Here is a 57,671-nt window from a genome sequence, read left to right on the forward strand (position 1 = left end):
ATTAAAAATAAGATCTCACTAATTACAACTATTCTAAATAGAAAACATCAAATAATCAATATAATTAAAGATCATTCAATAATAAGTCTAATAAAAAAGCTGAATTATAAAAAATAAAAAAAGCAGCCATAAATTCCAACCATTATAAATTGAAAATTAAATCCGTAAATTTAATGCAAAATATCTTGATAATTATAAATTAATTTGAAGATATTTTTTTTAAAATGAAAAATAAAATTTAATTAAAAAATGTTTATTGGGATTACACGTAAATAGTGGCATTGACAAAATACTAAGCTTATTGTTAAAATGAACAAAAGAAGAAACACGAATATTAAATCCTCTGGCTTATGAAGTTCATTTTTATAAGGACTCTTTTTTTTGGCTCCATCTGATTAGGTTATAAAAGCTAGTTCATCAAAATCGATTTCTAATCTATTCATTCTTGGCTCATTTAATAAAAATAGAATATTGCATCAAAGAGAGATTGTATTGATGTAAGTTTATATTACCCAAACCTTTGCACCAGCTCCGTACTATCTTTTCATCTGCTGTTATTTTAAAATAAAAAAAGCCTCCAGAAGAGGCCTTAAAAAACACAAATGATGAAAAAAAAATTTTATATATTCAGAAATAAAATAATAATATTTAATCTTTATTCAAAATTATGCTGCTTTTTATTTTTATTTTATGACTGAGATCATAAAATAAATCTTTATTTTGTAATATTAAATCAAAACTAAAAACCTATAAAATAAGAAAAATATATCAACTATACTATGATCAAAGATATGTTTTTCATGAATATAGTTTTATAGTTTTACACATTAATTAACTCAAAAAAACGTGATAAAATTTTCTATACTTATAGCCAACTATAATAATGGAAAGTATTTTAGGGACTGCTATAATTCATTAGTCAATCAAACTTATGAAAATTGGGAAGCCATCATTGTTGATGATGCCTCTACAGATAATTCAGTAGAAGTTATACAATCAATTATCAAAGATGATCCCCGTTTCAAACTGTATCACAATACAGTAAATCAGGGCTGTGGATTCACCAAAAGAGAGTGCATGAAATATGCCGAGGGAGAGCTATGTGCTTACCTTGACCCTGATGATGCTATCTATACGCAAGCATTGGAAAAAACAATCCAGGAATTTGCAAATAATAACGATCTTGTAGCTACCTACTCCCAGATGATGCTGTGTGATGCCAATCTTATCGCTGATAAGGTGTTTGCCAGTACCAAACGAGTCTATAATAACCGATATTTTTTCAATTGCCCTATTCAATTCGCCCATTTTTTTACCTTTAAAAAAGAAACGTATTTAAAAACTTCAGGCATTAATCCAACATTGAGAAGTGCTGTTGACCAGGATCTATATCTGAAAATTCTGGAATATGGTGATGTAAAGTACATCAAAGAACCTTTATACCTCTACCGGCTTCATTCTAATGGAATTTCACAGCATAGCAGTAAGAAGGGAGCAAAAGAATCTTTCGCTAAAGTGATTTATGATACCATGAAAAGAAGAGGAATCAAGAAGATCAATAACCAGAATGTTCCCGAAACCTATACCAATTCAGAAGAAATATATCAACTCCTGGCTTATCAAACCAGTACTTTTCATCGTTTGCTTAACAAGATAAAGGTAACTCTACACTTATAATAAGAACTCCTCATTTGAGGAGTTTTTTTTATGGAATAAAATAATTACTTATTGTATCTAAAACTCCTGTACCTCCCTTAATTTAAAGGTAGACATTCATTAAAAGAATAATTTCTCCATTATTATACATAGAAAAGACCTCCAATCAGGAGGCCTAAAAAACACAAATGATGAAAAAAATCTATTCAGAAAAATCCAAACAGAATATCGTAAAATGTTTACTATTTATACTATAATTACCTTTATGATTGATTTTATCATGAATGAAATTATAAGTATAAATTAAGTAACCAATGCAATTAACTTAATAATTAATTAAAAATACTTCTTTTAGAGGTTGGTAAATTTACTAAATATTTTGTTTTATGCAATATTATTCTTCCCAAGTTATTGGAATATATACTGTAATATATCCATCAGCATCTACCTGAGCATCTGAAACAGTCACTACAACCGATCCATAGCCAGTCCAGCCACCCTGTCCCTGCATTGCAGAAAACGTATAAGTTCCTGCGGGAATTCCTTCATAATACTGAGGTAAAGTCTGAAAGCCTCCGCTATAATACGTGTCATACACATCACCCGTAGTCATATTTTCAGCAAGAAAACTACCGACATCATGACTTCCGGAAAGAATTTTTGTTCCATTTTTAGAAAGCAAACCATATCGTATCTTATAAGTCTGTTCTTTTGTTTCATTCTTTGATACCTCTGGACGAGCTTGCGACTGTGTCTTCATAACATTATCAGTAGAAGACCATGAAACAGCAGTACCTAGCAGTCCGATGAAAGCCAGCGCTGTAAATGTTGTTTTTTTCATATTGAAAGTAATTTAGTTCTTCAAAATTAATCATCTCAGATTAATTTAAAGAAAACTATTAATTAATTAAAACTTACAATTAGCTCCTTACAAAAAAAAACATTACCAACACTCAAAAAACCTTTTAAACAAAGAGCAAAAACTATACTGAACACACACCTAACGTACAATATTTATGATATTTTACACAATAGCTTCTGCCTTATTTGATAATTTTAACATCCTTTAACAGAAATTTGGCTTCATAATTGGAAATAGAAATAAAACTAAAGTTGTTTAGACTCTAGCTTATTAAAATTTGAATTATGAAAAAGGTAATATTAGCAGGTTTTTTATCCGTTTTTTTAATGACGGCCTGCAAAAAAGATGATAGCATCGCTGAAAAATCTCTGGAAGCACAAAAACTTGAGTTTCAGGCCAAACAGCTTGAAATAGAAAAACAGAAGCTAGCCATTGAAAAGGAAAAGCTGGTTTACGAAGCTCAGAAAAAATCTGACAGCATTTCAGAACGCAAAAAAGCAAGAGCTGAAAATAATTCAAAGCCACAGGTTATAAGAGAAACCAGAACAGTCTACAGAGATAGAAACTCTGGTTCTAACTCCAATTCTAATTCCAGTTCCGAAGGAAGCAATGGAGATTATGCAGATAACGGAAGCAGTTCTTCACAAGGTACAACTAAGAAAAAAGGAATGAGTAAAGCCGCTAAAGGAACCATCATTGGTACTGTAGGTGGAGCCGCTGCAGGAGCTATTATTTCTAAAAACAACAGAGGTCTTGGAGCTGTAATTGGTGGTGTAGTAGGTGGAGCTACCGGATATGCCATAGGGAGATCAGGAGACAGAAAAGACGGAAGAGTACAGCCACGCAGGTAATATTTTTTAACAATACAATATAAAGATTGCTTATTTTTAAGCAATCTTTTTTTATGATACTGATTCTTTTTTCTGCTATTTTTATCATTCCGGTTCTGATTGGTGCAGGTAAAATCATGGACCTTTTCTGGGGCTCTCTCTTTCCTGGTATTGCCGCAAAAGCTTTAGCAGGAATTTTAGGAATAAGTATAGTATGGACTCTCCTTTCCTTTTTTATCCCCTTAAATATTTATGTAGAAATAGGTACCCTCTCATTGGGATTCCTTTTCTTTTTTAGAAATAAATTATACCTGGAATTATATCATTTCTCAGGAAAGGATATTTTTTTAATGATTACAATATCATTTATTATAATATTAGCCGGTACATTTTCGCCTTATATATTAGATCATTTCGGATACTATGTTCCAACCATACAATGGCTTACTGAATATGGATTGATAAAAGGAATTTCCAATCTGGATTTTACATTGGGCCAAATGTCTGTATGGCATATTTTTCAGGCTGGTTTTTCAAATTTCTCAGATCCTTTTTTAAGAATCAATACGATCTTGTTGATTATTTATACCATTTATATTATGGAAAGAAAAGCATGGATACATCTGTGTTTTCTCCCTGTTTTATTATTGTTTTCACAATCTCCAAGCCCTGACCTCCCTGTTATTGCACTTTCTTTAATTATTTTGAATGAAATAATAGCTGGAAACAGAAACACAACCTTACTTTTTGCATTTTCCATTTTTATTTTTGCCATAAAGCCTACCATGATCTGGCTGCCCTTATTGACATTCCTCCGTACTGTTTTTATTTTTAAATCAGATTTTAAAAAACTGCTTTTTGGAATTTTTATTCTCCTTTTATTTTTCGCAAAAAATATCTGGACATTCGGTTACCCCGTATTTCCCGTTGCCTTAGGTGATTTGGGAGTATCCTGGAAACCTAATCCTGAAATCTTAAAAACTTCTTCACAATATGCTGTTCAAAAAACATATGATATGCAGTATTCTTATGAAGAAATTCAGAGATTCTCAACCTTTGATTACATCAGAAACTGGTTTTTCCTGGACGGAATAAAATCCATAATCAACATCCTGTTTATGGTAAGCCTGATTACTTTTTCAGCATTTGCCTGGATCAAAAAAAGAAAGCTGGTCACTTTAATTTGTATTTCATTACTCATAAAAAGTATACTTGTACTTGCTTTTTCCGCTCAGTACCGTTTTTTCATTGATGTATTCTTTGTGATATTTTTCATATTTTTTTATGACTATTTTGACAAACGGAAATCAGTCACCGTTTTCTCAACATTAAGTATATTATTTATTTTTATTTTGTCCTTTCCAAACTTCATTCAGGAACATCTTCCAAGTTTTAGACCCGGAAATTTTATCGCCGGATTTGAAAAAAAACAATTTTACAGACCATCAACCTATGAATATCATCAATACAATACCTATGAGGTGGGCAATTTAAAATTCAATGTTTCGAAAAATTATCCTTTTAATTTTGACACTCCCCTTCCCGCCATATCAACAAGTTTTATTTTTGATGACGGTAAAGCAGGAATATTTCCCCAGCTTTCCGACAAAAACGACATCAGGAAAGGCTTTATCTGGAAAAAAATGATTTCAAAAGAGAAAATAGAAGCCGAAGATGTTATTAATACTATCAAAAACACTGATAAATAGAACAAATACTGAAACTTTATTATCTGGAGAAAAAAAGGTAATTTTGTACTATGTTCAATACATTAGGTAATCTTCTTAGTCTTACAACATTTGGAGAAAGTCACGGAGTGGCTTATGGCGGTATCATCAATAATTTTCCAGCAGGTTTAACGGTAGATCTCGAAAAAGTTCAGTATGAGCTGAACCGGAGAAAACCGGGGCAGTCTGCTATCGTTACCCAAAGAAAAGAAAGTGACACCGTAAAGTTTCTTTCAGGAATTTTTGACGGAAAAACAACAGGTACCCCAATCGGTTTTATCATTGAAAACGAAAATCAGAAATCAAAAGATTATGACCATATTGCGGGTGCATATCGTCCGAGTCATGCAGATTTCACTTATGACCAGAAATTTGGGTTTAGGGACTATCGTGGGGGTGGGAAATCTTCAGCAAGAGAAACCATGAACTGGGTAGTTGCAGGTGCATTTGCCAAACAGCTTCTACCGAAACTTGAAATAAATGCTTACGTTTCTTCCGTAGGAGATATCTTCTGTGAAAAGCCATATCAGGCATTGGATTTTTCTAAAACTGAAAGCAATGATGTACGTTGTCCGGATGCGGAAACTGCTGAAAAAATGATTTCAAAAATTAAAGAAATCAAAAAAGAAGGCAATACCATCGGTGGAACCATTACCTGCGTTATTAAAAATGTTCCTGTAGGAATTGGTGAACCTATATTTTCAAAACTTCAGGCAGAACTGGCAAAAGCAATGCTGAATATTAATGCATGTAAAGGTTTTGAATATGGCAGTGGATTCTGTGGTGCAAAAATGACCGGAAAGGAGCATAATGATGCCTTCAATACAGATTTCACCACAAAATCTAATCTTTCAGGAGGTATTCAGGGAGGAATTTCCAATGGAATGGATATTTATTTCCGTGTAGCATTCAAACCTGTAGCTACTATTTTAAGGCCTCAGGACAGTATAGATAAAGAAGGAAACCCTGTTATTGTAGAAGGAAAAGGGCGTCATGATCCATGTGTGGTTCCAAGAGCAGTTCCTGTAGTAGAAGCTCTGGCTGCATTTGTATTGGCTGATCTGTTTTTGATCAACAAAACAAGAAATATCAATAATTTTTAAATATAATTTTTTGGTAATGAAAAATTACTGGGATAAAGGAATTTCATTTGAAGAATACCTTCAAATTGCAAAACAAAGATTAGAAAATCCAGCTAACCAACAGGAAGCGGACTACAAACAATATTACGAACTGGGACTTCAGAGAATGGACAGAACACTCAAGAAGTATGTTCCGGATGAAGAGCAATTGAAGGAATTAGCGGCTAAAAAATTTGACGGAAAGATTTTAATTATTTCTGAAGCTTGGTGTGGGGATGCAAGCGCTACCGTACCCGCCCTTTTCAAGTTCTTTGAAGACCATAATGAAGTCAAAGTTTTCCTGAGAGACAGTGATAAAAGTCTGATCAATCAGTTTTTAACCAATGGAACAGAGTCTATTCCTAAAGTAATTATCCTGGATAAAGATTTTAATGTGAAAAATTCATGGGGCCCACGTCCGAAATATGGATATGAGCTGCTTATGAAACATAAAGCTGATCCTGAAGGATATCCAAAAGACAGTTTTTACAATGACCTGCAGATTTATTATGCAAGAAACAGAGGTAAAGATTCTGTTCAGGAAATTTTAGATTTATTATAAAAATACGTCTGATACTTATTAACAGTAAAAAACAGTAAATGAAAAAGAACATTATTTATATTGTACTCATCGTCATTATTGCCATCATTGCTTTTGTGCCGGGAATAAGAAATTTCATGAAAGATCAGTTCTTTCCTATTGCTACTATTGAAAATGCTGTACATATAAGTGAGGAAGATTATGATATCGACCTTAAAGGGATCAACGCTCCAAGCACCAATCTTAAAAACTTTAAAAATAAAGCTGTTTTTCTGAACTTCTGGGGAACATGGTGTCCACCGTGCAGAAAAGAATGGCCTACTATTCAGAAATTATATGATTCCAGAAAAGACAATGTTGATTTCGTCCTTATTGCCATGAATGATAAGGAAGAGGATGTAAGAAAATTTTTGAAAGAAAATAATTATACTGTTCCGGTGTATATTGCTCAAAGTCCTATTTCTGAAAAAATTCTTCCAAAAGTATTCCCTACTACTTTCCTTTTAGATAAAACAGGGAGGATTATTATAAAAGAGGATGCTTACAGAGATTGGAATACAGAGACTGTGCATCAGTTCATTGACAATATTATTAAATAATTACTTTTAACTAAATTTTATAATTTGTTGGTATAAGATTTGCGAAATTAACAGCGTTGAAAAACTTATTTAAAACCAAACACAAAATGAAATATTCAAAGTTAAACATTGCTAAAGAAGCTATCAATCACAAAGGTTTTGTGAGAAAGATTCCCGACATATTCAGAATGGTAAAAATGTGGAGAAAAGGAGCATATCCAATGAAATCCATAGATATCATTCTTCCTCTACTGGGAATTTTATATATCATCTCCCCTATCGATCTTCTTCCTGAGTTTGCCATACCGGTACTTGGAGTAATGGATGACCTGGCAGTATTATCGTTAACGATACCCAAGCTCATCAAAGAAGTTGATAAGTTTTTACTTTGGGAAGCCGAGCAAAAATACAGCGGGGCCAAAGTTATTGATGCTGAAATTATAAAATAATAATTTATTATAGTCTTTAAAACCATCCTTCAGGGTGGTTTTTTATTTACAAATAGGTGATAAATTTTTAAGCCTTATTTCAAATCCTTAAATTTGCAATATCTAATAAAAAATAATGGAAAGTAAAAAAGAATTCTTCTTAGAGTGTTACAAGCTAGGGATCATCAAATTTGGAAGGTTTACCTTAAAAAGTGGTATTGAAAGTCCATTTTATGTAGACTTAAGACCTTTAGCTTCAGATCCGAAAATTTTAAAAAATCTGGCCAATTATTTATTGGAAATGCTTCCATTAGATAATTTTGATCTTATCTGCGGAGTTCCTTATGCTGCACTTCCGATGGCTACTGCAATGTCTTTGGAAAGTTACATTCCATTAATTATTAAAAGAAAAGAAGCTAAAAGCTACGGTACTAAAAAGCTGATTGAAGGTATTTATCAGAAAGGCCAAAACTGTCTTTTAGTGGAAGATGTTATCACTTCAGGAAAATCTTTATTGGAAACGATTCCTGAAATAGAGCAGGAAGATCTGAAAGTTTCAGATATTGTTGTGGTTTTAGATAGAGAACAGGGAGGAAAGCAGCTTTTGGAAAGCAAAGGTTACAGAGTTCATACTCTTTTCAACATTTCAGAGGTATGTGTTATTCTTCAGGAAACAGGAGAATTATCTGATGAAGAAGTAAAAAGAATTCAGGACTTTCTACAGGGTAATCATATCCAGTTTGAAGAAGAAATCAGAGCCTCTTATGAGCAAAAACTGAACAGTGCCCAACATTCTGTTTCAAAGAAATTATTAGAAACCGCTTTGTCAAAGAAATCTAACCTTATTGCTTCCGCAGATGTTACTACAACACAGGAACTGTTGGATTTAGCTGAAAAAGTAGGCCCCCATATCATTGCTTTGAAAACACATATCGATATCATCTCAGATTTTGACTATGAAAAAACAATTCGCCCACTAAAAACTATTGCTGAAAAACATCAGTTTTTATTAATGGAAGACAGAAAGTTTGCAGATATTGGAAATACCCAGGAGCTTCAGTTCACCAGTGGAGTTTTCAAAATTACAGATTGGGCAGATTTTGTAACCTCACAGGTTATCGGTGGATTTGAATCATTGGATTGCTTTAAAAATGTAGGAGTGGTAGCCATTGTAGGGATGTCTTCTAAAGGAGCCTTAACTACTGCCAGCTATCGTGAAGATGCTTTAAAAGTAGCTTTATCCCATCCTAATGTAATCGGTGGTGTATCCCAGAATAAAATTCCTGAAGACCTTTTATTGTTTACCCCTGGAGTGAATTTAGCTGATTCAGGCGATGGTAAAGGCCAGCAGTACAATACTCCCGAACACGTTTTTAAAACCTTACATACAGATTTCATCATCGTAGGAAGAGGAATTTATAAATCAGACAATCCGGAAGCTTCAGCGCTAACTTATAAAACTGAGGGTTGGAATGCCTATATTAATTCTTTGGAAAAAAAGGCAACTCAGGGTTAAAAATCCTATAAAGTATTTACAAAATAAGTTATATTTGGTACTTTATCACTTATATTTGAAAAAGATCACGTTTTGCCTTATTTTGTTTTTAGGAGTTGTACAGGTTTCTGCACAGAAAGACAGTATATATATTGAAGCAAAGTTATCTGCTGACAGAAAAACGCTTGAAGTCAATCAGGAAATTGTTTATTACAATCACTCCGACAAGCAGCTTCAAACCGTAAAACTCCTGAACTGGATTTCCGCCTATCATAAACGTGGAACCGCATTAGTCTACAGGAAACTGGAAGACAGAAACAATGATTTGCACTTTGCAAAGCCTGAGCAGTTGGGTAAGCTTCTGGAACTGAGTATTAAAAATTCAGAAAACCAGCCTATTGCTATAAATACTCTTTCGGATGAAAATTTATTTCTTCCTCTGAAAGATGCTTTACAACCCGGCGAAGCCGTTACGTTAAAATTACAGTACCGGATACAGCTTCCTGATAAAACATTTACAGGATATGGAACAGCCGGCCAGAATACAGCCTTAAAATATTTCTTTATTGTTCCGGATCAATTTGATCCGGACAATATTTCTAAAAAAGAATACCGTGATATTGAAGAATCTGTAAGTTTTAATACTTTCTGGACCGTCAATTTTGATATTCCTGTCAATAGTTTTATCGAAAGTAACCTTCCTCAGGTTCAGATGAATTCTTTTAAAGGATACCTGGATTCTGACCCGGAATTTATAATTTCCACCAACAGCTATCCTTCTATTAAGGTTGATGTTGACGGCTTCAGTTCTGATATTAAATTTGGGTACAATCTGAAACCTGAAGAAAAACAAAACCTGGAATTCCTCCTACCCTTACAGTTGAAATTCCTTAAAGATAAAATTGGTTTTGTCCCGCAAAACCTTTTCATTTCTGATAAATTCAGGGCTAAGGAAGATTTCTTCGGAAATAATGATATCAGATTCTGGAAATTCAAATTCCAGTTATTTACAGATGCTGAAAAAACTGACCTTGATTATTTTGGAATCATAACCAAAAAAATTCTTGATGAAAATATCATTGCTGATAAAGAGAAAGATCACTGGTTTAAAAATGGCTTAAAATCTTATCTTGAAATTCAGTATCTGAAAAAATTCTATAAAGACACCAAACTTTTAGGGGCTCTTCCGGAGACCAAGTTATTCGGAATTAAGCCTTTAAAAATATTTCATGCATCAAAAGTAAAGCTTCTGGATCGTTATGGCTTAGCTTACCAATATATCATGCTGCAAAATCTGGATCAAAAGATTGACGACAATTTTTCTTCACTAAGTAACTTTAATGACATGGCTGTCAGCAGTTTTGAAACAGGAAGCCTATTTGATTATTCTGCTGATAAAATGGGAAATGACACCTTCAATGGTATCATAAAAAATTATATTTCACAAAATTCCGGAAAAAAAATAAAGCCTGAAGAATTTCTGAAAGGCCTTAGCGAAAAAGATAAAGCTTCGGGATATCTCACCAATTTCCTTAAGCAGAAAAACAGGGTTAATTTTAAACTGAAAAACATACGAAAAGAGAATGATTCTCTACATATCAAAATCACAAAAAATACAGATGCCTCTATTCCGGTAAAACTTGAAACCCAAACACGGGAAGGAGAAAAAAAAGCATATTGGATAGAAACAGAAGAAAATAAGAATAATAATGAATTACTTCTTCCAGCGTCAGATAATATTTATAAAGTCACATTAAATACAGGCTATAGCTTTCCGGAATCAAATTACAGGGATAATTTTCTGTATGCAAAAGGTATATTTTCGAATGCTAAAAAAATAAAGCTTAAGCTCATCAAAGACATTCCTGATCCTGAATACAATGAGATCTATATCAGTCCGAGAGTACGCTTTAATAATGCTTATGATAAATTTCTTTTAGGAATCAATCTTAAAAATCAATCATTCTTTGATCAGAAATTTTTGTATTCATTCACGCCAATGTACAGTTCAGGAACAGGAAAACTCACCGGTTCCGGAGCAGTCTCCTATTCTTTTCTGCCTGCTGAAAGTATTATTCGAAGCCTTACCTTTGGGGTTTCAGGATCTTATTTCCACTATGATTACGGATTGGCTTACCGAAAGGCATCGGTACTTTCCAATATCAGCTTCAGGAAAGATCCCCGGAGTACGATAAGCAGAAGTATTGGAATGTCTTATAATTATTTCGACAGGGATCTCAGCCCTGTTATGATTGCTAATAATGATTACAAAAAATATAATCTGTGGAGCTTAGGGTATGGTTACAGTGATAATCAGATGATTCATGAAAAGAGTTTCAGCCTGAGCACACAAGGAATGGAAGATTTCAACAAAGTTACTGCTGAAGCCTTTTACAGGTGGGAATTTGCCCCGAAACAAAAACTGAGCTTACGTTTATTCGCTGGGTATTTCGTAAGAAATGATACCCGAAATAATTTATTTAATTACGGAATTTCAAGAGTTTCAAATTATGCGTTCTCTTACAGCCTTTTGGGTGAGAGTGCTAACAGCGGCCTTCTTTCGCAGCAATTTATTTTAGCTGATGGAGGGTTTAAATCATTTATACCGGGCTCCGTTAACAAATGGATCACTTCCTTTAATGTAGATTCCAGTGTATGGAAAATATTTCATGTATATGCTGATGCGGGGATCTATAAAAATCAAAACCATCCTACCAAGTTTATATGGGACAGCGGTATTAAAGTAAGAATTATTCCGGATTTCCTTGAAATTTATTTCCCTATACAATCTTCACTTGGCTTTGAGCCTTCATTCAAGGATTACGCAAAACGTATAAGATACACCCTTGTTCTCAATCTGGGGACCATTATTAATGCTGCCAGAAGAGGCTGGTATTAATAAATAGGAAACAGATAAAACAATGGTTATATTCTAAACCGGATATTTAAAAATAAAAGGCTATCTTACTTTAAGGTAGCCCTTCTCTATAAAAATTAATCTCTTACAATTTTCTGGGAAATAGGAACATTATTAATTGTCCCTGTTACGAAATAAGTCCCTTTAGGCAATTCTGCAATATCGAGAGCTAAGACAGTTTTTGTAGGTGCTTTTTTCACAACGCGCCTGAAGGTATCATACACTTTAACATCGGTAATTTCAGTTCCGAAAACAATCTCATTTCCTTTTATAAATGGATTTTGTACAAAACCAGACTTTGCAGTACCTTCAAGGGAGAAATCAACCAGATTATCATTGCTTGTACCCATTATTCTTTTGATCCCCGTTGTTATTGTTGGAGAGGGAGCCGGTCCGTCACCCATAAACTGATCTGCATTGGAACCATATCCTACAAAATCCAGCACATTGGATGATACCGGTCCGGGAACCTGTACATTATCAGATGCCAATGCAATTTTTCCGGAAACCCCTGAAATATGTATTCCCTTTGATTTATTAGGAGTTGCATCAAAATTAATTACCGTTGTCGCAATATAATCCGGAGTTGGTAAATTGATGGTACCACCGCCAATCTCAGCCTCCTGAATCAAATAGGTTTGCTCCGGATTCAGGGTAATGTCAGGTAATGCATGATATTGATTAAATGCCCCTACTGCCGGTGCATACTGAATAGTAGCTCCCGATAAAGAAACGGGAACATTTCCTATATTTTTTAAAATAATATAATTATTTTTTAATACAGCTCCGGAATTTTCATTTCCTCCATAGATCTCATTGATAACGATTTGAGCATTTGTAAATACAGCAAACAGTACAGATCCAACAATAGTAAATATTTTTTTCATAGATGTTTAATTTTAGCGACAGGTTAATATAAAAATATCAAAAATAATACCATGGAATTGGTAAATATCTAAAGCAACATGTTTAGGGATATACCAAAAATACTACTGTTAAAATGATTTTGATTATTATTTTTTGGCAATAGGAAGAGTCTGAAACTTAATGAGGGGAATACATTATTCACAGTGGAACTATGGGCTAATGAAATTGATTTCAGATTTTATTACTATTTCTCCAGTATAAATATATACCCATTATAATGACATTATCATTCGTTCTTTTTGAGTGCTGATTTTATTAATGTTTCTGTACCGAACCAGCCCCAGTAAATACGGTGATTTGTAATTTTGCCGTCTTTAATTTTCATTAATTCCAAAATATCAATTTGATCACCATCGGGAGTTTCCCTCGGATATTCCCAGATTAATGTTTCTTTAGCCATATAAGAATCTCCATTCCTATACCATCTTACCAATTCATTTGGGCGCCTTTTTGTACCTTCTTCCAAAAACCGCAGAATTTCATTTTTACCTTTTAAAATCCCCGATTTTGTATCCAGAATTCTGGGTACAAGCGGGCTTTCAAAAACAGCATCTTCGGCATACAGATTAATCAGCTCCTGGGTTTGTCTGTTTTTGGCATACAGGTGCCATTTTTCGTAAATATAGTTAAGGTCATTTTCCATCTTTCACTTAATATTTTTCAACTTTTCTCTATTGTAGAGAACTTCAATTTACAAAAAAATTGTTATTCTTTATATAAGAAACCGTATTCGAGACAGAAGAGGTAGTATTGGAATAAATGGTCAACCGCAAATCAAAACTTTAGATAAAAAATCCGCTATTTCATTGAAATAACGGATCTATATTTTATCTAAAAGCTTAGTTTTTAGTCTTTCAAAATCTTTTGAGATACCGGCTGATTGTTTACTGTACCGGTTACAATATAGTTTCCTTTTGTAAGTTCAGCTACGTTTACAGTTCCGTTTTGTTTTACAGAAGCTGTTTTCACAACTTGTCCGTACATATTGAAAACTTTTACATCTTTTACATCAGCTCCAAAAATAATTTCTTCATTTTTAACGAAAGAATTCTTTACAAAGTTTCCTGATTTTCCATTTTTAAATTCTGAAACGGCTAATGTTGGAGAATATACCTTTGCCACCAGATTGTCAATGGAGATATTCCCAGTTCCTGAAGTAGCACTTCCACCCTGTCTGATAGCTACCCCACCAATTGTTGCAGAAGCACCTCCTGTTCCTGTACTGTTTGTAAGTAATGGCTGTGAATTGATTTGTAAAGTCGCTGTATTTGTACCAGGAGTTACTGTATTATCAATAATATAAGTTACTGTAATATTGGCAGGTGTCCCATAAGGAATTTCAGTTCCATAAGTAGGTGTTACAGCTCCCGCACCGTTATTCAATACGCCTAAAGAATATCCTGATGCAGTTCCTTTAGCATAAAGTCTTGCATTAAAATTATTTCCCGGACTAGCACCTGAAGTAATTGTAAACATTAAAAAATAATCTCCAGATGTACTTAGACCCGCTGCACTGGCTACATTAATTGTAGCAGAATATTCGGCTTTGCTAACGGCAGTTGCACTAATAGTATACAAAGATGAAAATGCTTTATTTACATCTTCTGAATTTCCTGCCACAAGATTAGCAGCAGTTCCGTTAGATGTCAATTGTCCCGGAGTTGCTCCACTGTGAGTAACCCATCCATTTGCGTTAAGAGCTCCTGTAAAACTAAAATCTTCCGTCAAAACGGTAGTTTGCGCATTCATAAAACCAATAGCAGAAGCTATTCCCAAAATAGTAAAGATTTTTTTCATTGTATGATGATTTAAATTTATAGCTTAAAAGTACAAAAAAACCATCACTCTACTAAAGTGATGGTGTATATTTAACAATTAGTTAAAATTATCTTTTAATAACCTTCTCAGAAACGTTTTTACCGTTTACAATTCCTGTTACAAAATAAATACCTTTTTGAAGTTCGGTCACATTTAAACTTCCATTTTCATTTACTGAAGCTGTTTTGATCAATTGTCCACTTACATTGAAAATTTTAACTTCTGATTGCACTCCGAAGTAAATTTCATTTTCAACTGAAGTATTTTTAACAAAAGATTTGCTTGAAATTCTATTTTCTCCTGTTGCCAAGGTTCCTCCCTGAGGTGTTAAGGAAAAGTCATCTATAGCAAGACCGTCATCAGACTGATCAGCATTAAAATCAACAAACCGGATCCAAAATGTCTGTCCTACAGGAATATTTAGCGCCGTAATTGTTGAACTAAGTGCCGTTCTATAGCTTGCAGCATTCCCGTCTCTCGGTCCTGCAGTTCCTGTAGCGTTAGTGGTTTCATAGGTTAAAGCTGAAACAGCAGTCCATGTTCCTGTAGTCAATGACGTAGCATCCGTGCTGTATTCAAATATAATTTTATCATTACTCCCTCTGTTCAGCTGTCCCATTCTCCATTCTTCACCAGTATACGATATTTGAAGATCTGTAATTTGATTTCCTGTATCATTTTTAAACTGAGCACCCCATCTTGATAATAAGTTACTGCTCGCCACGGATCCTAATGCTCTGTCTGTACTGCCTGCTGATCCATAACTATAGGTATTTCCAGCATTTAATGCTCCTGTATCTGCTGCGTATGTAGAATTTGCATTAGCTCCTGTCTCTAGAATGCTCCATCCTGCTAAACCTCCGGTTAAAGCCAGGGAACCTGTTCCCGTATTTGCCAATTCATCAAAATTCTGAGCGTAAGGAGTATTTAGTGTCGTTAAGCTAATTTGACCAAATGCAAAACCTGTTAAACAAAATAAAGCTAACGAATAAAGTTTTTTCATGATTAAAATTTAAATATTAATAATTTCAACCGCTAAATTATAGCTAATTTTCAGTCATTCGCAATAATTATATTAATTTTCTGTTAATAATACTAAACCCCATTCCGTTAACATTTTTTAATTATTTTTACGGATTATTTTCAGGACTTGCGGAATTTTATTCTACTATTCGTATTCTTCTTTTTAGGGATCTTCTCAGGGAGTGCCCAGGTATTTTCATGGAAAAACCCCAATGTTCCTGAAGACAGTATAAAAAAGGACAGTATTCTGGCTGCAAGGCTGGAACAGGATATTTTCACAAAGGATACCCTTGACTTTATAAGGACCAATAATAAAATTATTATTGATGAAGCTGTACTGGCTAAAAATGATAAAAAAAGATTTTTAGGAGAACTGAATTCTAAAGGTTCCATCATCCGGGGGATCACTTTTGGGAATAATCAGGGGCAATCTGTACAAAGTTCCATGGATCTTCAGATTTCAGGACGCCTTTCCAAGGATGTAACCATTCTGGCAAGTATTTCAGACCATAATTTACCAATTCAGGCTGATGGATATACGCAAACTCTGGAAGAATTTGATAAAATTTATATGCAGCTTAATATTAAGGATAAATCTATTCTTAGAGCCGGGCATTTAGATCTTGTTGAATCTAAAAATTACTTTGCCAAATATCAGAGAAGAAGCATGGGGCTACAGTTTCAGACTGAATTTGGAACTGAAAACAAAACGCTTGTAGATGTTTCTATGGGAGTTGCACGAAGTGAGTTTCACAGAATCCGTTTTCAGGGGGTGGAAGGAAACCAAGGACCTTACCGTTTAACAGGTAAAAACGGGGAACAGTTTATCACACTGATCTCGGGATCTGAGCAGGTATTCATTGACGGTATTTTAATGAAGCGTGGTGAAAACCAGGATTATATCATCAATTATAATACGGGCGAGGTTACTTTTACCAGCTTCCGCCCTATTTTCCAGCAGAATTTCATTACCATCTCTTATAATTACGCCAACAGAAATTATTCCAGATATTTATTTACGGGTAAACTGGAGCATCAGAGGGAAAAGTTCAAAGTAGGCCTTAACTGGTTTATGGAAAATGATAATAAAAATGCACCTCTTTCTTTAAACCTGTCTAAAGAGGATGAGGAAATTCTTGCCAATGCCGGAAATGACCCTAATTTGATGTATGCTCCATCGGGGGTTGTTACCGAATATGATGTCAATAAAATCTTATATATTTTACATTCAAGTCCTACCGGAGACTTCTATGAGTTTTCCACAGATCAGAATGGAACACTTTATCAGGTTTCCTTTACTTATTTCGGAGCCAACCAGGGAGATTATAAAGTAGCACAAACCACTAATAACGGGCGTGTTTTTGAATATGCAGGACCTAATGGCGGAGATTACAGAGCCGTAAGAAAGCTTCCTTCTCCTCAAAAATCCCAGGTTTTCTCCCTAAACTCAGAGTATTTATTACATGAAGGAAAAATAGGCACTGATATTTCCATGAGTAACTATGATATCAACTTATTCTCCTCAAAAGATTCTGATCAGAACATTGGATATGCCTGGCGAATTTTTGGAAATAAAAGTTTTACTAAAAACAACTGGAAAGGAACTCCAAGTTTTGAATACCAGTATATCGACAGGCAGTTCCATATTCTGGACCGTATCAATGATGTAGAATTCTCCAGAGACTTCAACTTAGTACAGGAATTCAACAACAGAACTCAAAACAGGTTCACTTTCAGCTTCCTGAATAAGTGGAATAATAAATCTACCTTAAATTACCGTATTAACTATCTGAATGAACAGGATTCTTATAAAGGAATTAAAAACGACCTGGATTTTGGTTGGATCAAAGGAAAATTCTTTACGAAAGGAAACTTTTCATTCCTTAATACCAATGCAACACTGCAGGATACCAAGTTTATCCGTGGTGGTGTTTCCACAGAATATACCGGTAAAAAAGGCAGCTGGACTATCGGAGGGAGCATGGAACATAATGAGAAAAAGTACAATGATACTCAACTCCTGGATGTGACCAGTTTCAGCTGGAAAGAAATTTTTGTTCAAAAGAAAATTGGCGACAGCACCCGGACCAAATTGCTTGCAAAAGTATACATGAGGGATAATGACTCTGTACGTGATAACAGGCTTCAAAGCATGAACAATATTTTGGGAATCATGGCAGAGAGCCAAATCATCAAGACTGAAAGAACTACTTTAAATGCGTTAATTCACTATAGAAAATTCTTCTATCAAAATGATATTGCTGATGCCGTAACCAGAAATAATGATTTTGTGGTTGGAAATATCCTTTACAATCAACAGCTTTTCAGAAACGGAATGCGTTTACAGGCATTCTATGAATTAGGAAACGGACAGGAGGCACAAAGAGAATTTCAATACATTAAAGTAACTGATGGACAAGGGGTTTATAAATGGACTGATTATAATGGAGATGGTATTCAGCAGCTGGATGAATTTGAGATCGCAGAATATTCGGATTTAGCGAAATATATTCGTGTTTACACCAATTCTGTACGATATATTCCTTCCAATAAAAATAAGCTGCAGCTGGCTTTATTTGTGAATCCTGCTATTGTATTTAATTCTGAAAATGCATTTTTAAAGCGTTGGAACTTCAATATTTCATTAAATTCTCAAAACTCTTTCTATAAAAAAGATAGGGTGCTGGTCCTTAACCCTTTTGAAAAAAACAGTGATCAGATTCTTAAAAACCAGAATATACTGACCTCTGTACAGTTTAATCCTACCGACAAATCCGGCTGGAACGGGAACTACCGGTTTATATCTAATGACAATCTTATCAATGCCAACTTCAGCAGTGAAGAGCGTGAGCAGATTTCTCATTTCCTGAATATAGGATATTGGTTCAATAAAGAATTCAGGGTAGACTGGGAAAACTCAATACATGATATTAAAAATTCTTCGCAGCTGTTTGCAACAAGAGATTACCGTTTAAATAATATGGAAACCAAACCAAAGGCTACCTATAAATTTACTGATGCTATCCAGACTGAGCTCTCCGCTGCTTACCGCAAAAAAGAGAGAGTGGACGGAGAAGAAAACCTTAAAGCCTTTGATATCACCGGAACCATTCAGTGGGAGCGTAAAAAAACATCAATTCGTGGGAATTTCTCATTCATTAACAATACATTCACCGGAAACAATTACAGTATTGTAGGAAACCAGATGCTGGATGGTTTAAAGCCCGGAAAAAACCAGGTATGGAGTATCTTCATTCAGCAGGCAATCAATTCTTTCATTCAGCTAAATTTAAATTATGAAGGAAGAAATTCTGGCGACAGAACAATCCATATCGGAAGTATGCAGGTAAAAGCAAGCTTCTAAGGCTTGAAGACATTAGGAAGACAATGCTATACGCGCATATCTTCCATTCTTAGACGCTTAAAATCACCCCATCACACTCATAGATATTATCATATTTTCTAATCCTTAGAATTTTGTAAATTTGCACCATGATAAAAATAGGCAATATAGAACTGCCGGAATTTCCACTTTTGCTGGCTCCGATGGAAGATGTAAGTGATCCTCCGTTCAGACGTTTGTGTAAAATGCATGGTGCAGATTTAATGTATTCGGAATTTATTTCTTCTGAAGGCTTAATTCGTGATGCTATGAAGAGCCGTAAAAAGCTGGATATCTTTGATTATGAAAGACCTGTCGGAATACAGATCTTTGGAGGAGATGAAGAAGCAATGGCTATGTCTGCAAGAATTGTAGAAACGGTAAATCCTGATTTAGTTGATATTAATTTCGGGTGCCCTGTAAAAAAAGTGGTGTGTAAAGGAGCAGGAGCAGGAGTTTTGAAAGATATTGACCTTATGGTTCGTCTTACAAAAGCAGTGGTAAGTTCTACTCATTTGCCGGTGACCGTTAAAACCCGTTTGGGTTGGGACAGTACATGTATCAATATTGATGAAGTGGCAGAGCGCCTACAGGAAACAGGAATCAAAGCGCTGACGATACATGCCAGAACCCGTGCCCAAATGTACAAGGGAGAGGCAGACTGGGAACATATTTCAAGAATAAAACAGAATCCAAATATTGAAATCCCTATTTTTGGAAATGGGGATATCGATTCTGCTGAAAAAGCATTGGAGTATAAACAAAAATATGCATGCGACGGAATTATGATTGGACGCGCAGCTATAGGCTATCCCTGGATATTTAATGAGATTAAACATTTCTTTAAAACAGGTGAACATTTACCTGAACCAACCGTAGCAGACCGTTTGTTAGCAGTACGCCAGCATGCTGAATGGAGTGTAGAATGGAAAGGGGAAAAATTAGGATTAATTGAAATGCGTCAGCATTACAGTAACTATTTCCGCGGGGTTCCTCACTTTAAGGAATTCAGAAAAAAATTCCTGGAAGTTTTCACATTGGAAGAAATGAGCAGCCTTATTCTGGAAACTCAACAGTTTTACGAAGAATATCAGGCACAGGCATAATAAACAAAACCATCAAAATGAATTTGATGGTTTTTTATTTATATTGATATCAATGTTAATATCCTTCTGATGATGACTGATTTTTAATTAATGCCAATGCTGAGGAAGTTCCAATTCTTTTCACTCCCATATTGATCATTTTTTCGGCATCTTCGGGAGTTCTTACTCCCCCTGCTGCTTTTACAGGAAGTTTTCCAGCATTATCCAGCATTATTTTCACACCTTCAAATGTTGCTCCGTTAGGTTTTCCACCAGTGGTTTCAAAAAAACCTGTTGAAGATTTCACAAAAATGTGCGGAAAATCTTTTTCTGCAAAATTTTCTTCAGCCCAGTTGGAAATCTTTTTGGTAAGATCAGCAATTTGTTCATCTGTTAAAGCTGCAATTTCGATAATCCATTTTACAACCTTATGGTGTTCCAGCCCAAGCTGTGTACATTTTACAAATTCATCTTTTACCAAAGCTGCATTTCCTTCAAGGTATGCCTTGTAATTAATAACAAAATCCAACTCATCTGCTCCATCTTCAATTGCTGTTGAAGCTTCTGCAAGCTTTTCATCAATAGAGTATGTTCCTTCATGAAAACCTATTACAGTTCCCACTGCAACATTTGAATCTCTTTCCTGAATATATTTTTTGATCTCTGCTACATAATCCGGACGGATCATTACAGCAAACAAACCATTATCAATAGCTTCCTGAGCCAGTTCCTTATCTTTTTGAAGAGTTTCTCCGTGTGAAATTCCTGATTGCTCAGGCGTTTTCAAGTAAGTGGAATCCAAATATTGTCCTATGTTCATATCGTTATACTTTCAATTGTCTGTAAATACCTTGTTCTAGAGATATAAAAGTTTCTGTTCTGGTTACTCCTTTTAGCTTCTGAAGCTTGCTAAGGATCTGCATCAAATGATCATTATCTTTACAAAGAACCTTCAGGAATATGGTGTAATTTCCTGTAGTATAATGGGCCTCCACTACTTCATTAATATCATGCAAAGATTTTACCACGTCAGGATAATGACTTGGCTGATCCAAAAACACACCGATATACGAAATCACCTTATATCCAATTTTCTTAGGATTAAGGAACGAGATCGAGTTTTCAATAACGCCTGCGTGTTCCAGTTTTTTAATTCTTTGATGTACTGCTGTTGTAGAAATTCCAACATTTTTTGAAATGTGTGCTAAAGAAGTTTTAGCATTGTCCATCAACATGTAGATGATTTCTTTGTCGATTGAATCTAAATGATAACTTGTGTTACTCGAATTTTTCATTTTCTACTTTTTTATTATTTATGTTTTTTAAGATAAGCCATTAAATCTGACAAAAACCGGAAAGTGATCGCTGTATCCGCCTAAATACCGTGTACCGGCATAAGTTCGGAAAGGACGTCCTTCAAAATTTCTGGTCCTGCTGCTTATTTTCTCAGAATTGAATACGCAAGCCTCCTGAAAGGCAAGAGTTTTATTATCAAGAAGTGATCTCGACATAATGATCTGATCATACAGCAATCCAGATTTATAATGAAAAGTAGAATAATTTCTTGTGGAAAACAATTCCTGAAAAGGATTCATCAAAACCTTCTCATGATTATTGTCATAGAGAATTTTTACTAAATTTTCATCATCCGGGTTTTCGTTAAAATCACCACACAATATAACATGTTCCTTATCATCATCTACAATTTTCAGGATCCGTTGCCGGATTTCGTTTAATATAAAAGCTCTTTTAGGTTTATTGATATCTTTTTCGCGCTTAGAGGGAAGATGGGCGATAAAGACATTAATAATTTCCCCTTTATATTTAACCTTAGAAAAAAGTACGTCCCTGGTTGTGTCGTAACTTCCTGTGTTTTTATTTGATATTTCAAAAAAGAAAGTAATGGTTTCAGAATCTACAACCTCTACTTTATTTTTATCATATAGCATTGCTACATCTACTTTTCTTTCATCCATAGAATTGTAATGTACAATTCCATATTCTGAATGAAAAGGATCCATCTCTATAAGTTCTTCCAAAACTTTCCTTCCGGAAACTTCAGATAAACCTATTATAAATGGCAATACACCATTCTCCTCCTTCATCAGTTGGAATACATGAGAGATTTTAAAAAGTTTATTTTTATATCTCTTTTCATCCCAGCTTCTTAAACCTGATTTTGTAGGGTCCAGTTTATGAACAGGTTTTGGATCAGGTAAAAATAAATTTTCAACATTATAAAAAGAGAATAGCTCCATCAGCACAAATTTCTATCTTTAGTTAGTATGCTCTTTTTCAATTATAAATTTACTATTTATTTTAAATTTCTTTAATTAATATTTGTTAATCTCAAAATTAATTTTTCAGTAAGAAACGGTCAAATATAATAAAAATCACTAACAAAACAATACTTAGTGAATTAATTTTTCAATCATTTTGTGATATTACCTCAATATCGAAAATTGAGACAATAAGCAAAATTTAAAATAAATAAAATAAAATATTACCTTAAATAAAAAACTACTAATATTTTTCTTTATAAAATATCATATAACAAATATTATTCCATTTGCAAATATGACAAATAGGTTTGATAAAAAACCATATTATTTTTTAAAGTAAATCGGGACGTTTTTCTTTGGTAATTCTTACGGCTTCGTCATGCCGCCATTCTTCAATTTTTGCAAAATTCCCGCTCAGTAAAATTTTAGGAACTTCCAGGCCTTTATAACTTTCGGGTCTGGTATAAATAGGTGGTGAAAGCAGATCATCCTGAAAACTATCTGTAAGAGCACTCTGTTCATCATTTAAAACACCCGGCAGCAATCGGATCACCGAATCTGCAAGAACACATGCTGCCAGTTCACCTCCGGTAAGCACGTAATCCCCTATTGAAATTTCTTTTGTAATATGAAGATCTCTTAGTCGCTGATCAATTCCTTTGTAATGTCCACATAGGAAGATCAGATTATTCTTTATTGAAAGTGTATTGGCAATTTTTTGATTTAAAGTGACTCCGTCCGGCGTCAGATAAATAACCTCATCATATTCTCTCTGAGATTTAAGCTCCGAAATACATTTATCCAGGGGCTCTATCATCATAACCATTCCTGCTCCGCCTCCATAGGGTTCATCATCAATCTGCCTGTGCTTATTGACTGCCCAGTCTCTCAAATGATGAAAATGTACTTCTGCCAATCCTTTATCCATTGCTCTCTTCAAAATAGAAGTTTGAAACGGACTTTCCATTAATTCCGGTAGTACGCTTATTATATCAATTCTCATTGTAATGTTCCGTTTTTCTTTGTAGGTATAATAATTAATCTTAAAGATGAATCTTTATTGAAATAGCTCCACATCCAGTTGAAAAATATGGCCAGCTTATTTCGAACGCTCAAAATTAACATTAAATGCAGAAACATCCAGAAATACCACGCAAAAAATCCCTGAAATTTTATAAACGGCAGATCAACAACAGCCCTATGTTTACCAATAGTAGCTAAAGAACCCTGGTCATTATATTCATATTCTTTCCATTCGGAAGGATTTTTCTTTAAGAAATTTTTTCCTAAATTTTTCGCCTGATTAATGGCCACATTAGCAACCTGTGGATGCCCTTGCGGGTATTTCGGAGTTTCCATATAGGCAATATCTCCGATGGCATAAATATTATCGTAGCCTTTTATTTTATTATGCCGATCTACTATATATCGGTTCCTTATTAATTTTTCTTCCGGAAAGCCGTCTATTACATTTCCTGTAACTCCCGCTGCCCAAATAACGTTATTGGAAGGAATTTGCTTGCCGCTTTTCAGATGTACCTTATCTCCATCATATTCTGTAACCACTTCCCCACTCATAAAAGTTACCCCAAGGTCTTTGAGGTATTTTTCAGATTGATCCTGTGCTTCATTACTCATCACGGCAAGAGGCTTTTCTGTAGAACTTACCAGAATAATTTTCAGCTGATCAAAATTCATGTAAGGATAATCTCTGGGTAGAATTTCTTTTTTCATTTCTGCAAAAGCACCTGCCAGCTCTACTCCGGTAGGTCCGCTTCCTACAATTACAATATTCCAGTTTCCGTCATCACTTCTGCTTTTTTCCAGGATCAGTTTTTCAAAGGTTGTTAAAATATGATTTCTGATCCCGATGGCTTCCTGAGTATTTTTCATCCCAAAAGCTTTGCTTTCAAGATCTTTATTTCCAAAAAAGTTAGTTTTGCAGCCTGTAGCTATAATCAGCTTATCGTAAGTAAATTCAGCTTCGTCGGTAACAACTTTGTTGTGGGCAGGATCAATTTCTTTCACCTCCGTCATACGAAACTGGGTATTTCTGGATTGCTGAAAAATCTTCCTGAAAGGAAAGGAAATATTGGAAGGTTCTATCCTTCCTGAAGCTACCTGATAAAAAAGCGGCTGAAACATGTGATGATTCACCCTATCCAGTACAATAACTTTTTTATTTTTATTATTTAATGTTTTTGCAAGCTGTAGCCCCGCAAATCCTCCTCCTATAATGATGATTTTTTCGCGTGTTTCCATAATAAACAAATTTACTGATTTTATTTAGCATTTAGTAGTGAAAAAAGTTAGTTTTGCAAAACTTTATGACACCGAAAAAGTACACCAAAAAAACTGCCAAACAGCTCCATATCAATAGACGGAAGAACTATTTTTTCCGCAGGAAGGTAATATTGGTACTATTACTTATTGCATTGATAGGAACCGGTTTTTATCTGAAACAATCTGTCAGTTATTATTATGCTCTGTACTTTAATAAATTTAGTCACAAAAAACTTCACAACAGCGAGAGAGAGGCATTAAGGATTCAAAAAATCCTTACGGATAACCTTGATAAAACTTATGGCTTTGATATTTCCCATTATCAAAACAGAGAAGATATTAAATGGGACAGCCTCAGTATTGGAAATAAAATCATCCCATTAGAATTTGTCATTATGCGGGCAACTATGGGCAACCGAAATGCCGACAAGCATTTTGAGGAATTTTGGGGAAAAGCTCAAAAACACAACCTTATCCGTGGTGCTTACCATTTTTACAGAGCTGACGAAGATCCCATTATCCAGGCAAATAATTTTCTTGCTAATGTAAAGTTAGAAAGTGGAGACCTCCCTCCTATTTTAGATATTGAAAAAATTCCAAAACGTAAAACAAACAAAAAGCTGATAGAAGATCTTAAAATATGGTGCAAGATAATTGAAGATACCTATGGTGAAAAACCTATCATCTATACCTACTACCATTATTATAAAGACTTTTTAAAAGGTGAGTTTGACGGTTATCCACTTTGGTTAGCCAACTACAATGATGTTCCGTGCCCTTCACCTGATGACCGGTGGGACTTTTGGCAGTTTACCGAAAACGGCATTGTTCACGGCATCAATACCAAAGTGGATCTTAATGTTTATCGTGGAAATTCCTGGTCTTTAAAAAGGTTGACTATAGATTAAGTTGTTTGCCACTTTACAGCATATTCATAATCTCGTTCCAGGATCCTACTCTTTTATAGCTTTCATTTTCAACCAGCTCATTGTGAGGCTGTGTAAAGATTAACCTTTCTCCATGGAAATGATCAAGGTTCTTGGGATAATCATCAATCATCACATCTCCCGAAACGACTCTTTTACTTCCACAAAGAACAATCTGTTCCCAGGTAATAAATGGAAAATGCTCTGCGAGCCAGTCGTATTTCTCTCTTAAACTGTTAGGAAATTCCATTCCGGCTGAAACAATATACAGTTCATACTTGTTGTTTAAATATTCCATGGCTTCACGACTGCCCTCCATAACAGGTAAAGTTCTGAAAAAACCTACTTCATTAACGTGTTTCTTTCCGTTGGGGAATGCGTCTATTTCAGGTTTACCCGTCAAATCACTGATCTCTATTTCCGTTCCTGAGTCTCTTTTTTCAAATTGTATCAGCTGATGATATACATCTGCCATTACCCCATCCATGTCGACAATTACTTTTTTCATTATTTCAAATCAGATTTTGTGTTATTAAAATTATTCTTCTCAAAATTACTGAATAGTTTTTTCAGGTAATGAACACAGTCTATTAAAAAATTATAAATATTCATTTTTATAAAAGAAGTTCCGGAAAGTTTTATGGTTACATTTTCGTATTTTTGCGGTTCAATTCAAAATCAAAATCAAACCATTAATTTCCAATGAATTACGTTTCTGCTGAAAATCTTACCAAATCTTATGGTATCAAAGTTTTGTTCGAAAACATTTCTTTTCATATCAATGAAGGAGACAAAATTGCTATTGTTGCCAAAAACGGCAGTGGAAAATCTACCCTTCTGAAAATATTAATGGGTAAAGAAATTGCAGACAGCGGTACTGCGATCATCAGTAAAGATATCCAGGTTGTTCTTTTTGACCAGGAGATCCATTATGATCCTAATTTAAATATTGAGGAATTTATGATGACTCTGGATTCAGCTCCTATCCTTGCGTTGAAAAATTATCATAAATCCCTTCATTCAACCGATAATGAATTCATTGAAAAAGCTTTGGCTGATATGGAGGCACATAAAGCATGGGATCTTGAAAATGAAATGAAACAAATTCTTTCCCAGCTTAAGATTACTGATCTGGATGCGAAAATGAGTACTCTTTCCGGAGGGCAGATAAAACGTGTTGCACTGGCAAAGCTATTAACAGAAACCAGAGCTGAGCACAGACATACATTACTGATCATGGATGAGCCTACCAACCATCTGGATGTAGACATGGTAGAATGGCTTGAAAACTATCTGAATAAAGCTAAAATAACTTTACTGCTTGTAACCCACGACAGGTATTTTCTGGACAGTGTCTGTGATATTATCTGGGAAATAGAGGATCAGAATCTTTATCTTCATAACGGTTCCTACGCTACTTATCTTGAAAACAAGATGATCCGTGAAGAGAATCTCAGTGCAACTATTGATAAAGCCAACAACCTGTATAGAAAAGAGCTTGAATGGATGCGAAGACAGCCTAAAGCAAGAACAACGAAATCTAAAAGCAGAATTGATTCATTCTATGAAACGGAAAAGGTAGCTAAAACCGATACCAGAAAACAAGGGCTGGAACTTGATTTCGAAATGAAACGCCTCGGAAATAAAGTTCTGGAACTGAAAAATATTGATAAAAGTTTTGGAGATAAAGTTTTATTAAAAAATTTCAGCTATCAGTTTCAGCGTGGTGAAAAAATTGGAATCATTGGAAAAAACGGAGCGGGCAAATCTACCTTATTAAATATTATCCAGGGTTATGAAAAGGCTGATAAAGGGGAAATTGAAACGGGAGAAACTATTTCTTTCGGTTATTTTGCCCAGAAAGGTCTTACCTATAAAGAAGATGAGCGTGTTATTGATTTTATTAAAGAAATTGCAGAATTTTATCCTTTAGCCAACGGAAGGAGTCTTTCGGCTTCGCAGTTCTTAAGATTGTTTTTATTTGATGATCAGGCTCAGTACTCTCCTATTTCAAAACTTTCAGGAGGTGAAAAAAGAAGACTTCACCTGATGTATATTCTTTATCAAAATCCTAACTTTTTGATTTTTGATGAACCTACGAATGATCTTGACCTTCCTACGTTAACCGTTCTGGAAAACTTCCTGCAACAGTTCCAGGGATCTTTAATTATCGTTTCCCACGACAGATATTTTATGGACAGGATTATAGATCATGTGTTGGCTTTCGAAGGAGATGGAAAAATAAAAGATTTTGTAGGGAATTTTTCAGAATACCGTGAAGCTAAAAGCCGTGAGGATGCTTTAGAAAAAAATACAGCTGTAAAGGCAGAACCTGTAAAAGAAAATACTCCTCTACCGGAAACCTCACCATCTTCCAATGCTAAAAAAAGAAAGCTCACCTTTAAGGAACAAAGGGAATTGGAAACTATTGAAAAGGAAATGCCAGAGCTGGAAGAACAGCGTGCAAAAATATTAGATCAGCTTAATAATGAGACAGATTATGAAAAAGTGGTCAAACTTTCTGCAGAATTGGAAGCCATTTCTGAAAAACTGGAAAACCACGAAATGAAATGGCTGGAACTTCAGGAAGCTTTATAAATAAATGAAAGATAAGTTATGAATTATGAGTTATGAATTATGAGCTGAAGCAAATCATAGCTCATAATTCATAATTCATTTTTTATAAATAGATTACTTTTTCTTCTTTTGTACTTTTTAGAGAGGCATCTATAATTTTCATATTCTGAATAACTTCTCTTCCCGGAGAAGGTAAAGCATATCCAAATACAATGTGCTCATAGATCTGTTGGTAGTAATTCATATAATTTCCGGCTTCGCTTGAAGTTACAATTCTTTCGGTTTCAGAATTTTCGTTCAGGAAATTTAAAATTCCATCCGGCTGTTTTAATGGTTTCACCCATTCCTTTCCATACACCGGAATAGCACCTGCTACCAATTCATTTTCCTGATTATCGGTTCTCTCCTGTAAGAAACTGCCCTTATCCCCATGTATACTATAGGCATTATGAGCTTCTTTACTGAAAACTGAAGATTTTAATCTAACTCTTAGATCATTTTTGTAAAATAAAAGAATCTCAAAATAATCATTTGCAAAATCTGGTCCTTTCATAGAGAATACATCAGCAAAAAGCTTCTCAGGATATCCGAAGTATTGCACAGCCTGGTCTACAAGGTGAGCCCCAAGATCATGAAGAGAACCCGAACCTATCTGATGAGGATTTTCTTTATGCTGCTTCCCACTGGGTGTTGTCCGGAATCTGTCGAAACGAATTTCAGCTTCTTTAACAGACCCTAGTTTTCCATCTTTTAAAATTTTCTGTACCTGCAAAAAATCACGGTCAAATCTTCTGTTCTGGTATACACTTAGAAAAAGACCTTTTTCTTCAGCCAGTTTCACCAGTTCTTCAGCTTCTTCAACATTGACAGTAAATGGTTTTTCAACAATAATATTTTTACCTGCTTCCAATGCCATTTTTGCATACTCATAATGCGTCTGAACCGGGGTATTGATTACCACCAATTCTATATCTGCACTTTGAAGCATCTCTTCTACCGACCGATAAATAGTAGCTTCAGGATATTTTTCTTTGGATTCTTCTTTGCTTCTTTCTACTACAGCAGAAATAAAAAATCCGGGATGTTCCTTTAAAAAAGGAGCGTGAAACACTTTTCCACTCATTCCAAAGGCACATAGCCCTGCTTTTACCAATTGCATAATTTTATTTTTATAACAAATATATTCATAAAAAGCTCCTTATTGTCTATCCACAGGAACAATAACAATAAAACACAGATAAGTGATTTAATTATATGATAAAAATCATATATTAATTTTTATCTATTCTAAACAAATACTTACTTTTGCGGCTTATTTAAAACTGTTCTACATAAAAATAAAATGAAAAAACAATTACTTTCTTTAGGGCTTTTGTTTACTGCTGTATCTTTGAGTGCACAGCTGAAAAATGCTGAAGCAGATACTATCAGAACCCAGACTATTGAAGACATTAATCTTCACAAAACGGGAAATCCTAACCAGGCAAGATCATTATCCACAAAATCTAACCTGACGGTAATGGAAAATCCGCAGGCCATTGCCATTGTAACTCATGAGATCATTGAGCAACAGCAGGCAAAACAGCTGAGTGATGTTCTTCAAAATGTTAATGGAATGTATGTGACTTCCTCGAGAGGTAATTCTCAGGACAGCTTTGGTGGGCGTGGTTTCATTTTAGGAAATGACAATATTTTTAAGAATGGTTCAAGAATAAATAGTGGCGTTTTTCCCGAAGTAAGCGGTCTGGAAAGAGTAGAAGTTTTAAAAGGAGCTAATGCAATGCTTTTTGGTAATACAGCTGCTGGTGGTGTTATCAATATGATTACCAAAAAACCTAAATTCAATTTTGGTGGAAGTGTAGGGCTGAATGGTGGAAGCTGGAATTCATATAAACCAACAGTTGATATCTATGGACCTTTATCCAAAAATATTGCATTCAGAATAAATGGTGCCTATGAGCATGCTGAAAGTTTCAGAGATATTGTAGAATCAGAGAAATATTACTTCAATCCTTCGTTCTTATTTAATTTAAGTGATAAATCTCAATTAATTGTTGAGGCAGATTATCTTAAAAATAATTTTACTCCGGATTTCGGGATTGGATCTATTACTGAAAAAAACCAAAGCTATAGATTGAATGATGCAGTTTCCAGAAACACCTTCTTCGGAACTGACTGGCAATATCAAGATGTACAGCAAGCTTCTACGAACGTAACCTTTAATCATCAGTTTAACGAAAGATGGTCTTTGAACGCTACTGCTTCTTACCAAAACTATACTAAAGATTATTTCTCTTCTGAAAGAGTACAATGGATATATGACACTAAAGATGCAACTGTAGATACTAATAGATTATCCTGGAAAAGACCTTTTGGCAGAACTTACAACGAACAAAATTATACTTCTGCACAAGTAAACATTAACGGTGAATTCAATACAGGAAAAATCAACCATAAAGTTTTAATTGGTTCAGATGCTGATTATAGCCAGGCGGATGCTTATGCTTATAATATTACAGCTCCTAAAAATCTTCTATATTTAGATGATCCTTCAACGTGGGGAAGTATTGATATGCCAAATTCTACTCTCAATACAAGAAATAGAATCAATACAAGAAGAATTGGGATCTATGCACAAGATTTTATCAGCTTAACAAAGCAACTAAAAGTAATTGCAGGGCTAAGATGGTCTTATATAGAAAATATGCCTACGCTGACAACCCGATTTACATTAAATGATAAAATTGAAGTAGCAAATTCTTCAACGTCTGACAATGCATTTTCTCCAAAAATAGGTTTGGTTTATGCACCGAATGAAAATCTTTCGGTGTTTGCAACTTATACGAATTCGTTTGCTTCAAATGCAGGATATACTTCAGATCAATTTGGTAGTGTAAATACCAACCAACCTGTTACTGATGTTCAAAATCAGTTAACTACTTTATCAAAACAAAGCATAAAACCTTCAACAGTTGACCAATACGAAATTGGTATCAAAAAGAATTTCTGGAACAATGCTTTAGCAGTTAACTTAACGGCTTACCAGATTATGTACAATAATTATTATCAAACATATTGGTTCGCTTCTGGTTCCAACGGAGCACCAGTAAATTCCACAGATACTAATCTGAAGGAATTTTCAGGAAATATGAGAAGCCGTGGGGTAGAATTAGACATTACAGGAAATCCTACAGAAAACTTATCTATAATCGGAGGTTTTTCTTATAACAATTCCGTTTACATTGATACTCCTGAAAAGGGATATGTTGAAAATCAAAGACTGGTAAGAACACCTGCTACAACAGCGAACGCTTCCGTTTTCTATAAATTTACAAACTATGTAAAAGGCTTAAAAATCGGAGCTGGAATTTATTACATCGGAGACAGAATCGCTGGATGGAATGATTCAAAATCTACAAACGCAAGTAGAAACAACGTGAGTAGAATGTTTGATTTAAAAGACTACACAACTGTTTCTTTATCTGTAGGCTACGAGTGGAATAAGTTCTCTATCCAAGGGAAAGTGGGTAACTTGTTTGATGTTGTAAACTACAACGTTCACGAGAATTATTCTGTAAACCCGATTACGCCGAGAAATTATTATTTTACATTGACGTACAAACTTTAGAAATAAGTAAACATTTATTTCTCAACTCAAATGGAAATTGCATTTTTGCAGTTTCCACTTTTGAAATTTAAAAAACAAACTATATAATATGGATAAGATTAAAGACACAAGAAGTTTCATGAGGGTTACACACCGTTACCTTGGATATTTTCTTGCAGGAATTATGGCTGTGTATGCAGTAAGCGGAATTCTGCTTGTATATAGAGATACAGACTTTTTGAAGAATGAAAAAAAATATGACAAAACCGTACCTGCCCATCTTTCAGAGAAGGAACTTGGAAAAGAATTGAAAATTAAAGGTCTGGAAGTTGAAAAAACAGAAGGAAATATTCTTCATTTTAAGCAGGGAACTTATGACAGCACAACAGGTAAAGCTCAATATGCAAAAAAAGAACTTCCGTTTGTACTGGATAAAATGGTAAAACTTCATAAATCCCAATCCAAAGATGCAATCTCCCCTTTAAACGTATTTTTCGGAGTTGCTCTTTTCTTCTTTGTTATCTCAAGCTTCTGGATGTTTAATCCTAAAACTAAAGCTTTCAAACGAGGAATAAAATTTACGATTGCAGGATTAATTATATCCGTGATACTTCTGTTCATCTAAAGAAGAAAGTTAAAATCTGAATACTTGTTATTATGATCTCAACAAATAACTAGTAAAAAGAGAATAGATATTTTTTTTAAAATTAATTATATTCAATTTAGTACCATTCTTTTTACGTAATATAATTGCGAAATATTCATTAATTATGTTAAAAAAATTAATTCTATCTTATTGATATCGTTAACAATAATTTTGAAAAATTATCTAAAATTAGGAGTCTGGCACATTTATTGTTTTTTCTATAATTCGTGAATAATAAACATTTAATTATTAAAATAATAAATTATGAAAAAACTTATTTTAACAGGGATATTAGCCGTAGCAGGCTTAACAGCAACTGCAAACGCTCAGATTCAAAAAGGTAATTGGATGGTAGGTGGTAACCTTGCAGGCGCCAACTTCGGTTTAAATAAAGGAGGTGGTTATGATTTCAATATTCAGCCGAAAGGAGCTTACTTTATTGAAGACAATATTGCTATTGGGGGTTATGTAGATTTAGGTTTCAAAGGAGCTAAAGATGCACCCACTACTTTCACGTATAACGTAGGAGCATTAGGACGTTACTACCTTAATCCGGGAGAGCAGGGAGTAAGCAATCTTTTACACCACGGAAGATGGTTCTTAGAAGGTAATTTAGGTGTAGGAGGAACATCAATCTCTAAAGGAGGTTCTTCTTCTAACGGACTTAACTTCGGATTTGGTCCTGGTTATTCATATTTCATTACGCCAAACATCGGTTTAGAAGGATTGGTGAAATATGACGCTAACGCAGGATTCGGAAGTGGAGGTTATACCAACAAAATTACTTTTGGTCTAGGATTCCAGATTTATCTTCCAACATCTAAAGGAAAACAAATCATCAACGACGTTAAGTAATCACTGAAATACTTATAAAAATTGAAAGCGCCCTGAAATTATTTCAGGGCGCTTTTCGTACAAATAAAACTAAACTATAAAAAATCAAATAAATCATATATTGGGTTGGGGCGTATATCTCAGATAAGGTTTTATTACTGTAACTCCTTTGGGGAATTTTTCCCTGGCTTCTTCTGTAGATATTGCAGGTGGTATAATAACGTCATCACCATACTTCCAGTTAACAGGTGTAGCGACTTGATGGCTATCTGTAAGCTGTAAAGAATCCAACACTCTCAGTATTTCATTAAAATTTCTGCCCGTTGATGCGGGATAGGTAATAATGAGCCTCACTTTTTTTGCAGGATCAATGATCAGTAGAGAGCGGACTGTAGCTGTAGCAGAGGCATTCGGATGAATAAAATCATACAGCTCTGACACCTTTCTGTCTTTATCAGCAATAATAGGAAACTGTAAGTCTGTATTTTGGGTCTCATTAATATCCTTAATCCAGTTTTGATGATCTTCTACTTCATCCACACTCAGGGCGATCACCTTTGTTCCTCTTTCAGCAAATTCGGCCTGCAGCCTGGATGTGTAGCCTAGCTCTGTAGTGCAAACCGGAGTATAGTCTGCCGGATGTGAAAATAAAATTCCCCATGAATCTCCAAGATAATCATAGAAGTTGATATCTCCTAAAGATGAAACTGCCTGAAAGTTTGGCGCTGTATCTCCTAATCTGATTGACATATTATTCGCGTTTGTTAGTCTACAAATTTAGTAGACTTTTTGGAACTAACAAAATTTTTCTTGAAAATTTATATCTTTATTAAAAAAATTCATGCAGAAAACAGGGCTCAGCTATATAGAATTGGTATATAAAGTATTGGAAAACTGGTATATAACATTTGCCGAACTTACTCCCAAACTTATTGTCGGGATTTTAGTATTTACTTTTTTCCTGATAACAAGTAAGTATTTAAGTGTAATTGCCGTAAAATTATTCCATCGGTTCTTCCCTAAAAGCAAAAAAGAGAGTTCTTTAGTTACTTTGATTGGAATATTCAGATTTCTGATTATGATGCTTGGAACCTTTATTTCGCTTGAGATTATGGGCTTTAGTGGCTTCCTTTAGAAGTTTATCGGAAGTTTGGGAGTGGCAGGGGTTATCGCAGGGGTCGCTTTGAAAGATCTTGTTTCAAGTATTTTTTCAGGAATGCTTATTGGAATTGATAAGGCCTTTAAGGTGGGAGATTATATTACCATTGGTACCCACTCCGGAACAGTACAGGAAATTGGTTTTTTAACTACAAAGATCCTTACTGATGATGGGAAAAAAGCATACATTCCCAATCAGATCGTTTTTAATGCACCATTCTATAATATTACAGCATCTCCGCAGCGCAGAATTATCCTGAATTTTGAGATTCCTGCTGATGAAGATATCAGTAAGGCACAGAAAAGCATTCTGGATGTTATTAAGAGCCTTGATAATGTGGACAAACTGGATACTGCTGAGGTAATTTTCACAGATTTGAAGCAGGGTTCATTTAATCTTCAGGTAAAATTCTGGATAAAAATAGGTGCCAATCTAGCCCAGGTAAAAAGTAAAGCTTATTTAGGTATTAAAGAACGTTTTGATGTGGATAAAATCCAGCTGGTCACTCCTACAAGTATCAGTATTACCAATGGAGAAACTAATGTAACTGAGAATCAGGATAAATAAAAAATTCTTTAAAAATGTAAAAGACTGCTTCAACAATTGAAGTAGTCTTTTTTTTGGAATATTGGATAGACTGGATAAATGCTAAGGCAATAAAGATTTATATACGGTCTGAAAATATTATTAAAACCACTTAATTTCTAAAAAAATTTATTTATAGCAAAATTAAGTTCCATTTTTCGACACTTTTTATTTCACTTTCAATAGAATTAATTTTAAATTTCAAAAAAAATATAATAGTTTTGCAGCCATTAAAAAAAAACAAATTGTTTATGAAGAAAAAATATTTTATAGCTGTTTTGGCTGTAAACATTCTATTGTTTACTTCTATTCAATCCTGCATGCATGAAAGTTTAGAAACAGAGATTGTAAATGTTCAGTCTGATCCTGTTTCTTACATTAAAAGTGAATATATGAGAGGTAAGGATATGGTAGTAGGAAAGCAAGTTGAATGGGAAAAAGCGAGAAAGTATGATGACGGAAAAAATATTATCCTCATTACTGTTCCCATAAAAAACCAAGGAAGCAAAATCATTGAAGAGTTAACATTTAGAATTGATAATAATAAAGTTTCCGGACACCTCTGGAAATTTGAATCTGAAAGAGGATTTAATTCATCAGATTACAGCCTTTCTGCTCATCAAATTATGGAAAAAATGACAGGAACGGCTTCTTATATTGCTTTAGAAGGTTCTATGAGATACAAAATGCAGCTTGTGGATGGTAAATTTATTGAAGAAATAGCTTATAGAGATCACGGAGGTATTTTGCCTGGTCGCTGTAAACCCTGTCATGGAGAAATAGATGAAATTGTTATTACTGTTCCTGGAGGAGGAGGAACAGGTGGAGGTATTGATCCGACGACTAATCCTGGCACTCCAATTCCGGGAGGAGTGGTTGGCCCCACTAATCCACAAAACCCCGATAATCCTCCAAAAAATGAAGAGCCATGTAAGAAAATAAAACAACAGAAGAACGATCCTAATTATAAGGCAAAAACCGATTATCTTAAATCTAAAACAGGAGCTTCTTCCGAAAGTGGCTTTAGAGTCGGGAGTCCAGTTCCTGGCTCTGGGCAAACGGAAACGCAATATCAGGAGCTAAGCAACTCACCCGGAACAACTGAACTTAATTTTAAAATATTCAATAATACTTTTGGAGCGATGCATTCACATTACGATGGGCTAATTCCTATATTTTCTCCGGGGGATATTAATAACTTCATTCAGCTTCTTCTTAATGCTAAAGCCAATAATATACCTTTAGATAATGTTTTTTTGACCGTGGTTACAAGTAGTGGAACTTATCAACTCAGAGGGGATGGAATTAATGCGGATAATTTAAGCCTATATACAACTGCGCAGATTGAAGCATTGAATGAAACATACAAAGATAGGCTGGGAAATGCTAATATTTCAACAGAAAATCTTCAAAAAGGATTTTTAGAGTTTATGAAAAAACATATGAATATTAATCAGGCTAAACTTTTTGATCTCAGTGATGAGGGAAAAAGTAAAGAACTAAAAACTAATGGCACTAATTTAGATAAAGTAGATTGTCCTCAATAAATAACAATACAATGAAAAAGATAATTATTATATTCTTATTATTTTGCATTAATTTTATTAATGCTCAACAGACATTACCACTTAATACACCAAAGATAGATATTCCTAATGGAGCATATTATAAAGATTTGGATGGAGAGCTTGATCCTTATGTAGGAGCCTGGAAAGGTACATGGGACGGAAAAACCCTCTATCTTGAATTAAAAAAAATAAAGAAGAGATATATGTCTAATGATGGAACATATTATGATTCAGATAAAATAGTGGGTGAGCGAAAGTTAGTATCTTCTAATGGAACTATAGAAATAGACAGGATTTCCAATTTTGATCAGAATGCTCCAGAGTTTTATGGTATTTATCCAACAAGAAAGCCTCTTGGACAAAAATCTTTATTTTTTCAGCCTAAAAATATGTGCAATAAAACTGCAGATCTAATTATTATATTTACCAATTCACAAAAAACGCAGATAAGTTTAGAACTAATAGAAAACCCTGTAACTATTAGTGATATTACCTGCCCTAATTATAATCAGCTTGTAGAGCCTGGAAAAGGTTGGCGTTTTAATTTCCCTAAAGACATTGTACTTACAAAACAATAGAAGTTCTAGTATGTATTCAAAATAGCCTTGTTAATTCAGGGCTTTATCGTTTTACTTATATCATACCAAAGCCCTTTTTAAGGTTAAGGGCGATATTATTTTAAAAGCAATGAAGAAAAGCGAAACTTTCTAAAAGATTTAGATGCTGAAATAAAAGAAAGTAAAATATCTGATAATAATCCAATTGAATTAAATCTTCATTCCATAGAAATTTAGACAACCACTTATTAAAGTACCAGGTTCTTTACGCCTTAAAAAACAGCTTACAATTTAATATTTTTTGCCGCTTTAAAAGAAAAAAAACCGTTCCAAAAATGAAACGGTTTTCTATTTTATATAAAAATTTCAGATTACGCTAAAACTTCTTTTACTTTGTTTGCAGCTTCTTCTAAAGTAATTGCAGAGTGTACCGGAAGACCAGACTCATCAATTAATTTTTTAGCTTCTACAGCGTTAGTTCCCTGTAATCTTACGATCAATGGAACAGGAAGGCTTCCCATAGCTTTGTAAGCATCTACAACCCCCTGAGCTACTCTATCACATCTTACGATACCTCCGAAGATATTGATCAAAATTGCTTTTACGTTTGGATCTCTTAAGATAATTCCAAAAGCAGTCTGTACTCTCTGAGCATCAGCAGTACCACCTACGTCAAGGAAGTTAGCAGGGTTACCACCAGATAATTTGATGATATCCATAGTTGCCATTGCAAGACCAGCTCCGTTTACCATACAAGCAACGTTACCATCTAATTTTACGAAGTTAAGACCGGCTTCACCAGCTTCTACATCGATAGGATCTTCTTCTCTTGTATCTCTCAACGCTTCAAGATCTTTGTGACGGAATAATGAGTTACCATCTAAAGTTACTTTAGCATCAACAGCGATAATTTTGTTATCAGAAGTTTTTAATACAGGGTTAATTTCGAAAAGAGAAGCATCAATTCCTGTGTAAGCATTGTAAAGAGATGAAATAAATTTCACAAATTCTTTAAAAGCATTTCCTTCAAGACCTAAGTTGAAAGCAATCTTTCTAGCCTGGAAACCTTGAAGACCCAACGCAGGATCAATAAGTTCGTTGTGGATCAAATGAGGAGTTACTTCTGCAACGTGCTCAATATCCATTCCTCCTTCAGTAGAATATACAATTGTATTTTTACCTTCAGCTCTATCTAAAAGAATAGAAACATAAAATTCTTTAGTTTCAGATTCTCCAGGATAATAAACATCTTCTGCAACCAAAACAGAGTGTACTTTTTTACCTTCAGCAGAAGTTTGTGGAGTTACCAACTGCATTCCGATGATATTCTGAGCGTTTTCTTTAAGCTTATCCATGTTTGGAGAAAACTTAACACCACCCCCTTTACCACGACCACCTGCGTGAATCTGTGCTTTTACAACCCAAGCCTGAGCTCCGGTTTCAGCAGTCAATTTCTCAGCAGCTGCTACAGCTTCATCTACGTTGTTTGCAACGAAACCACGTTGGATAGCTACTCCATACTTTGATAAAATCTCTTTTGATTGATACTCGTGAAGATTCATATTATTTTTATTATTTTATTTAAAAATTTAAAGGTTGACAAATTTACTAAAAAGACATGGAAGTTCAAGATTCTTCATTCAAAAATTAAAGATTACTTACCTTGATTTTTGACATGTTACTATAAATTCCTCTATTCTTCCGTTAATTTTTCAGACTGTGACCCGATAAACGGAATTCTTGGAGCCAGGAAATATCCTGTAAGACTGGCGAACAATATGGGTACGAAATAAGTAAACCCTGTGAGTGTTCCCAAAATAATGGTGGTGCTCATGGGTGTTCTCGTCACACAGGCATTGATGGCAGCCATACAGCTTACGATAGCTAAAGTAGTATCAACAGCCGGAAACAAATTATGAATAATTAATCCTAATGTTGTTCCTACAAAAAACAAAGGAATGATAAAACCACCTCTCCATCCGGAAGTTACGGTAATGGCTATAGCCAGGATTTTAAACACCAGAATCAGAATCAGGAAGTTCAACCCGAAATTCCCGCCGATCAGCTGGTTGATTTCGTTATGTCCAAAATATCTTGTGATAGGAAAATTATAGGCAATAATTCCTAAGATAATTCCACCTACCAATGTTTTAATATAGATTGGAAAGTTTCTGTATTCAAAAATTTTCTTGAAAAATTTGACCACGAAAATAAAAATCCAGCCAAATAAAGTTCCTACCATTCCAAATGCCGTAGCATAGGCAAAATCATATACTCCCGCATAATGATAAGCCTTCAGATCCCATGTTGCCCCAATTCCCAGATGGATAATTAAAGCAAACATCAGATAACTGAAACAGCTTGCTACCAACGCCGGGATAATCGCTTTATAATATTCCACTGCATGTTTATGGTGCAAAATTTCCAGAGAAAAAAGACTTCCTCCCAGAGGTGCTCCAAATAAGGCTGTAAAACCTGAAGCCATCCCTGCAATACTTAAAGAACGTAATTCTTCACCTTTCAGTCTGAAAATTTTTCCCAACCATGTTCCTGTGGAGCCCGTTACCTGCACCAGGGGTGCTTCCGGTCCTAAACTTCCTCCCGAAGCTACACAGAAAAGTGATGAAAGGATCATCGAAGGATTATTCTTCGGTTCCAGTTTTCCTTTATTAAACCTGATGTTATTAACGATCAGATGAATTTCTCCGGGATCACCAATGAAATGAATGACCAACCCTGCCAAAAGACCACAAATTGCCATCGTAGGAATTACCATCCATCCTTGAAAATGAGCCAGAAATTCGGTAAAATATTCCAGTACAATCCAATATCCGCCGGCAATAATACCTCCTACAAGCCCCGTAAAAGCCCACATGAAAAAAGTACGGCTAAAAACAAACGGATTAAACCTTATCGGCTGATCCAAAAGGTTGAATGTCCTTATAAGCCGTCTTCTTCTATTGATTTTCATTCTTAGATTCTATTTTTAGCAAAATAAAGAATAAGCATTCCCCAGCTTAAGATCATCATCAGACCTCCAAGCGGTGTGATAGGTCCTAAGAATTTAAGGTTAACCCCTAAATAATCCTGCATACTCAGGAAATAGATACTTACAGAGAACAAAAGTGTTCCTGCAATCATTAAAATAGAGGTCCATTTTTCAGTAGAAGTTTCAAATTTTAAAATGTATCCAATGATCAGCAGGAAAAAAGCTGCATACATCTGATATCTCACTCCTGTTTCGAAACTTTCCAGTCTTTCCACAGCTAATATTTTCTTTAAGGCATGGGCACCGAATGCGCCCAGAATCACAGATATCATTCCGTAGACCGCACCAAAAACTAAAGTAATTGTTTTCATTTTATAATTCTTCTAATTCTAGAGTTAAATATTTTTTTGTATTATAATCCTGCCAGGTTCCTACAATTTTTTTTCCGTTCATGTCTGCTTCTACAGAGGCTTTCAGAATCCATTGATTTGTTTCCTGGCTGTAATATTCACTTTCGGTAATTGAGATATGATTTCCTTTCATTTTCCCATTCCACTCAATCAGTTTTTTACTTTTATCATACCAATATACCGCTGAAAAGGAACTTTCTTCGTTCGCATCTTTGGCAGCATAAAAGTCTTTAATAAGAACTGTAACCGGATATTTTCCGTCTATCTTTCCCTTGTACAGCTTATTACTGAAACTGGTTTTATCCACTTTTTCAGATCCGCTGAGTAAATTTCTGGCATAAGGACTCCAATAGTTCTCAAGTTCTTTATAAGGAAACTCAATAACATGATCGTCCAGTTCATCCAGTGCTCTCATCGCGTGGTTCGCACATCTTCCGGCAATAAACTTAAGCTTTTCTTCAGTGAAAAAAAACTTGATTCCAGGTAAAGTATAATCCGTATAGCAACCTTCGTAAATACCAATCTGATCCAACACTTCTTGTGAAGGGGTTTTCTCTGATTTTAACTGTGTGAGAAAGTCATTAATATTTTTTCTTATTCTTTTCTGAATAATGCTTTCCACTGTTTTAACAGCATTTGGCTGGAAAAGATCCTGAATGTTGATCAAATTTCCGGTTCTCAGATCAAAATTCTTCCAGATCATAAAATTTTCCGGATAGGCTCCGGAAGCTTCTCCATCTATGGCAAGACACAAAATATTCTTTGGCGTGTCCCTTTTTTCCCAACTATAAAAATGAACATAGTTTGAGTAAGAAGTCTTTCCGCCGGAAACAAGCTTAAAAGGATTTCCTCCTGATCCGGGAACATATTCCAGCTGATCAACCTGTAAAAAAGTATTGATCTTATTTTCTACAGTTGGATTATCGGGATAAGAAACCACAGGAAAATAACAGTTTTCAGATTTCGGCTGTAAAAAATTAATTTTCAGATTTTTTTGCTGTGAAAAACTTAAGCCGGAAATCAACAGAAAGAATAAGATACTTTTTTTCACTATTTTGATTTTAGGTATATTAAAATAAACTTGGCAACCAATGTAGAAATTCCCAGTATAATAAACATATTGGAAAATCTTTTGGAACTTTTAAAACCTTCCATATTCGTTCTCTTCAAAAAGATTCCGAAGATGAGAAATACAATGGGTAAGATGATCTGTAACATTAGTTTTCTCTCATTCTGTTAAACTCATTGATAACCTCATGGTGGCTTACCGTTTTATCTTTAAAATAAGTAACAAAATGATGTTTTTCCTCTTCTGTAGCTCCCAATTGGTTTAAGATATTCAATAAGTGCATTTTCATATGCCCTTTCTGAATACCTGTTGTTACCAGAGAACGCAATGCACCAAAATTCTGAGCCAGACCTGAAACGGCCAAAATACTCATTAATTCTTGTGCAGAAGGTTTTCCAAGTAAGGCTAATGAGAATTTCACCAAAGGATGAAGATTGGTTAACCCTCCTACTACTCCTACAGAAATCGGAAGATCGATCCAGAATCTGAAAACTCCGTTATCTGTTGTACAGTGAGTCAGAGATCGGTATTGTCCGTCTCTTGCCGCATAAGCGTGAGCACAGGCTTCTGTTGCTCTGAAATCATTTCCGGTTGCAATCACTACAGCATCTACCCCATTCATGACCCCTTTGTTGTGAGTAGTGGCACGGTAAGGTTCAATTTCAGCAATGGTAACAGCCTGTTTAAACTTAGCTGCAAATTCTTCAGGAGAAATTCCGCTATCGTCTTTCAAATCTTCCATTTTACAGGAAACCTCAGCTCTTACCACACAGTCAGGAGTAAAGTTGGAAAGGATATTCATAACAATCTGTAATGAATTTTTTTCTTCCTGAGTAAAATCATCACTGGTAGCTACTTCCTGCCTCAAAGTTTTTCCAAACTGCTCAAGACATGAATTGATAAAGTTCGCTCCCATTGAATCTACCGTATCAAAACTGGCTTTAAGCTGATAGTAATTTGGCATTTCTGCCGTTTTGTCAATAAGGCTGATGTTTAGAACTCCACCACCCCGTTTTCTCATATTGGCAGTAATGTCTTCAGTAGCTTCAAATAATTTCTTCTTCAAATTAAAATTAAAGAAATGTAATAATTTGTGTGGCTCAATATTAAATATAAAATGGGTGTGGCCCAGTTTTTCAGTGTTGATAATGGTTGTTTTAAACCCTCCTTTGTCAATCCAGAATTTGGCAGCTTTCGAAGCGGCAGCTACTACAGAACTTTCTTCAACAGCCATTGGAAGTGCCAATAGTTTGCCGTCAATTAAAAAGTTCGGAGCAATTCCGTAGGGCATATAAAAATTGGAAATCGTATTTTCAGAAAATTCCTCATGAAGTTTCTGAAGATCTGCATCATCATTCCAATATTGTTTTAATATATGTTGGTAGTCCTGATTTCCTTCAAGATATTCGTTTACGAGCCAGTCGATTTTCCCTTGCTTAGGTAGCTTGGAAAAACCTTCGATAGGTTTATGATTCATGATATAAACTTTAATGAGCCGTAAATATAATGATTTTGAGGCTTTTTTTTGTTGATAACTTCTATGAAAAAAGATTGATATTTATCAATTTTGGAACTAAATTTGAACAAAATTTAAACAACAAACGGATACAAATAATATCACATCTTATAAAAAATGAATTTTGACCGCCTTAAAGAAAAACTTGAAATCCTTGCTGACGCAGCAAAATATGATGTTTCCTGCTCATCCAGCGGAGGCACAAGAAAGAATAAAAAAGGCGCTTTAGGAGACAGCTCTGTAAGTGGGATTTGCCATACCTATACAGAAGATGGAAGATGTGTTTCTTTACTTAAGGTTTTATTGACCAATCACTGTATTTATGATTGTGCTTACTGTGTTTCCAGGAGTTCTAACGATATCAAAAGGGCCGCCTTCACAGTGGAAGAAGTGGTAGACCTCACCATTAATTTTTACCGCAGAAATTATATTGAAGGATTATTTCTGAGCTCCGGAATTTTCAAAAATGCAGATACCACGATGGAGCGCCTTGTAAGAGTAGCTAAAAAATTACGCCTGGAAGAAAACTTTAATGGTTACATCCATTTAAAATCTATTCCGGGAGCCAGTGATGAGCTGATGCAGGAGGCGGCTTTATATGCAGACCGGCTGTCTGTTAATCTTGAAATCCCTACGGAAAGCGGATTAAAACTACTCGCTCCTGAGAAAAACAGACAGGACATGATCAGCCCAATGCGATATATCCAGAAAGGAATTAGCCAGTATGAGGATGAAAAGAAAATTTTAAAGAAAGTTCCCAAGTTTGCTCCGGCTGGGCAGTCTACCCAAATGATTGTAGGGGCTACCAATGAAAATGACCTGCAAATCATCAAGGTTGCCGATCATTTTTATAAAAATTTCAATCTGAAAAGGGTGTATTACTCCGGTTATGTACCCGTTTTGGAAGATAAAAGATTACCTTCACTGGCAACAGAGGTTCCGATGTTACGGGAAAACAGACTCTATCAGTCCGATTGGCTGATGAGATTTTACGGTTTTAAAGCAGAAGAAATTTTAGATCCTGAGATTCCTTTTCTTGATCTGGAAATGGATCCGAAATTAAGCTGGGCATTACGGCACCTGGATCAGTTTCCTGTTAATATTCAGACTGCCGATTATCAGATGATTTTAAGAATTCCCGGGATTGGTGTAAAATCTGCACAGAAAATTGTAAGTGCAAGGCGTTTTCAGATTTTAAGTATGGATCATCTGAAAAAATTGGGAGCAGCGGTCAATAGGGCAAAATATTTTATTGATTTTAATGCAGGAAATACCTATTTAAAATATTTAACGGATAAAAATTTCCGGAAGCTATTGGTAGGCGGAAGCTCATCTAAATTTCACAATCAGTTTTCACAACAATTGAGTTTATTTTAAATATGACCGAAAATGAATTGAAATTAATCTGTTATAGAAAATAAAAAAGCTCCTTATCGTTCTGAAAATACAATAGAATGACAAAAACAACAATTGTTATATTTTCAAATTCTCAAATTAAACTATGACAACCCTTATCTATGACGAAAGTTTTGACGGTCTTTTTACTGCGATATTTGAAGTTTTCGAATACCGTTATAAAGATGCTGAAATAACGGGCAGAGAAAAGTTTTTTCAGGAAAATATTTTTGCTGAAATTCATGAAGTCATTACGCAGACAGAGAAATCAGACAGGGTTTTAAAGAAATTAGAACAAAATATCGGGAAACAGGGAATTCATCAGTTGCTGAAAGTTTTTTTATCTGACAATCCTGAAAGTGAAACATTGATCTTATCCGCTGTTAAACAATCTATAAAATATCCGGAAGAAAATATTCTGGAAAATTTTGCAGATCCTGATATTTTAAAAATTTCAAAAATAGGTAAGTCTGTTGACCGGGAACGACATAGAATGACCGCTTTTGTACGCTTTGAAAAAATGAAAGATGGTATTTTTTTCGCCAAAATAGATCCGGACTTTAATGTTCTTCCGTTGATCAGAAAACATTTTAAAGACCGTTATCAGGATCAGAAATGGATGATCTATGATCTCAGAAGAAACTACGGAGTCTTTTATGATCTTGAAAATTGTGATTTCTTCTATCCTGAAGAGAAACCGGATTTCAATCAGTACCAACAGAAATTTCATGATGAGGAAAATAACTATCAAACGCTTTGGCAGCGGTATTTCATAAAAACCAATATTGTGGAAAGAAAAAACTTAAAACTCCATATTCAGCATGTACCGAAAAGGTATTGGAAGTATTTGACGGAGAAGTGGTAAAGAGACAATTTGAAAATTTGAGAATGAGATAATTTGAAAATGATTATGCACCGGATTGTAATATGCAGAAGAAATTATTGCTCAGACCTTAGATTGTGGATAACTTTTATTTACCAATATAATTATTCTAAATTTCTTATACAATATATTAAATACCAATACTATACAACGGAATTAATTTAGTATTTACTTTGTGGATAACTTTTATTGGGCACAAAATTACCTGAATTTTTTTTAAGCCTCCTTTTAAAACTTGATATCCATCACATAAATATAATGTTAATCCCTAGTATCCTTGTGGATAACCTCTATTTGCCTTGGTTAATATAGATCGCCCCGAAAATAATTCTACTTATTTGTTGGAAAACATTCAACACTTCATATTGTGGATAACTTTTTCCTGTCACAAATATCCTCAGGCTCCTGTGACAGGGCTTTCATACAATATATTAAACGTCAATTATTTACAATAAAACAAAATCAACATTGCAACTTTGTGGATAACTTTTAGATTCAATAAAAAAATATAAATATGAAATAATATTCGGAATATATCATTAACAGTACATTTTTTAACCATCTATAAATCTGTAATATATCTGTACAATCTAAATTCATCATTCCATTTTGTGGGTAACTTTATTTATGAATAGTTCGCAGGGCTTTTTTGACAATATACTGCGTTTCTTTCGTAGGACTTTCACGCAGCCATTCATCACAGATTTCCGTAACGAATTCCGGTTGTGATTTACTGGCATCATTCAGCCAGTTTCCTACACTATCCTGTACATATTTTGAAGGATCTGACCGTAATGGTTCCAAGATGTCCAATCCTAATCCTGGATTTTGCTTTAATTCCGGAATATGCTCGCACCAGACTCCTCTGGGTCTCGTTGATTCACTGGCAAAACGTCTTACATTTTCATCTTTATGTGAAGTCCAGTCTGATAAAATTGACAGGCTTTCTGTAAGATTCTTTGAAATATCCGGACGTACCGTCATCCAACAGATTTCCCTTACTCCGAAATGACGATCAGAAGCAAAAGGCTGTATATTTTCCAGTTTCTGTTTAAGGTCTGCAGCTGTATTTCTTCCCACAGTATAAGCAGCCCAGCAGCGCACCAAATCTGCCTGATGCCTTGAAAGCATCAGTAAAAATGCTTGATCTTGATTTTGATTAGTAAGATGCAGCAATCCCATTCCAATCGTTTCATTGATTGTATTAACGGTTTGTTTTTTCAGCTGATTCACATTTTCTACAATAGGTTTCAGATATTCTGTTCGCCCATTTTGCTGAAGAAGATTTTCCAGCAGTAATTTTTGATCTACCGCCAGCCATTCTGTAAGATTAGCTGTTTCAAGTTCTCCCCTGTTCAGCTGCTCCAGAATATCTTCCGAAATGTCTTTGATGGAACGTGCTCCTTTCCTTTTTTCTGTCATAATGCTTTTATTAATTCTTCTATATCCACTCTGTTCATGTAATTTACATCTAAAAACTTATAGATCACCATTCTATTTTCATTCACCACAAAAACAGCAGGAACGGGTAAACTATTTTCATCATTTTTATTAAACTCAGAAAGCTCTATTCCTAAATTCTGATAATAAGGAAGTACAAAATCCTGAAGCTGAAACATAATCCCCAGCTTTTGAGCGAGATTATTATCCACATCCGTCAGCACTTCAAACTCAAATTTATTTTTTCAACCATAGCCAGCGAATGATCAGTACTTTGTGGAGAAACAGCAACTAAAGTAGTATTTTTATCTTTTAATAAAGAAAGCTGATCCTGCAAAAATTTCAGTTCCAAATTACAGTATGGACACCAACTTCCTCTATAAAAAGCTAGCACCATTTTACCCTTTTTAAGGATTTCCCGGGAAGAAATTTGTTTACCATAGGCATTAAAAAGAGAAAATTCAGGCATATGCTCTCCAACCTGAATACTGTTTTCTTCAATATTTTTTGTCTTTATCTCTTCAATAGACCGCCCAAACACTTCAAAAACTTCTTGCGGAAGCTGCGAAAATAATTCCTGATTCAACTGTTCAATCTGCTTTGCCAACTTATTCATTACTTTTTAATTTATTATTTTTACAAAGGTCTAAAAGCCTTTAGAAACAGGCAATATCGCATATTTTTCACCCATAGGGATAAAAAAGTCAATTTTATGGAAACAAAGGGAAGAGCTGAAGAAAATAAAATATGTCCACTGGAGGTAGCTGTGAACAGCATCAGCGGAAAATGGAAAATTCCTATCGTATGGCAGATCAATGAGGGCAAAAAACGACCCAGTGAATTTCTTCGTGGTATTGCCAAGGTGGACCGGAGGGTTCTTAATCAACAGCTCATGAAATGGTGGAAGACGGTATTTTAATAAAGCAGTCTTTCAATGAATTACCTCCCAGAGTGGAATATACCCTCACGGAGCTTGGTGAAAAACTGGTTAAGATTCTCTGGCAGCTTAATGACTGGGGAAAACTGTTGGTTCCTGAAGAAGAGAAAATATAGTTTTTTACCCGTAGATACTCCCAATTACCATAGATCTAAAATATTCTTCAGTACACGAATTTTATACTTTATAAACCCCACCTATTACAAAAATCATCATATTTGTAACTGGATCAAAATATGATATGAAAAAAATTATTTCAGGACTAACTCTTATTAGTGTCCTGGCAAGTTGCACCCGGGATAAAGCATCTTCAAAACTTGGTTCTCAGGAAACCCAGGATTTCCTTTCTGAAAGTTCCGTCCGGATCAATAAAGATAAAAATACTACCAAAGAAAGATTCTCAGCTCCTAAGGATTATGAATGGCAGGATGAAGAATCCGGCTCTTTCGGATATTTTATTGAGAATTTTAAACTGAAGCCTTATGGAAGCCAGATCCTGAAATATGATGGAACTCCTATTTCTACGCAACATCTTCATGAAGCTGTTTTTGATATTGATACAGGAAATAAAGACCTGCAACAATGTGCCGATGCCGTGATACGGCTGAGAGCAGAATATTTGTATGCTGATAAAAAGCCCGATGCCATCAAATTCCATTTTACAAGTGGAGATTTGCTCAGCTGGAATGATTATAAAAACGGAACAAGAGCTTTTGTCAATGGCAATTCTGTACGTTTCAGAAAAACAGCAGGATTTGATGATTCTTATCAGAATTTCAGAAGTTATCTTGACCTCATCTTCAACTATGCAGGAACGATCTCTTTACATCAGGAGACGAAACCAATCACTAAAAATTCAGATTTAAAAACCGGCGACATCCTGATTACTCCGGGAAGTCCGGGCCATGTGGTATTTATTGCAGGAGTATGTAAAAACAAGGAAGGGAAGAGGTTATTTTTGCTCGGTGAAGGGTTTACTCCGGCTCAGTCCGTTCATTTGCTTTCCAATCCTTTTAACAAAAATACTTCGCCCTGGTATGATCTTAATATTGATTCGCCGGAAACTAAAACGGCACGATATATTTTTAAGCCTACAAACTTCAGAAGCTTTTAATAATTTATATTCAAAACTATTAGAAAGTTACTGCCATAATCTGAACTTGTTTTTGTAAATTTGTGTTCGAAATTTTTTACTAGATGAAAGAGAGTGCTGTAAAAAAAATTGCAGTTCTTACTTCAGGAGGAGATTCTCCAGGTATGAATGCTGCATTAAGAGCGGTAGTAAGAACCGCCAATTACTATAATATCGAATGCTACGGAGTGAGAGAAGGCTACAACGGCCTTATCAACGATGATTTCCTGAAAATGGGAGCCCGTTCCGTAAAAAATATAATCAACCAGGGTGGAACTATTCTAAAGTCTGCCAGATCCCAAGAGTTCAGAACTAAAGAAGGCCGTCAGAAAGCTTATGACAACTGTGTCAAGCTTGGAATAGACGGATTGGTATGTATTGGTGGAGACGGAACCTTTACAGGGGCTAAAATCTTCAATGAAGAATTTGGAATCCGGGTAATAGGTATACCAGGAACTATTGACAATGATATCTTCGGAACTGATAATACCATCGGGTATGATACAGCCCTGAATACAGCTATGGAAGCTATTGACAAAATCCGTGACACGGCCACTTCTCACAACAGGGTTTTCTTTGTGGAGGTGATGGGTCGTGATGCCGGTTTTATTGCTTTAAACAGTGGATTAGCAACGGGTGCTTTAGATATTCTTATTCCTGAGAAAAAAGACAGCATGGATGATCTTTTTGCGAAATTCAGAAAAGCTGAAAAAACAGGAAAGGCATCCAGCATTGTAGTGGTAGCAGAAGGTGAAAAACTAGCCAATGTTTATGGATTGGCAGAAAAAACAAAGGAAATATTCCCTGACTATGACATTCGTGTGGCGGTTTTAGGACATATGCAAAGAGGAGGATCTCCAAGTTGTGCAGACAGAGTATTGGCAAGCAGACTTGGATATGGTGCCGTAGTAGGATTAATGGAAGGACAAAACAATGTAATGGCAGGAATGCGCTCCAATGATGTAGTGTATACTCCTATTGAAGAAGCCATTAAAAAACATAACGAAATCAACAAAGATCTGATGTTGATTTCAGAAATTTTAGCAATCTAATTATTTTTATAATCTAATAAAAACAAACTATTATGTCAACAATTAAAGTAGGTATCAACGGTTTTGGTAGAATTGGACGTCTTGTTTTCAGAGCAATGACTGAAAGAGACAACATTGAAGTTGTAGGAATCAATGACCTGATCAATGCAGAATACATGGCTTACATGTTAAAATATGACTCTGTACACGGTGTTTTCCCAGGTGAAGTTTCTGTAGAAGGAAATGATCTTGTAGTAAACGGAAAAAAAATCAGAGTAACTGCTGAAAAAGATCCTAACAACTTAAAGTGGAATGAAATTGGAGCTGACTATATCGTAGAATCTACAGGTCTTTTCTTATCTAAAGATTCTGCTCAGGCTCACATCAATGCAGGTGCAAAAAAAGTAATTCTTTCTGCTCCTTCTAAAGATGATACTCCAATGTTCGTAATGGGGGTAAACCACAAGGAACTTACTGATGATATCAAAATTTTATCAAATGCTTCTTGTACTACAAACTGTTTAGCTCCTTTAGCTAAAGTAATCCACGATAAATTTGGAATCGTAGAAGGTTTAATGACTACTGTACACGCTACAACAGCAACTCAAAAAACTGTTGACGGTCCTTCAATGAAAGACTGGAGAGGTGGTAGAGCTGCTCTAAACAACATTATCCCTTCTTCTACAGGTGCTGCTAAAGCAGTAGGAAAAGTAATTCCTTCATTAAACGGAAAATTAACAGGTATGTCTTTCAGAGTACCTACTGTAGACGTTTCTGTAGTTGACCTTACGGTAAGACTAGAAAAAGCTACTTCTTACGATGAGATCTGTGCAGCTATCAAAGAAGCTTCTGAAGGTGAATTGAAAGGGATCTTAGGATATACTGAAGATGCAGTAGTTTCTCAGGACTTCGTAGGAGATAAGAGAACTTCTATCTTCGATAAAGACGCTGGTATCATGCTTTCTCCAAACTTCGTAAAACTTGTTTCTTGGTATGACAACGAAATGGGTTATTCTAACAAGTTAGTAGATATGCTTGTACACGCTGCTTCTTTATAATAAAATGAGCATTAAGTAATATAAAACCTTCCCGATGGGAAGGTTTTTGGTTTTTAGGATTACTGTTTTTCAAATTCCATAAAAATTTTGAATTTGGCATTTCCGGAACAATGCCTTCTTCTGTCCGGAAATGGATCCTGCCAGCGTCTTACTGAAATTACCGGAACATTCCATCCGTATCTGATCCATTTCAAGTTTTTGTGTTCAAACATTTTCGTTTTAATCCAAGCATTGGCTGTAGCTTCGATTTTCTTACGCGGTGTCGGTGCATCGCCACAACCTCTTACTCCTCTCCAGGAGGATACAAGGTCGCCCTCAACTCTCAAAATGTTTGATGCAATTATTTTAGTCTGATCAACCTCAGGATTAATAAATTTCGCATTTAATGAATCCTTAACTTGTCCGAAGATCACTCCTGTCCAAAGCAAAAGTGGCAGTAAAATTTTTGTGTTCATAATTATTTGTTTTAGGGTTAAAGTTTTTACCATTGAAAATAAGAGCAGAGCAATTCAATTCTGAAACAATATCTTTTTAGAACTGATATTTGATGACTCTTAGCTTCACAACAAAGTTTGGATTTTTATGGAGACAAAAAAATAACCCGTTTGTGTTATTTTTTTGGAGACCCGGAATAACATTTCATATAATAGCCTGATAAATCTCACCAGGGAATTTCGGTGTAAAACTTGTACTTTTATGTAACATGGAAAGAACAATGATACAACCACGGTTTAAAGACTCTCCTCACTTCAAAAACTTTTGGGAAGAAGGCAACGGAAAGCTGCTTATTGAATTTTCAGGAGCTGAAGTAAGCTTTGAAAACTTTGAGAAATATTCTCAATTCTTCTATCATATAGACGAAATTGGTGATGAGGTTGTAAAAGAAGTTTATTTTACAAAAAAATACCAGGAAGCCTCCAGAGAAATTGAAGGTTATATCCGCAATGGAGTTTCTGAAACCGACAATGTTCCTGACAGCATAAAAAAATTATTCGCCCAAACCCAAAGAGTTCCTGAGTGGCTTAATTATAACCTGATCAAAAGCGGCGCTGAGCTTTGTATGAGAAGTAATCTCGATTCTCTGATCTCCCTACGGGATTACTGCCTGATTGGAGGATATGATTATGCTTATCTTAATAAACCGCTGGTTGTAACGGAAGCCTTGAAAAAAGGAGCTGTAAAACGTCTTTCGGAAACACTGGACTTCTGGGTGAATGCTACCCGCTACAATGCACTGGAACTTCATGCAAAAGGTTATGAATTTGCAATAAAAACCCGTCTCATTCATTCCTATGCCAGGCTTTCCATAAAAAAACATTATAAAGGATGGGACACTGAAAACTGGGGTGAGCCCATCAATTCCTGGGATATGATGGCTACTTATATTGGGTTCAGTCTGGTGTTCCTTCACAGTCTTCAAAAGCTGGGCAATACTTTTTCTGCGGAAGAAGAACAGGGTATTTTCCACCTATGGAAATATGTAGGATATCTACTGGGAATTCCGGAGCAGCTTCTTCCGGATAACAAAAAGCAGGCTACAGAATATTTCTTTCTATGGACTTCAGTTCAGCCACCTTCAGATAAAGATTCTGTTCTCCTTGCCCATTCTTTACTGAATGAATCATTAGAAAACCCTATTTTAAAATTTGAGTTCCAAAGAAAAAATTTAAGGTATCTCCACATCTGCTGTACCTGGTTTCTTTTGGGTGACGAAGTTTGTAAAAGACTAAAAATTCCGGAAGTTTCCAATAAAAAATTATTTCCGAAATCCAAGATATTTTTCAATAAAATCTATGACAGGCTGGTAAGCCGGAAGGCAAGAATACAAAGAGGAAATAAGCATCAGATGAAGGTACTTGAAGATTATCTGAATATCACAAAAAACTCAAATTTTCATTAGAAAACATCTGTAGTGGAGATAAAAAATATTTTTAAAAATTTCCCGGAAACTATATTATGCATCTGCTTAGTTATGAATGAGATCAGTAGTAAAAATTTATCATTTTTTAACTTTAAAAACAGGTTTCACCGATAAATAATATTAGTTTTTGATATTTAAATTACGTATTTTTGAGAAATATTTTAATAGCGATGAGTAACATTGAAGATAAGAAAAAAGCACTCGCATTAGTGCTTGACAAATTAGATAAAACATACGGAAAAGGAACTGTAATGACTTTAGGGGATGCTGCCGTAGACACAACCATAGAAGTTATTCCTTCAGGATCTTTAGGATTAGATATCGCATTAGGCGTAGGTGGATACCCAAGAGGAAGAATCATTGAAATATATGGTCCTGAGTCTTCAGGTAAAACAACATTGACTCTTCATGCTATTGCTGAAGCTCAAAAAGCAGGTGGTATTGCGGCATTTATTGATGCTGAGCACGCTTTCGACAGAACATATGCTGCAAAACTAGGAATTGATTTAGAAAACCTTATTATTTCTCAACCGGATAACGGTGAGCAGGCTTTAGAAATTGCGGATAATCTTATCCGTTCAGGAGCTATTGATATTGTTGTTATTGACTCTGTAGCTGCGCTTACTCCAAAAGCTGAAATTGAAGGGGAAATGGGAGATTCTAAAATGGGTCTTCATGCAAGATTAATGTCTCAGGCATTAAGAAAACTTACGGCTACAATTTCAAGAACAAAATGTACGGTAATTTTCATCAACCAGTTGAGAGAAAAAATCGGGGTTATGTTCGGAAACCCTGAAACAACTACCGGTGGTAATGCTCTTAAATTCTATGCTTCTGTAAGACTGGATATCAGAAAAGCAAGTGCTCCAATTAAGCAGGGTGACGAAGCTATCGGAAGCCGTGTGAAAGTGAAGATTGTGAAAAACAAAGTAGCTCCACCTTTCAAACAGGCTGAATTTGACATTATGTATGGTGAAGGAGTTTCTAAAGTAGGAGAAATCCTAGATACTGCAGTAGACATGGGAATTGTAAAGAAAAGCGGTTCTTGGTTCAGCTACGAAGAGACTAAATTAGGTCAGGGACGTGATGCTGTAAAAGATGTTTTAAAAGATAATCCTGATCTTGCCGAGGAATTGGAAAATAAAATCAAGGAAGAATTGAAAAACAAATAATTTATTTCAATTAAGATAAAAAAACGGTCTGAAAATTCTCAGACCGTTTTTATTTTGCATGCTTATTATTCTGCAATCTTACCCTGCAGCTGTAGTGCTCCGGCAACCTGCATACCTTTTGTCAGCGTTTCAAATCTCATATTTCCCTTACTAACGAAAGCATCAATGGTAAAGAAATCTTCCATTTCAGAATTTGTAATCAGCTTTAATTTAAGGATATAGCCTTTAGCGCTTCCATCTGCCAGTACTTCCGTTTCTCTGAAGTCCATAATTTTACCTATAAAATCAAAACATCCATAATTAGGAAGATCCTGACTAGGTTTATACGCCGTAAAATCCTCTCCTGTCATCGTTCCGTCCGGTAACTCAAAGCTCTCATGAAGATCCAGTACGAAAATAATCCCACTGATATTAACATTTAAATTTGTCTGTGTTAAATAGCTTTTCCTATTCTTCACATAATCCGTTGCAAAAAACCAAAGTCCAAAGGTATCTCTTGCCGAACCTCCAATCACCGCTTCGCTGTTGTTCACATTTTCCCATTCGTTAATTTCCTTTGTCTCAAAATTCAGGAAAAAATCAGTTTTTACTTCCGGATACATGGTATTAAAATCATCGGAAAGCACCGGCTTGAATTTTACATCTTTAAATTCTGTGTACTTCAGTTTATCCTGCTCATAAGCCGGATCTTCCATTCTAAATAAAGACATAGTATGAATCAAGTACTGGGAAAACTCTTCCTGATTCTGAAAATTTTCAAATCCGAAAACCCCACCCCACGTGCTCGCAAGCGTATGGACATTTGATTTCTTAATAATGATCCCGGCTTCGTTAATACTTTCCGGTATTTTAATTTCTTCTATATTGGTGAAGTACTCTTTACCTTCTACCAACTGGTGATTCATGATTTCATTATTTTCTTCCTGAGAAAATTCCGAAAAGCCTTTATAAGTAATACTTTGGTTTTCAATAATATAAGACAACGCAGTTTTAGTTTTATCAAAACCTTTACAATGATAGGAAAGCGTGATAGATTTGAACTCTCCCTCCTTTGTTGCCACTTCGTGGTTGTCATTATCGTCAAACTTAGAATGGTATAAAATCATATATGACCTGATGCTACCCTCTTTAAGTTCGGACTCAAACTTTTCTTCCATTCTTCCAATAGCATCTTCCATTGAAAACATATAGGTAGCATCTTTCACCATATAAGCAAAGCCTTCCACTTCGCCATTTTCCTTTTCAAATGCAGAAATAGGAGCATAGTCACCCTTTAACTGAAGCGCAATGGAATAGACAATATAATCATTGTAAATCTTTATCTTTTCATATTCATTATTGATCTTCTTTTCTTCAATCGGCTGTGAAGGTTGTTCAGGTAATGTATCTACCATTACTTCCACTTCTTCCATTACATTTTTATCTGATGTTTCATTGTGCTGAACCGGAGCATAAACTTCCTCCTGTCTGTTTTCTTTTTTCTTAAAAAAATTAAAGATTCCCATATTGTTATTATAATTGGCGGTAAATATAATAAAAGGGATGAATAGACCTCTCATAAAAAAAATGTCATTCTGTCACATTCTTCGCTGTGGTATTTTTTTTGAGAAGTATGTTGAACAATTAAAATCTAAAATATTATGACTAAAGGAAATATTAATGTATCTGTTGAAAATATTTTTCCTCTTATTAAAAAGTTTCTTTACAGCGACCACGAAATATTTTTAAGAGAGTTAATCTCTAATGCTACTGATGCTACATTGAAATTAAAGCATTTGACAAGTATCGGAGAGGCTAAGGTTGAATATGGAAACCCAAAACTTGAGGTTAAAATTGACAAGGAACAAAAAACGTTACGCATCATCGACCAGGGTATTGGTATGACGGGTGAAGAGGTTGAAAAATACATCAACCAGGTTGCATTTTCCGGAGCTGAAGAGTTTTTGGAAAAGTATAAAGATTCTGCAAAAGATTCCGGAATTATCGGACATTTTGGGCTTGGATTCTACTCTGCATTTATGGTAGCTGAAAAAGTGGAAATCCTTACCAAATCATATAAAGATGAACCCGCTGTAAGATGGATCTGCGATGGAAGCCCTGAATTTACCCTTGAGGAAACCACAGATAAAACAGACAGAGGTACAGAAATCATCCTTCACATTGCAGAAGATTCTGTAGAATTTTTAGAAGAAGGAAAAATCCGTGAGCTATTATCAAAATACAATAAATTCATGCCTGTTCCTATTAAATTTGGAACAAAAACACATACCCTACCTTTACCGGAAGACGCTCCTGAAGACGCAGTTGCTGAAACGGAAGAAGTAGATAATATCATCAACAATCCTACACCGGCATGGACTATCGCTCCAAGCGAGCTGACCAACGAGGATTATATGAAGTTCTACCACGAACTGTACCCAATGCAGTTTGATGAACCTCTATTCAATATTCACCTTAATGTTGATTACCCTTTCAATCTTACCGGAGTTTTATTCTTCCCGAAACTGAGCAACAATCTGAATATCGACAAGGATAAGATCCAGCTCTACCAAAATCAGGTATTTGTAACAGATGAAGTAAAAGGTATCGTTCCGGATTTCCTGATGCTTCTTAGAGGGGTTATAGACTCACCGGATATTCCGTTGAATGTATCCCGTTCTTATCTTCAGGCAGACGGTGCTGTAAAGAAAATCTCTTCTTACATCACTAAAAAGGTAGCCGATAAAATGGTTTCTCTGATCAACGAAAATCGTGAAGATTATGAGAAAAAATGGAACGATATCAAAATCGTTATCGAGTACGGAATTATCACTGAAGAGAAGTTTTCTGAAAAAGCAGATAAATTTACGTTGTATCCTACCACAGACGGAAAATACTTTTTATGGGATGAATTAGTTGAGAAAATCAAGCCGTCACAAACAGATAAGGACAACAAATTAGTTGTTCTGTATGCTACCAATGCTGACGAACAGCACAGCTACATCCAATCTGCAAAAGATAAAGGATATGAGGTACTTTTATTAGACTCTCCTATCATTCCACACGTTATCCAGAAACTGGAAACTTCCAAAGAAAACATCTCATTCGCAAGAGTAGATGCTGATCATATCAATAACCTGATCAAAAAAGATGAACCGGTTATTTCAAAATTAAATGAAACGGAAAAAGAATCTTTGAAAAAGAATGTAGAAGAAGCAATACAGGATGCTAAATTCACGGTTCAGCTTGAAGACCTTGACAGCAGTGATGCTCCGTTCACCATCACTCAGCCAGAATTTATGAGAAGAATGAAAGAAATGCAGGC

51 protein-coding genes and 1 pseudogene (1 of these 52 running past the window's edge) are annotated in these 57,671 nt (G+C 35.0%); 29 read left to right on the plus strand and 23 right to left on the minus strand.

Annotated features, from left to right (window positions below):
• Positions 1–846: 846 nt before the first annotated feature.
• Positions 847–1,677 (plus strand): glycosyltransferase, encoded by an 831-nt coding sequence (locus LQV47_RS14360; protein WP_230038004.1) that lies wholly within the window; start codon positions 847–849, stop codon positions 1,675–1,677.
• 373 nt (positions 1,678–2,050) lie between these two features.
• Here the strand turns inward: LQV47_RS14360 and LQV47_RS14365 are convergent, their stop codons facing one another.
• Positions 2,051–2,497, minus strand: coding sequence for a hypothetical protein (locus LQV47_RS14365; protein WP_230038006.1), 447 nt, complete (start codon positions 2,495–2,497; stop codon positions 2,051–2,053).
• A gap of 305 nt (positions 2,498–2,802) precedes the next feature.
• Here LQV47_RS14365 and LQV47_RS14370 point away from each other — a divergent pair, with 305 nt between their 5' ends.
• From LQV47_RS14370 to LQV47_RS14405, 8 genes are all read left to right on the plus strand, one after another.
• A complete protein-coding gene (locus LQV47_RS14370) occupies positions 2,803–3,369 on the plus strand; it encodes a YMGG-like glycine zipper-containing protein (protein ID WP_230038008.1) in 567 nt (188 codons plus the stop codon).
• A gap of 53 nt (positions 3,370–3,422) precedes the next feature.
• Positions 3,423–5,057 carry a hypothetical protein gene (locus LQV47_RS14375; RefSeq protein WP_230038010.1) on the plus strand — a complete coding sequence of 545 codons (1,635 nt, stop codon included), beginning with the start codon at positions 3,423–3,425 and terminating at the stop codon, positions 5,055–5,057.
• 50 nt (positions 5,058–5,107) lie between these two features.
• On the plus strand, positions 5,108–6,178 hold the full coding sequence (gene aroC, locus LQV47_RS14380) for a chorismate synthase (protein WP_230038012.1): 1,071 nt from the start codon (positions 5,108–5,110) through the stop codon (positions 6,176–6,178).
• 16 nt (positions 6,179–6,194) lie between these two features.
• Entirely contained in the window at positions 6,195–6,758 is a 564-nt protein-coding gene (locus LQV47_RS14385) for a thioredoxin family protein (RefSeq protein WP_230038014.1), read from the plus strand.
• 38 nt (positions 6,759–6,796) lie between these two features.
• A complete protein-coding gene (locus tag LQV47_RS14390) occupies positions 6,797–7,336 on the plus strand; it encodes a TlpA disulfide reductase family protein (RefSeq protein WP_230038016.1) in 540 nt (179 codons plus the stop codon).
• 86 nt (positions 7,337–7,422) lie between these two features.
• On the plus strand, positions 7,423–7,764 hold the full coding sequence (locus LQV47_RS14395) for a DUF1232 domain-containing protein (protein WP_230038018.1): 342 nt from the start codon (positions 7,423–7,425) through the stop codon (positions 7,762–7,764).
• A 115-nt stretch (positions 7,765–7,879) separates the two neighbouring features.
• Positions 7,880–9,259, plus strand: coding sequence for an orotidine-5'-phosphate decarboxylase (pyrF, locus tag LQV47_RS14400; RefSeq protein WP_230038021.1), 1,380 nt, complete (start codon positions 7,880–7,882; stop codon positions 9,257–9,259).
• A 55-nt stretch (positions 9,260–9,314) separates the two neighbouring features.
• Entirely contained in the window at positions 9,315–12,137 is a 2,823-nt protein-coding gene (locus LQV47_RS14405; RefSeq protein WP_230038023.1) for an aminopeptidase, read from the plus strand.
• 95 nt (positions 12,138–12,232) lie between these two features.
• Here LQV47_RS14405 and LQV47_RS14410 read toward each other — a convergent pair whose 3' ends face one another.
• The 4 genes from LQV47_RS14410 to LQV47_RS14425 all read right to left on the minus strand — a co-directional run bounded on the left by LQV47_RS14410 (position 12,233) and on the right by LQV47_RS14425 (position 15,903).
• Positions 12,233–13,042, minus strand: coding sequence for a T9SS type A sorting domain-containing protein (locus LQV47_RS14410; protein ID WP_230038025.1), 810 nt, complete (start codon positions 13,040–13,042; stop codon positions 12,233–12,235).
• 266 nt (positions 13,043–13,308) lie between these two features.
• The gene (locus LQV47_RS14415; protein WP_230038027.1) at positions 13,309–13,725 is read right to left on the minus strand and encodes a nuclear transport factor 2 family protein; all 417 of its coding nucleotides are present in this window, start codon (positions 13,723–13,725) and stop codon (positions 13,309–13,311) included.
• Between the two features lie 203 nt (positions 13,726–13,928).
• A complete protein-coding gene (locus LQV47_RS14420; RefSeq protein WP_230038029.1) occupies positions 13,929–14,879 on the minus strand; it encodes a T9SS type A sorting domain-containing protein in 951 nt (316 codons plus the stop codon).
• 88 nt (positions 14,880–14,967) lie between these two features.
• A complete protein-coding gene (locus LQV47_RS14425) occupies positions 14,968–15,903 on the minus strand; it encodes a T9SS type A sorting domain-containing protein (RefSeq protein ID WP_230038031.1) in 936 nt (311 codons plus the stop codon).
• Positions 15,904–16,050: 147 nt separating this feature from the next.
• On the opposite strand from LQV47_RS14425, the gene LQV47_RS14430 reads away from it, so the two are divergent.
• Positions 16,051–19,287, plus strand: a complete 3,237-nt coding sequence (locus LQV47_RS14430; protein ID WP_230038033.1) for a hypothetical protein — start codon at positions 16,051–16,053, stop codon at positions 19,285–19,287.
• Between the two features lie 128 nt (positions 19,288–19,415).
• Entirely contained in the window at positions 19,416–20,411 is a 996-nt protein-coding gene (gene dusB / locus LQV47_RS14435; protein ID WP_230038035.1) for a tRNA dihydrouridine synthase DusB, read from the plus strand.
• A gap of 55 nt (positions 20,412–20,466) precedes the next feature.
• On the opposite strand, the gene deoC is transcribed toward dusB, so the two are convergent.
• From deoC to LQV47_RS14460, 5 genes are all read right to left on the minus strand, one after another.
• Complete coding sequence (gene deoC, locus LQV47_RS14440) at positions 20,467–21,210, minus strand: deoxyribose-phosphate aldolase (RefSeq protein WP_230038037.1); 744 nt, start codon at positions 21,208–21,210, stop codon at positions 20,467–20,469.
• Between the two features lie 4 nt (positions 21,211–21,214).
• A complete protein-coding gene (locus tag LQV47_RS14445; RefSeq protein WP_047490188.1) occupies positions 21,215–21,685 on the minus strand; it encodes an Lrp/AsnC ligand binding domain-containing protein in 471 nt (156 codons plus the stop codon).
• Positions 21,686–21,712: 27 nt separating this feature from the next.
• The gene (locus tag LQV47_RS14450) at positions 21,713–22,648 is read right to left on the minus strand and encodes an endonuclease/exonuclease/phosphatase family protein (RefSeq protein WP_230038039.1); all 936 of its coding nucleotides are present in this window, start codon (positions 22,646–22,648) and stop codon (positions 21,713–21,715) included.
• Between the two features lie 355 nt (positions 22,649–23,003).
• Positions 23,004–23,675 (minus strand): tRNA (guanosine(37)-N1)-methyltransferase TrmD, encoded by a 672-nt coding sequence (gene trmD, locus LQV47_RS14455; protein ID WP_230038041.1) that lies wholly within the window; start codon positions 23,673–23,675, stop codon positions 23,004–23,006.
• Positions 23,672–24,934, minus strand: coding sequence for an NAD(P)/FAD-dependent oxidoreductase (locus LQV47_RS14460; RefSeq protein WP_230038043.1), 1,263 nt, complete (start codon positions 24,932–24,934; stop codon positions 23,672–23,674). The genes trmD and LQV47_RS14460 overlap by 4 nt, the downstream gene beginning before the upstream one ends.
• Before the next feature lie 65 nt (positions 24,935–24,999).
• Between LQV47_RS14460 and LQV47_RS14465 the strand changes: the two genes are divergently transcribed.
• Complete coding sequence (locus LQV47_RS14465; RefSeq protein ID WP_230038045.1) at positions 25,000–25,863, plus strand: GH25 family lysozyme; 864 nt, start codon at positions 25,000–25,002, stop codon at positions 25,861–25,863.
• A gap of 13 nt (positions 25,864–25,876) precedes the next feature.
• On the opposite strand, the gene LQV47_RS14470 is transcribed toward LQV47_RS14465, so the two are convergent.
• Positions 25,877–26,389, minus strand: coding sequence for a 5'(3')-deoxyribonucleotidase (locus tag LQV47_RS14470; RefSeq protein ID WP_230038047.1), 513 nt, complete (start codon positions 26,387–26,389; stop codon positions 25,877–25,879).
• 194 nt (positions 26,390–26,583) lie between these two features.
• On the opposite strand from LQV47_RS14470, the gene LQV47_RS14475 reads away from it, so the two are divergent.
• Positions 26,584–28,479, plus strand: a complete 1,896-nt coding sequence (locus tag LQV47_RS14475; protein ID WP_230038049.1) for an ABC-F family ATP-binding cassette domain-containing protein — start codon at positions 26,584–26,586, stop codon at positions 28,477–28,479.
• An 82-nt stretch (positions 28,480–28,561) separates the two neighbouring features.
• Here LQV47_RS14475 and LQV47_RS14480 read toward each other — a convergent pair whose 3' ends face one another.
• Positions 28,562–29,617 (minus strand): Gfo/Idh/MocA family oxidoreductase, encoded by a 1,056-nt coding sequence (locus LQV47_RS14480; RefSeq protein ID WP_230038050.1) that lies wholly within the window; start codon positions 29,615–29,617, stop codon positions 28,562–28,564.
• Between the two features lie 183 nt (positions 29,618–29,800).
• Between LQV47_RS14480 and LQV47_RS14485 the strand changes: the two genes are divergently transcribed.
• The 3 genes from LQV47_RS14485 (at position 29,801) to LQV47_RS14495 (ending at position 33,566) form a co-directional block, all read left to right on the plus strand.
• On the plus strand, positions 29,801–32,086 hold the full coding sequence (locus tag LQV47_RS14485) for a TonB-dependent receptor (RefSeq protein WP_230038052.1): 2,286 nt from the start codon (positions 29,801–29,803) through the stop codon (positions 32,084–32,086).
• A gap of 88 nt (positions 32,087–32,174) precedes the next feature.
• On the plus strand, positions 32,175–32,690 hold the full coding sequence (locus tag LQV47_RS14490) for a hypothetical protein (RefSeq protein WP_230038054.1): 516 nt from the start codon (positions 32,175–32,177) through the stop codon (positions 32,688–32,690).
• 285 nt (positions 32,691–32,975) lie between these two features.
• Positions 32,976–33,566, plus strand: a complete 591-nt coding sequence (locus LQV47_RS14495) for a porin family protein (protein WP_230038056.1) — start codon at positions 32,976–32,978, stop codon at positions 33,564–33,566.
• Positions 33,567–33,659: 93 nt separating this feature from the next.
• On the opposite strand, the gene LQV47_RS14500 is transcribed toward LQV47_RS14495, so the two are convergent.
• Positions 33,660–34,295, minus strand: a complete 636-nt coding sequence (locus LQV47_RS14500) for a peroxiredoxin (protein ID WP_230038057.1) — start codon at positions 34,293–34,295, stop codon at positions 33,660–33,662.
• A 91-nt stretch (positions 34,296–34,386) separates the two neighbouring features.
• Between LQV47_RS14500 and LQV47_RS14505 the strand changes: the two genes are divergently transcribed.
• The 4 genes from LQV47_RS14505 to LQV47_RS14520 all read left to right on the plus strand — a co-directional run bounded on the left by LQV47_RS14505 (position 34,387) and on the right by LQV47_RS14520 (position 37,435).
• A complete protein-coding gene (locus tag LQV47_RS14505; protein ID WP_230038059.1) occupies positions 34,387–34,680 on the plus strand; it encodes a hypothetical protein in 294 nt (97 codons plus the stop codon).
• A 21-nt stretch (positions 34,681–34,701) separates the two neighbouring features.
• The gene (locus LQV47_RS14510) at positions 34,702–35,271 is read left to right on the plus strand and encodes a mechanosensitive ion channel domain-containing protein (RefSeq protein WP_230038061.1); all 570 of its coding nucleotides are present in this window, start codon (positions 34,702–34,704) and stop codon (positions 35,269–35,271) included.
• 269 nt (positions 35,272–35,540) lie between these two features.
• A complete protein-coding gene (locus LQV47_RS14515; RefSeq protein WP_230038062.1) occupies positions 35,541–36,836 on the plus strand; it encodes a hypothetical protein in 1,296 nt (431 codons plus the stop codon).
• A gap of 11 nt (positions 36,837–36,847) precedes the next feature.
• The gene (locus LQV47_RS14520) at positions 36,848–37,435 is read left to right on the plus strand and encodes a DUF6705 family protein (protein ID WP_230038064.1); all 588 of its coding nucleotides are present in this window, start codon (positions 36,848–36,850) and stop codon (positions 37,433–37,435) included.
• A gap of 350 nt (positions 37,436–37,785) precedes the next feature.
• On the opposite strand, the gene sucC is transcribed toward LQV47_RS14520, so the two are convergent.
• The 5 genes from sucC to LQV47_RS14545 all read right to left on the minus strand — a co-directional run bounded on the left by sucC (position 37,786) and on the right by LQV47_RS14545 (position 43,359).
• Positions 37,786–38,976: an ADP-forming succinate--CoA ligase subunit beta gene (sucC, locus tag LQV47_RS14525; protein WP_047490155.1), complete on the minus strand. Its 1,191-nt coding sequence runs from the start codon at positions 38,974–38,976 to the stop codon at positions 37,786–37,788.
• Between the two features lie 131 nt (positions 38,977–39,107).
• Positions 39,108–40,385: a chloride channel protein gene (locus tag LQV47_RS14530; RefSeq protein ID WP_230038066.1), complete on the minus strand. Its 1,278-nt coding sequence runs from the start codon at positions 40,383–40,385 to the stop codon at positions 39,108–39,110.
• A gap of 2 nt (positions 40,386–40,387) precedes the next feature.
• Complete coding sequence (locus LQV47_RS14535) at positions 40,388–40,774, minus strand: DUF423 domain-containing protein (RefSeq protein ID WP_230038068.1); 387 nt, start codon at positions 40,772–40,774, stop codon at positions 40,388–40,390.
• A gap of 1 nt (position 40,775) precedes the next feature.
• Positions 40,776–41,864 (minus strand): hypothetical protein, encoded by a 1,089-nt coding sequence (locus LQV47_RS14540; RefSeq protein ID WP_230038070.1) that lies wholly within the window; start codon positions 41,862–41,864, stop codon positions 40,776–40,778.
• 166 nt (positions 41,865–42,030) lie between these two features.
• Positions 42,031–43,359: a hydroxymethylglutaryl-CoA reductase, degradative gene (locus LQV47_RS14545; RefSeq protein WP_230038072.1), complete on the minus strand. Its 1,329-nt coding sequence runs from the start codon at positions 43,357–43,359 to the stop codon at positions 42,031–42,033.
• A gap of 156 nt (positions 43,360–43,515) precedes the next feature.
• Here LQV47_RS14545 and LQV47_RS14550 point away from each other — a divergent pair, with 156 nt between their 5' ends.
• Both LQV47_RS14550 and LQV47_RS14555 read left to right on the plus strand, forming a co-directional pair.
• Positions 43,516–44,775, plus strand: a complete 1,260-nt coding sequence (locus LQV47_RS14550; protein WP_230038074.1) for a putative DNA modification/repair radical SAM protein — start codon at positions 43,516–43,518, stop codon at positions 44,773–44,775.
• Between the two features lie 124 nt (positions 44,776–44,899).
• Positions 44,900–45,658, plus strand: coding sequence for a TIGR03915 family putative DNA repair protein (locus LQV47_RS14555; RefSeq protein WP_230038076.1), 759 nt, complete (start codon positions 44,900–44,902; stop codon positions 45,656–45,658).
• Positions 45,659–46,297: 639 nt separating this feature from the next.
• On the opposite strand, the gene LQV47_RS14560 is transcribed toward LQV47_RS14555, so the two are convergent.
• Genes LQV47_RS14560 through LQV47_RS14570 form a run of 3 tightly spaced genes read right to left on the minus strand, consistent with a single transcriptional unit; the run spans position 46,298 to position 47,732 of the window.
• Entirely contained in the window at positions 46,298–47,098 is an 801-nt protein-coding gene (locus LQV47_RS14560; RefSeq protein WP_230038078.1) for a DNA alkylation repair protein, read from the minus strand.
• Positions 47,095–47,328 carry a hypothetical protein gene (locus LQV47_RS14565; RefSeq protein WP_230038080.1) on the minus strand — a complete coding sequence of 78 codons (234 nt, stop codon included), beginning with the start codon at positions 47,326–47,328 and terminating at the stop codon, positions 47,095–47,097. Before LQV47_RS14565 ends, LQV47_RS14560 begins: the two co-directional genes overlap by 4 nt.
• Before the next feature lie 5 nt (positions 47,329–47,333).
• Complete coding sequence (locus LQV47_RS14570; RefSeq protein ID WP_230038082.1) at positions 47,334–47,732, minus strand: redoxin domain-containing protein; 399 nt, start codon at positions 47,730–47,732, stop codon at positions 47,334–47,336.
• Positions 47,733–47,828: 96 nt separating this feature from the next.
• On the opposite strand from LQV47_RS14570, the pseudogene LQV47_RS14575 reads away from it, so the two are divergent.
• The 4 genes and pseudogenes from LQV47_RS14575 to gap all read left to right on the plus strand — a co-directional run bounded on the left by LQV47_RS14575 (position 47,829) and on the right by gap (position 51,274).
• A pseudogene (locus tag LQV47_RS14575) lies at positions 47,829–48,169 on the plus strand (helix-turn-helix domain-containing protein).
• 125 nt (positions 48,170–48,294) lie between these two features.
• The gene (locus LQV47_RS14580) at positions 48,295–49,167 is read left to right on the plus strand and encodes a DUF4846 domain-containing protein (protein ID WP_230038084.1); all 873 of its coding nucleotides are present in this window, start codon (positions 48,295–48,297) and stop codon (positions 49,165–49,167) included.
• A gap of 83 nt (positions 49,168–49,250) precedes the next feature.
• Entirely contained in the window at positions 49,251–50,237 is a 987-nt protein-coding gene (gene pfkA, locus LQV47_RS14585; RefSeq protein ID WP_230038086.1) for a 6-phosphofructokinase, read from the plus strand.
• 32 nt (positions 50,238–50,269) lie between these two features.
• Complete coding sequence (gap, locus tag LQV47_RS14590) at positions 50,270–51,274, plus strand: type I glyceraldehyde-3-phosphate dehydrogenase (RefSeq protein ID WP_076354623.1); 1,005 nt, start codon at positions 50,270–50,272, stop codon at positions 51,272–51,274.
• A gap of 59 nt (positions 51,275–51,333) precedes the next feature.
• Here gap and LQV47_RS14595 read toward each other — a convergent pair whose 3' ends face one another.
• The gene (locus tag LQV47_RS14595; protein WP_230038088.1) at positions 51,334–51,729 is read right to left on the minus strand and encodes a hypothetical protein; all 396 of its coding nucleotides are present in this window, start codon (positions 51,727–51,729) and stop codon (positions 51,334–51,336) included.
• Between the two features lie 248 nt (positions 51,730–51,977).
• Between LQV47_RS14595 and LQV47_RS14600 the strand changes: the two genes are divergently transcribed.
• Together LQV47_RS14600 and recA are read left to right on the plus strand one after the other, a co-directional pair.
• A complete protein-coding gene (locus tag LQV47_RS14600; RefSeq protein ID WP_230038090.1) occupies positions 51,978–53,174 on the plus strand; it encodes an oxygenase MpaB family protein in 1,197 nt (398 codons plus the stop codon).
• Positions 53,175–53,365: 191 nt separating this feature from the next.
• Complete coding sequence (gene recA, locus LQV47_RS14605; protein ID WP_047490101.1) at positions 53,366–54,367, plus strand: recombinase RecA; 1,002 nt, start codon at positions 53,366–53,368, stop codon at positions 54,365–54,367.
• A gap of 65 nt (positions 54,368–54,432) precedes the next feature.
• Here recA and LQV47_RS14610 read toward each other — a convergent pair whose 3' ends face one another.
• Positions 54,433–55,926: a hypothetical protein gene (locus LQV47_RS14610; protein ID WP_230038092.1), complete on the minus strand. Its 1,494-nt coding sequence runs from the start codon at positions 55,924–55,926 to the stop codon at positions 54,433–54,435.
• Between the two features lie 81 nt (positions 55,927–56,007).
• Between LQV47_RS14610 and htpG the strand changes: the two genes are divergently transcribed.
• Positions 56,008–57,671 carry the 5' portion of a molecular chaperone HtpG gene (htpG, locus tag LQV47_RS14615; RefSeq protein WP_230038093.1) on the plus strand. Its footprint extends 229 nt past the window's final position, so the window shows 1,664 of its 1,893 coding nt (coding positions 1–1,664); the start codon lies at positions 56,008–56,010; its stop codon lies beyond the right edge, outside the window.

This window comes from Chryseobacterium sp. Bi04 (assembly GCF_918698085.1).
Lineage (GTDB): Bacteria > Bacteroidota > Bacteroidia > Flavobacteriales > Weeksellaceae > Chryseobacterium.

Excerpts from the sequence above, each read along its gene's own strand:
- LQV47_RS14560 (WP_230038078.1), bottom strand. The coding sequence starts at position 47,098 with ATGACAGAAAAAAGGAAAGGAGCACGTTCCATCAAAGACATTTCGGAA.
- LQV47_RS14550 (WP_230038074.1), top strand. The coding sequence starts at position 43,516 with ATGAATTTTGACCGCCTTAAAGAAAAACTTGAAATCCTTGCTGACGCA.
- pfkA (WP_230038086.1), top strand. The coding sequence starts at position 49,251 with ATGAAAGAGAGTGCTGTAAAAAAAATTGCAGTTCTTACTTCAGGAGGA.
- LQV47_RS14490 (WP_230038054.1), top strand. The coding sequence starts at position 32,175 with ATGGATAAGATTAAAGACACAAGAAGTTTCATGAGGGTTACACACCGT.
- LQV47_RS14570 (WP_230038082.1), bottom strand. The coding sequence starts at position 47,732 with ATGAATAAGTTGGCAAAGCAGATTGAACAGTTGAATCAGGAATTATTT.
- pyrF (WP_230038021.1), top strand. The coding sequence starts at position 7,880 with ATGGAAAGTAAAAAAGAATTCTTCTTAGAGTGTTACAAGCTAGGGATC.
- recA (WP_047490101.1), top strand. The coding sequence starts at position 53,366 with ATGAGTAACATTGAAGATAAGAAAAAAGCACTCGCATTAGTGCTTGAC.
- LQV47_RS14445 (WP_047490188.1), bottom strand. The coding sequence starts at position 21,685 with ATGAAAAATTCGAGTAACACAAGTTATCATTTAGATTCAATCGACAAA.
- LQV47_RS14485 (WP_230038052.1), top strand. The coding sequence starts at position 29,801 with ATGAAAAAACAATTACTTTCTTTAGGGCTTTTGTTTACTGCTGTATCT.
- LQV47_RS14460 (WP_230038043.1), bottom strand. The coding sequence starts at position 24,934 with ATGGAAACACGCGAAAAAATCATCATTATAGGAGGAGGATTTGCGGGG.
- LQV47_RS14375 (WP_230038010.1), top strand. The coding sequence starts at position 3,423 with ATGATACTGATTCTTTTTTCTGCTATTTTTATCATTCCGGTTCTGATT.
- LQV47_RS14450 (WP_230038039.1), bottom strand. The coding sequence starts at position 22,648 with ATGGAGCTATTCTCTTTTTATAATGTTGAAAATTTATTTTTACCTGAT.
- LQV47_RS14580 (WP_230038084.1), top strand. The coding sequence starts at position 48,295 with ATGAAAAAAATTATTTCAGGACTAACTCTTATTAGTGTCCTGGCAAGT.
- aroC (WP_230038012.1), top strand. The coding sequence starts at position 5,108 with ATGTTCAATACATTAGGTAATCTTCTTAGTCTTACAACATTTGGAGAA.
- dusB (WP_230038035.1), top strand. The coding sequence starts at position 19,416 with ATGATAAAAATAGGCAATATAGAACTGCCGGAATTTCCACTTTTGCTG.
- LQV47_RS14515 (WP_230038062.1), top strand. The coding sequence starts at position 35,541 with ATGAAGAAAAAATATTTTATAGCTGTTTTGGCTGTAAACATTCTATTG.
- LQV47_RS14480 (WP_230038050.1), bottom strand. The coding sequence starts at position 29,617 with ATGCAATTGGTAAAAGCAGGGCTATGTGCCTTTGGAATGAGTGGAAAA.
- LQV47_RS14390 (WP_230038016.1), top strand. The coding sequence starts at position 6,797 with ATGAAAAAGAACATTATTTATATTGTACTCATCGTCATTATTGCCATC.
- LQV47_RS14365 (WP_230038006.1), bottom strand. The coding sequence starts at position 2,497 with ATGAAAAAAACAACATTTACAGCGCTGGCTTTCATCGGACTGCTAGGT.
- LQV47_RS14410 (WP_230038025.1), bottom strand. The coding sequence starts at position 13,042 with ATGAAAAAAATATTTACTATTGTTGGATCTGTACTGTTTGCTGTATTT.
- LQV47_RS14470 (WP_230038047.1), bottom strand. The coding sequence starts at position 26,389 with ATGAAAAAAGTAATTGTCGACATGGATGGGGTAATGGCAGATGTATAT.
- LQV47_RS14415 (WP_230038027.1), bottom strand. The coding sequence starts at position 13,725 with ATGGAAAATGACCTTAACTATATTTACGAAAAATGGCACCTGTATGCC.
- LQV47_RS14530 (WP_230038066.1), bottom strand. The coding sequence starts at position 40,385 with ATGAAAATCAATAGAAGAAGACGGCTTATAAGGACATTCAACCTTTTG.
- trmD (WP_230038041.1), bottom strand. The coding sequence starts at position 23,675 with ATGAGAATTGATATAATAAGCGTACTACCGGAATTAATGGAAAGTCCG.
- LQV47_RS14465 (WP_230038045.1), top strand. The coding sequence starts at position 25,000 with ATGACACCGAAAAAGTACACCAAAAAAACTGCCAAACAGCTCCATATC.
- LQV47_RS14500 (WP_230038057.1), bottom strand. The coding sequence starts at position 34,295 with ATGTCAATCAGATTAGGAGATACAGCGCCAAACTTTCAGGCAGTTTCA.
- sucC (WP_047490155.1), bottom strand. The coding sequence starts at position 38,976 with ATGAATCTTCACGAGTATCAATCAAAAGAGATTTTATCAAAGTATGGA.
- LQV47_RS14555 (WP_230038076.1), top strand. The coding sequence starts at position 44,900 with ATGACAACCCTTATCTATGACGAAAGTTTTGACGGTCTTTTTACTGCG.
- LQV47_RS14610 (WP_230038092.1), bottom strand. The coding sequence starts at position 55,926 with ATGAGAGGTCTATTCATCCCTTTTATTATATTTACCGCCAATTATAAT.
- LQV47_RS14600 (WP_230038090.1), top strand. The coding sequence starts at position 51,978 with ATGGAAAGAACAATGATACAACCACGGTTTAAAGACTCTCCTCACTTC.
- LQV47_RS14520 (WP_230038064.1), top strand. The coding sequence starts at position 36,848 with ATGAAAAAGATAATTATTATATTCTTATTATTTTGCATTAATTTTATT.
- LQV47_RS14505 (WP_230038059.1), top strand. The coding sequence starts at position 34,387 with ATGCAGAAAACAGGGCTCAGCTATATAGAATTGGTATATAAAGTATTG.
- LQV47_RS14420 (WP_230038029.1), bottom strand. The coding sequence starts at position 14,879 with ATGAAAAAAATCTTTACTATTTTGGGAATAGCTTCTGCTATTGGTTTT.
- LQV47_RS14370 (WP_230038008.1), top strand. The coding sequence starts at position 2,803 with ATGAAAAAGGTAATATTAGCAGGTTTTTTATCCGTTTTTTTAATGACG.
- LQV47_RS14395 (WP_230038018.1), top strand. The coding sequence starts at position 7,423 with ATGAAATATTCAAAGTTAAACATTGCTAAAGAAGCTATCAATCACAAA.
- LQV47_RS14545 (WP_230038072.1), bottom strand. The coding sequence starts at position 43,359 with ATGAATCATAAACCTATCGAAGGTTTTTCCAAGCTACCTAAGCAAGGG.
- LQV47_RS14595 (WP_230038088.1), bottom strand. The coding sequence starts at position 51,729 with ATGAACACAAAAATTTTACTGCCACTTTTGCTTTGGACAGGAGTGATC.
- LQV47_RS14425 (WP_230038031.1), bottom strand. The coding sequence starts at position 15,903 with ATGAAAAAACTTTATTCGTTAGCTTTATTTTGTTTAACAGGTTTTGCA.
- LQV47_RS14495 (WP_230038056.1), top strand. The coding sequence starts at position 32,976 with ATGAAAAAACTTATTTTAACAGGGATATTAGCCGTAGCAGGCTTAACA.
- gap (WP_076354623.1), top strand. The coding sequence starts at position 50,270 with ATGTCAACAATTAAAGTAGGTATCAACGGTTTTGGTAGAATTGGACGT.
- LQV47_RS14475 (WP_230038049.1), top strand. The coding sequence starts at position 26,584 with ATGAATTACGTTTCTGCTGAAAATCTTACCAAATCTTATGGTATCAAA.
- LQV47_RS14385 (WP_230038014.1), top strand. The coding sequence starts at position 6,195 with ATGAAAAATTACTGGGATAAAGGAATTTCATTTGAAGAATACCTTCAA.
- deoC (WP_230038037.1), bottom strand. The coding sequence starts at position 21,210 with ATGAACATAGGACAATATTTGGATTCCACTTACTTGAAAACGCCTGAG.
- LQV47_RS14535 (WP_230038068.1), bottom strand. The coding sequence starts at position 40,774 with ATGAAAACAATTACTTTAGTTTTTGGTGCGGTCTACGGAATGATATCT.